Source organism: Geofilum rubicundum JCM 15548, from assembly GCF_000974365.1.
GTDB classification, from domain to species: Bacteria; Bacteroidota; Bacteroidia; order Bacteroidales; family Marinilabiliaceae; genus Geofilum; species Geofilum rubicundum.
In genome coordinates, this window is the sequence record NZ_BAZW01000004.1 from 113,972 (window position 1) to 171,642 (window position 57,671).

The 57,671-nt window shown below is 43.2% G+C and carries 46 protein-coding genes and 4 pseudogenes (2 of these 50 running past the window's edge); 31 read left to right on the top strand and 19 right to left on the bottom strand.

The genetic code is table 11. The features are described from left to right. The 11 genes and pseudogenes from JCM15548_RS03635 to JCM15548_RS03680 form a co-directional block, all read left to right on the top strand. Nucleotides 1–38, top strand: partial view of a hypothetical protein gene (locus JCM15548_RS03635; RefSeq protein ID WP_062122483.1) — the 3' end only. 454 nt of this gene lie to the left of the window's left edge; 38 of the gene's 492 nt are visible here — the last part of the coding sequence; its start codon lies beyond the left edge, outside the window; the stop codon is at nucleotides 36–38. Nucleotides 39–162: 124 nt separating this feature from the next. Further along, nucleotides 163–3,479: pseudogene (gene secA / locus JCM15548_RS25010) on the top strand (preprotein translocase subunit SecA). Nucleotides 3,480–3,502: 23 nt separating this feature from the next. Next, on the top strand, nucleotides 3,503–4,342 hold the full coding sequence (lgt, locus tag JCM15548_RS03645; RefSeq protein WP_062122484.1) for a prolipoprotein diacylglyceryl transferase: 840 nt from the start codon (nucleotides 3,503–3,505) through the stop codon (nucleotides 4,340–4,342). Nucleotides 4,343–4,510: 168 nt separating this feature from the next. Further along, nucleotides 4,511–5,743: a M48 family metallopeptidase gene (locus JCM15548_RS03650; RefSeq protein ID WP_062122485.1), complete on the top strand. Its 1,233-nt coding sequence runs from the start codon at nucleotides 4,511–4,513 to the stop codon at nucleotides 5,741–5,743. A 16-nt stretch (nucleotides 5,744–5,759) separates the two neighbouring features. Then, nucleotides 5,760–7,006 (top strand): annotated as a pseudogene (locus JCM15548_RS03655) (CinA family nicotinamide mononucleotide deamidase-related protein). Nucleotides 7,007–7,262: 256 nt separating this feature from the next. Beyond that, nucleotides 7,263–7,508 (top strand): 50S ribosomal protein L28, encoded by a 246-nt coding sequence (gene rpmB / locus JCM15548_RS03660; protein ID WP_062122486.1) that lies wholly within the window; start codon nucleotides 7,263–7,265, stop codon nucleotides 7,506–7,508. Between the two features lie 18 nt (nucleotides 7,509–7,526). Next, nucleotides 7,527–7,715 (top strand): 50S ribosomal protein L33, encoded by a 189-nt coding sequence (gene rpmG, locus JCM15548_RS03665; RefSeq protein ID WP_062122487.1) that lies wholly within the window; start codon nucleotides 7,527–7,529, stop codon nucleotides 7,713–7,715. 10 nt (nucleotides 7,716–7,725) lie between these two features. Then, on the top strand, nucleotides 7,726–7,881 hold the full coding sequence (locus tag JCM15548_RS20945; protein ID WP_083984951.1) for a DUF4295 domain-containing protein: 156 nt from the start codon (nucleotides 7,726–7,728) through the stop codon (nucleotides 7,879–7,881). Nucleotides 7,882–8,079: 198 nt separating this feature from the next. After that, the gene (ftsY, locus tag JCM15548_RS03670; protein WP_062122488.1) at nucleotides 8,080–9,033 is read left to right on the top strand and encodes a signal recognition particle-docking protein FtsY; all 954 of its coding nucleotides are present in this window, start codon (nucleotides 8,080–8,082) and stop codon (nucleotides 9,031–9,033) included. 2 nt (nucleotides 9,034–9,035) lie between these two features. After that, nucleotides 9,036–10,331 carry a 30S ribosomal protein S12 methylthiotransferase RimO gene (rimO, locus tag JCM15548_RS03675; RefSeq protein WP_062122489.1) on the top strand — a complete coding sequence of 432 codons (1,296 nt, stop codon included), beginning with the start codon at nucleotides 9,036–9,038 and terminating at the stop codon, nucleotides 10,329–10,331. Between the two features lie 81 nt (nucleotides 10,332–10,412). Further along, complete coding sequence (locus tag JCM15548_RS03680; RefSeq protein ID WP_062122490.1) at nucleotides 10,413–11,894, top strand: T9SS type A sorting domain-containing protein; 1,482 nt, start codon at nucleotides 10,413–10,415, stop codon at nucleotides 11,892–11,894. Between the two features lie 30 nt (nucleotides 11,895–11,924). Here JCM15548_RS03680 and JCM15548_RS03685 read toward each other — a convergent pair whose 3' ends face one another. Further along, the gene (locus JCM15548_RS03685) at nucleotides 11,925–12,368 is read right to left on the bottom strand and encodes an META domain-containing protein (RefSeq protein WP_062122491.1); all 444 of its coding nucleotides are present in this window, start codon (nucleotides 12,366–12,368) and stop codon (nucleotides 11,925–11,927) included. 116 nt (nucleotides 12,369–12,484) lie between these two features. Here JCM15548_RS03685 and JCM15548_RS03690 point away from each other — a divergent pair, with 116 nt between their 5' ends. The 4 genes and pseudogenes from JCM15548_RS03690 (at nucleotide 12,485) to JCM15548_RS03705 (ending at nucleotide 17,202) form a co-directional block, all read left to right on the top strand. Continuing rightward, entirely contained in the window at nucleotides 12,485–14,086 is a 1,602-nt protein-coding gene (locus JCM15548_RS03690) for a Na/Pi cotransporter family protein (RefSeq protein WP_227625418.1), read from the top strand. A gap of 96 nt (nucleotides 14,087–14,182) precedes the next feature. Then, nucleotides 14,183–15,294: pseudogene (locus tag JCM15548_RS03695) on the top strand (DNA polymerase III subunit gamma/tau). Between the two features lie 50 nt (nucleotides 15,295–15,344). Next, a complete protein-coding gene (locus JCM15548_RS03700) occupies nucleotides 15,345–15,875 on the top strand; it encodes a DUF8439 domain-containing protein (protein ID WP_062122492.1) in 531 nt (176 codons plus the stop codon). A gap of 97 nt (nucleotides 15,876–15,972) precedes the next feature. After that, a complete protein-coding gene (locus tag JCM15548_RS03705; RefSeq protein WP_062122493.1) occupies nucleotides 15,973–17,202 on the top strand; it encodes an isocitrate dehydrogenase (NADP(+)) in 1,230 nt (409 codons plus the stop codon). A 96-nt stretch (nucleotides 17,203–17,298) separates the two neighbouring features. On the opposite strand, the gene JCM15548_RS03710 is transcribed toward JCM15548_RS03705, so the two are convergent. Next, the gene (locus tag JCM15548_RS03710) at nucleotides 17,299–18,036 is read right to left on the bottom strand and encodes a lysophospholipid acyltransferase family protein (RefSeq protein WP_062122494.1); all 738 of its coding nucleotides are present in this window, start codon (nucleotides 18,034–18,036) and stop codon (nucleotides 17,299–17,301) included. A gap of 283 nt (nucleotides 18,037–18,319) precedes the next feature. Here JCM15548_RS03710 and JCM15548_RS03715 point away from each other — a divergent pair, with 283 nt between their 5' ends. The 7 genes from JCM15548_RS03715 to JCM15548_RS03745 all read left to right on the top strand — a co-directional run bounded on the left by JCM15548_RS03715 (nucleotide 18,320) and on the right by JCM15548_RS03745 (nucleotide 27,256). Continuing rightward, on the top strand, nucleotides 18,320–19,783 hold the full coding sequence (locus JCM15548_RS03715; RefSeq protein WP_062122495.1) for a tryptophanase: 1,464 nt from the start codon (nucleotides 18,320–18,322) through the stop codon (nucleotides 19,781–19,783). A gap of 331 nt (nucleotides 19,784–20,114) precedes the next feature. After that, nucleotides 20,115–21,482, top strand: coding sequence for a dihydrolipoamide acetyltransferase family protein (locus JCM15548_RS03720; protein ID WP_062122496.1), 1,368 nt, complete (start codon nucleotides 20,115–20,117; stop codon nucleotides 21,480–21,482). Nucleotides 21,483–21,533: 51 nt separating this feature from the next. Then, a complete protein-coding gene (locus JCM15548_RS03725) occupies nucleotides 21,534–23,507 on the top strand; it encodes an alpha-ketoacid dehydrogenase subunit alpha/beta (RefSeq protein ID WP_227625419.1) in 1,974 nt (657 codons plus the stop codon). A 324-nt stretch (nucleotides 23,508–23,831) separates the two neighbouring features. Next, nucleotides 23,832–24,137, top strand: a complete 306-nt coding sequence (locus tag JCM15548_RS22890; protein ID WP_227625420.1) for a flavodoxin domain-containing protein — start codon at nucleotides 23,832–23,834, stop codon at nucleotides 24,135–24,137. A gap of 852 nt (nucleotides 24,138–24,989) precedes the next feature. Next, nucleotides 24,990–25,436, top strand: coding sequence for a helix-turn-helix domain-containing protein (locus JCM15548_RS20950; RefSeq protein ID WP_083984952.1), 447 nt, complete (start codon nucleotides 24,990–24,992; stop codon nucleotides 25,434–25,436). A gap of 141 nt (nucleotides 25,437–25,577) precedes the next feature. After that, nucleotides 25,578–26,348: a dihydroorotate dehydrogenase electron transfer subunit gene (locus JCM15548_RS03740; RefSeq protein ID WP_062122497.1), complete on the top strand. Its 771-nt coding sequence runs from the start codon at nucleotides 25,578–25,580 to the stop codon at nucleotides 26,346–26,348. Continuing rightward, on the top strand, nucleotides 26,342–27,256 hold the full coding sequence (locus JCM15548_RS03745) for a dihydroorotate dehydrogenase (protein WP_062122498.1): 915 nt from the start codon (nucleotides 26,342–26,344) through the stop codon (nucleotides 27,254–27,256). The genes JCM15548_RS03740 and JCM15548_RS03745 overlap by 7 nt, the downstream gene beginning before the upstream one ends. Nucleotides 27,257–27,292: 36 nt before the next feature. On the opposite strand, the gene JCM15548_RS03750 is transcribed toward JCM15548_RS03745, so the two are convergent. The 3 genes from JCM15548_RS03750 to JCM15548_RS03760 form a co-directional block, all read right to left on the bottom strand. Next, nucleotides 27,293–27,685 (bottom strand): hypothetical protein, encoded by a 393-nt coding sequence (locus tag JCM15548_RS03750; protein ID WP_162198167.1) that lies wholly within the window; start codon nucleotides 27,683–27,685, stop codon nucleotides 27,293–27,295. Then, nucleotides 27,685–28,077 (bottom strand): hypothetical protein, encoded by a 393-nt coding sequence (locus JCM15548_RS03755; protein WP_062122500.1) that lies wholly within the window; start codon nucleotides 28,075–28,077, stop codon nucleotides 27,685–27,687. The genes JCM15548_RS03750 and JCM15548_RS03755 overlap by 1 nt, the downstream gene beginning before the upstream one ends. Nucleotides 28,078–28,187: 110 nt before the next feature. Next, nucleotides 28,188–28,424, bottom strand: coding sequence for a hypothetical protein (locus JCM15548_RS03760; protein ID WP_062122501.1), 237 nt, complete (start codon nucleotides 28,422–28,424; stop codon nucleotides 28,188–28,190). 755 nt (nucleotides 28,425–29,179) lie between these two features. On the opposite strand from JCM15548_RS03760, the gene JCM15548_RS03770 reads away from it, so the two are divergent. The 4 genes from JCM15548_RS03770 (at nucleotide 29,180) to JCM15548_RS03785 (ending at nucleotide 33,049) form a co-directional block, all read left to right on the top strand. Beyond that, the gene (locus JCM15548_RS03770; protein WP_083984953.1) at nucleotides 29,180–30,409 is read left to right on the top strand and encodes an Lnb N-terminal periplasmic domain-containing protein; all 1,230 of its coding nucleotides are present in this window, start codon (nucleotides 29,180–29,182) and stop codon (nucleotides 30,407–30,409) included. A 73-nt stretch (nucleotides 30,410–30,482) separates the two neighbouring features. Beyond that, nucleotides 30,483–30,962, top strand: a complete 480-nt coding sequence (locus JCM15548_RS03775) for a TlpA family protein disulfide reductase (protein WP_062122504.1) — start codon at nucleotides 30,483–30,485, stop codon at nucleotides 30,960–30,962. A 22-nt stretch (nucleotides 30,963–30,984) separates the two neighbouring features. Further along, a complete protein-coding gene (locus tag JCM15548_RS03780; protein WP_062122505.1) occupies nucleotides 30,985–31,584 on the top strand; it encodes a thioredoxin family protein in 600 nt (199 codons plus the stop codon). Between the two features lie 166 nt (nucleotides 31,585–31,750). Beyond that, nucleotides 31,751–33,049: a serine hydrolase domain-containing protein gene (locus JCM15548_RS03785; protein ID WP_062122506.1), complete on the top strand. Its 1,299-nt coding sequence runs from the start codon at nucleotides 31,751–31,753 to the stop codon at nucleotides 33,047–33,049. A 377-nt stretch (nucleotides 33,050–33,426) separates the two neighbouring features. On the opposite strand, the gene JCM15548_RS03790 is transcribed toward JCM15548_RS03785, so the two are convergent. Together JCM15548_RS03790 and gyrA are read right to left on the bottom strand one after the other, a co-directional pair. Further along, the gene (locus JCM15548_RS03790) at nucleotides 33,427–34,593 is read right to left on the bottom strand and encodes a tetratricopeptide repeat protein (protein ID WP_062122507.1); all 1,167 of its coding nucleotides are present in this window, start codon (nucleotides 34,591–34,593) and stop codon (nucleotides 33,427–33,429) included. A 55-nt stretch (nucleotides 34,594–34,648) separates the two neighbouring features. Further along, the gene (gene gyrA / locus JCM15548_RS03795) at nucleotides 34,649–37,180 is read right to left on the bottom strand and encodes a DNA gyrase subunit A (protein WP_062122508.1); all 2,532 of its coding nucleotides are present in this window, start codon (nucleotides 37,178–37,180) and stop codon (nucleotides 34,649–34,651) included. A gap of 350 nt (nucleotides 37,181–37,530) precedes the next feature. Between gyrA and JCM15548_RS03800 the strand changes: the two genes are divergently transcribed. Together JCM15548_RS03800 and JCM15548_RS22895 are read left to right on the top strand one after the other, a co-directional pair. Continuing rightward, the gene (locus JCM15548_RS03800) at nucleotides 37,531–39,831 is read left to right on the top strand and encodes an ATP-dependent Clp protease ATP-binding subunit (protein WP_227625421.1); all 2,301 of its coding nucleotides are present in this window, start codon (nucleotides 37,531–37,533) and stop codon (nucleotides 39,829–39,831) included. Continuing rightward, on the top strand, nucleotides 39,788–40,078 hold the full coding sequence (locus tag JCM15548_RS22895; protein ID WP_227625422.1) for a ClpB D2-like domain containing protein: 291 nt from the start codon (nucleotides 39,788–39,790) through the stop codon (nucleotides 40,076–40,078). Before JCM15548_RS03800 ends, JCM15548_RS22895 begins: the two co-directional genes overlap by 44 nt. Nucleotides 40,079–40,204: 126 nt before the next feature. Here JCM15548_RS22895 and JCM15548_RS03805 read toward each other — a convergent pair whose 3' ends face one another. The 3 genes and pseudogenes from JCM15548_RS03805 to JCM15548_RS03815 form a co-directional block, all read right to left on the bottom strand. Continuing rightward, nucleotides 40,205–40,849, bottom strand: a complete 645-nt coding sequence (locus JCM15548_RS03805; RefSeq protein ID WP_062122509.1) for a tetratricopeptide repeat protein — start codon at nucleotides 40,847–40,849, stop codon at nucleotides 40,205–40,207. Between the two features lie 124 nt (nucleotides 40,850–40,973). Then, nucleotides 40,974–42,278, bottom strand: coding sequence for a threonine synthase (thrC, locus tag JCM15548_RS03810; protein ID WP_062122510.1), 1,305 nt, complete (start codon nucleotides 42,276–42,278; stop codon nucleotides 40,974–40,976). A 6-nt stretch (nucleotides 42,279–42,284) separates the two neighbouring features. Continuing rightward, nucleotides 42,285–43,492, bottom strand: a pseudogene (locus JCM15548_RS03815) (cofactor-independent phosphoglycerate mutase). Between the two features lie 219 nt (nucleotides 43,493–43,711). Here JCM15548_RS03815 and JCM15548_RS03820 point away from each other — a divergent pair. Then, nucleotides 43,712–46,969, top strand: coding sequence for a UvrD-helicase domain-containing protein (locus JCM15548_RS03820; RefSeq protein WP_062122511.1), 3,258 nt, complete (start codon nucleotides 43,712–43,714; stop codon nucleotides 46,967–46,969). A gap of 32 nt (nucleotides 46,970–47,001) precedes the next feature. On the opposite strand, the gene JCM15548_RS03825 is transcribed toward JCM15548_RS03820, so the two are convergent. The 3 genes from JCM15548_RS03825 to pyrB are packed head-to-tail and all read right to left on the bottom strand — an operon-like array spanning nucleotide 47,002 to nucleotide 49,026. Beyond that, nucleotides 47,002–47,592, bottom strand: coding sequence for a flavin reductase family protein (locus JCM15548_RS03825; protein ID WP_062122512.1), 591 nt, complete (start codon nucleotides 47,590–47,592; stop codon nucleotides 47,002–47,004). A gap of 22 nt (nucleotides 47,593–47,614) precedes the next feature. After that, nucleotides 47,615–48,073: an aspartate carbamoyltransferase regulatory subunit gene (gene pyrI, locus JCM15548_RS03830; protein ID WP_062122513.1), complete on the bottom strand. Its 459-nt coding sequence runs from the start codon at nucleotides 48,071–48,073 to the stop codon at nucleotides 47,615–47,617. Between the two features lie 47 nt (nucleotides 48,074–48,120). Beyond that, the gene (gene pyrB / locus JCM15548_RS03835) at nucleotides 48,121–49,026 is read right to left on the bottom strand and encodes an aspartate carbamoyltransferase (protein ID WP_062122514.1); all 906 of its coding nucleotides are present in this window, start codon (nucleotides 49,024–49,026) and stop codon (nucleotides 48,121–48,123) included. 298 nt (nucleotides 49,027–49,324) lie between these two features. Here pyrB and JCM15548_RS03840 point away from each other — a divergent pair, with 298 nt between their 5' ends. Continuing rightward, entirely contained in the window at nucleotides 49,325–50,626 is a 1,302-nt protein-coding gene (locus JCM15548_RS03840; RefSeq protein WP_062122515.1) for a M18 family aminopeptidase, read from the top strand. 46 nt (nucleotides 50,627–50,672) lie between these two features. On the opposite strand, the gene JCM15548_RS03845 is transcribed toward JCM15548_RS03840, so the two are convergent. Continuing rightward, on the bottom strand, nucleotides 50,673–51,485 hold the full coding sequence (locus JCM15548_RS03845; RefSeq protein ID WP_062122516.1) for a serine hydrolase: 813 nt from the start codon (nucleotides 51,483–51,485) through the stop codon (nucleotides 50,673–50,675). Beyond that, nucleotides 51,482–53,398 carry a serine hydrolase domain-containing protein gene (locus tag JCM15548_RS03850; RefSeq protein ID WP_162198168.1) on the bottom strand — a complete coding sequence of 639 codons (1,917 nt, stop codon included), beginning with the start codon at nucleotides 53,396–53,398 and terminating at the stop codon, nucleotides 51,482–51,484. The genes JCM15548_RS03845 and JCM15548_RS03850 overlap by 4 nt, the downstream gene beginning before the upstream one ends. A 328-nt stretch (nucleotides 53,399–53,726) precedes the next feature. Between JCM15548_RS03850 and JCM15548_RS03855 the strand changes: the two genes are divergently transcribed. After that, entirely contained in the window at nucleotides 53,727–54,128 is a 402-nt protein-coding gene (locus tag JCM15548_RS03855; RefSeq protein WP_062122518.1) for a response regulator, read from the top strand. Nucleotides 54,129–54,213: 85 nt separating this feature from the next. Here the strand turns inward: JCM15548_RS03855 and JCM15548_RS03860 are convergent, their stop codons facing one another. From JCM15548_RS03860 to JCM15548_RS03870, 4 genes are all read right to left on the bottom strand, one after another. Continuing rightward, nucleotides 54,214–55,008, bottom strand: coding sequence for a glycoside hydrolase family 16 protein (locus tag JCM15548_RS03860; protein ID WP_062122548.1), 795 nt, complete (start codon nucleotides 55,006–55,008; stop codon nucleotides 54,214–54,216). 118 nt (nucleotides 55,009–55,126) lie between these two features. Next, nucleotides 55,127–56,422 (bottom strand): PKD domain-containing protein, encoded by a 1,296-nt coding sequence (locus JCM15548_RS03865; RefSeq protein ID WP_227625423.1) that lies wholly within the window; start codon nucleotides 56,420–56,422, stop codon nucleotides 55,127–55,129. Continuing rightward, a complete protein-coding gene (locus tag JCM15548_RS22900) occupies nucleotides 56,416–56,574 on the bottom strand; it encodes a hypothetical protein (protein ID WP_227625424.1) in 159 nt (52 codons plus the stop codon). Before JCM15548_RS22900 ends, JCM15548_RS03865 begins: the two co-directional genes overlap by 7 nt. A gap of 39 nt (nucleotides 56,575–56,613) precedes the next feature. Continuing rightward, on the bottom strand, nucleotides 56,614–57,671 hold the 3' portion of the coding sequence (locus JCM15548_RS03870; protein ID WP_227625425.1) for a RagB/SusD family nutrient uptake outer membrane protein. Its footprint extends 346 nt past the window's final position; the window shows 1,058 of its 1,404 coding nt (coding positions 347–1,404); the start codon falls outside the window, past its right edge; the stop codon is at nucleotides 56,614–56,616.

The window sequence follows — 57,671 nt, forward strand, 5'->3', positions numbered from 1 at the left end:
GTGCCCCTGTTAGGGCGGGTCCCTGTTCTTTTATTTGATTTAGAAGCGCATTATAAGCCCTTCAGGCATTTCATCCCAGGTATCAAGTGCCATCTATTCACCCAATTTTTCTAAATCTGGCGCAATTTGCTCAGGCCAGAAAATAAAATCAATAAGTTAATTATGAATGTAGTTAATAATATTCTTTCGATGTTTTTGGGCGATAAGTCCAAACGGGATATGAAAGAAATGACACCCTTTGTTGATAGAATAAAGGCTGCCTATCCGGAAATAGCCCAACTTTCTAATGATGGCTTACGAGAACGTTCTTTAAAGCTCAAGCAAACCATTCAAGGTGCTGTTGCTACAGAACAGGCCCGAATAGATGAATTAAAGTTATCCATTGACAGAGATAACCCGGAGGTTGAGCAAAGGGAGAAGATGTATGAGGAGATCGACCGACTGGAAAAGGAAATCACAGCCAAGTTGGAAATCGCTCTGGACAATGCACTTCCTGAGGCCTTTGCCATTGTAAAAGATACGGCCCGCAGATTTACAGAAAATTCTTTGGTGGAAGTAAGCGCCAGCGAATTTGACCGGGATTTAGCGGCTATTCATGATTTTGTTGAAATAAAGGATGATAAAGCCCTGTTTCACAATTCATGGACGGCTGGCGGCTCTACCATAACCTGGGACATGATTCACTACGATGTACAGTTGTTTGGGGGTGTGGTGCTGCATAAGGGGAAAATTGCCGAGATGGGCACAGGTGAAGGTAAAACCCTGGTGGCTACCTTGCCGGTTTTTCTCAATGCCTTGACCGGACGCGGCGTCCATTTGGTAACGGTGAATGATTACCTGGCCAAACGTGACTCGGAGTGGATGGGGCCTATTTTTATGTTCCATGGCTTAAGTGTAGACTGTATCGATAAGTATCAGCCAATTCACCCGACAGGCGAAAGGCTTACAAGGCTGATATTACTTATGGTACCAACAATGAGTTCGGCTTTGATTACTTGAGAGATAATATGGCCGTTTCACCGGATGACCTGGTGCAGCGGACGCATAACTACAGCATCGTTGATGAAGTGGATTCTGTTTTGATTGACGATGCAAGGACCCCTTTGATTATTTCGGGTCCCATTCCTAAGGGGGACGATCAGTTGTTTCTGGAATTACGACCCAAGGTCGAAAGTCTGGTTGAATCACAGCGTCAATTGGTTTCCCGCTATTTGGCCGATGCCAAACAAAAACTTAAATCAGAAAACACCAAAGAGCATGAAGAGGGTGCTTTGATGTTGCTGCGTGCTTTTAAGGGTATGCCCAAAAACAAGCCACTTATCAAGTTTTTAAGTGAGCCGGGAATTAAGGCGAGCATGCTTAAAACTGAGAACTTCTACATGCAGGAGAACAATAAGAACATGCATGTGGTTACTGATCCCCTCTTTTTTGTGATTGATGAAAAAACCAATTCTGTGGAATTGACGGATAAGGGGATTGACCTGATTACAGGTTCTTCTGAAGATCCGCAATTCTTTATTCTACCGGATATCGGTTCAGAGATTGCCAATCTGGAAAAGGCGGGCTTGTCAGATGAAGATAAGCTTCTGAAGAAAGATGAGCTGATGCAAAGCTATTCGGTTAAATCGGAACGCGTTCACACCATTAACCAATTGTTAAAGGCCTACGCCATGTTTGAGAAGGACGTGGAATATGTGGTGATGGACAATAAGGTGAAGATTGTGGATGAGCAGACCGGGCGGATCATGGATGGGCGCAGATACTCTGACGGACTTCACCAGGCCATCGAGGCCAAGGAGCGGGTGAAGGTTGAAGCAGCCACGCAGACCTATGCCACCATTACCCTTCAGAACTATTTCCGTATGTACAATAAACTTTCGGGTATGACCGGTACAGCGGAAACGGAAGCAGGAGAACTCTGGAATATCTATAAACTGGATGTGGTGGTTATTCCAACCAACCGCCCCATTCAGCGGAAGGATATGAACGATAAGGTTTATAAAACCAAGCGTGAGAAATACAATGCTGTTATTGATGAAATCGTTGATTTGGTAAAAGCCGGCCGCCCCGTACTGGTGGGTACGACCTCTGTCGAGGTGTCGGAATTGCTGAGCCGGATGTTAAAAATAAGAGGTATTACGCACAATGTGCTGAATGCCAAATTGCACCAGCGGGAGGCCGACATTGTGGCCGAGGCCGGTAAAAAAGGGATTGTAACCATTGCGACCAACATGGCCGGTCGTGGTACGGATATTAAGTTGTCGGCTGAAGTGAAAGCTGCCGGTGGTCTGGCCATTGTAGGTACCGAGCGTCATGAATCCCGACGCGTGGACCGTCAGTTGCGTGGTCGTGCCGGTCGTCAGGGAGATCCGGGATCTTCTCAGTTCTTTGTCTCACTCGAGGATGACCTGATGCGTCTGTTTGGGTCTGACCGCCTGGTGAAATACATGGATCGCATGGGCGTTGAAGATGGTGAGATGATACAGCACAGTATGATTACCAAATCCATTGAAAGGGCGCAGAAAAAAGTGGAGGAAAACAACTTTGGTATCAGAAAGCGCTTGCTGGAGTACGATGATGTCATGAATTCCCAGCGCGAAGTAATCTATACCAAGCGCCGCCGCGCTTTGTATGGTGAGCGGATGCAGGTTGAAATTTCCAATATGATGTTTGACACCATCGAAGGTCTGGTCATTGATAACCACCAGGCAGGAGATTTTGAGACCTTCAAAATGGAATTGATTCGCATATTTTCCATCGATTGTCCCTATTCACAAGAAGAATTTATGAAAGGGAAGCCGGAGGAGATGACCGAACAAATGCACCAACAGGCCTGGAAGAGCTATCAGCGGAAAATTGAAATGATGTCGCGCCAGGCCCTGCCGGTCATCAAAAATGTTTTTGAAACCAAGGCGGAGCTATATGAAAATATTGTGGTGCCCATCTCCGATGGACACAGGGTTTTCCAAATCACTACCAATCTGAAAAAAGCCTACGATACAGAAGGTAAAGAGCTGGCCAAATCCTTTGAGAAGGCCATGATGCTCATCACCATAGATGAAGCATGGAAAGAACATTTACGGGAACTGGATGATTTGAAACAGGCGGTTCAAAATGCTTCTTACGAGCAGAAGGATCCGCTGTTGATATACAAATTTGAATCGTTCAACCTGTTCAAGGGCATGATCGACAAGAACAATAAATCGGTAGTGGCTTCTCTGGCCAAAGCACACATTCCCATCAGGGATGCCAGCCAGGTGCGTAAGGCAGAAGAAAGGCGCAGGACAGACCTTAACAGTCTGCGCACCCAAAAGGATGAGCCGGGTGCCGGCGCACCCGGAATGGGGCGTCAGCCGGCCGATGGTCAGCCACCAAAACCGCAAGTGGTGCAGCCTATCAGAACCGAGAAGAAAGTTGGACGTAACGATCCTTGTCCCTGCGGAAGTGGCAAGAAATACAAACAGTGTCACGGAAAATGATAGAACCCAAAAATTAAAAAAATATGGTACTATTTAATTACATCACCTGGGCCCCCGACCCTGAAATATTTGCCTTAGGCCCACTTTCGGTACGCTACTACGGGCTGTTTTTTGCCACCGCCTTCTTGCTGGGCTATTATATAGTGGACAAGATGTTTCGACGTGAAAACGCCTCGGAAGAATGGCTGGATAAGCTGTTTGTATATGTTATGGTGGCAACCATTGTCGGTGCACGTTTGGGACATGTTATTTTTTACGGATGGGATTATTACTCTCAAAATCCGGCAGATATTTTGAAAGTCTGGCAGGGTGGTCTGGCCAGTCACGGAGGAGCCTTTGGAATATTATTTGCGATTTGGCTCTATTCTAAAAAGGTGACCAGGCGATCCATGCTCTGGACCATGGATAAATTGGTGATTCCTGTCGCTCTGGCTGCCGTGTTCATTCGATTGGGCAATCTGATGAATTCAGAAATCGTTGGCAGTCCCACAGAGTTGCCCTGGGGATTTATCTTTTTGAAAGCCCATGGCATTGAAAATCCGGAGCTGCCGCGACATCCATCGCAATTGTATGAGGCCATGAGTTATCTGATTACTTTTGTGGTGCTGATGTATATGTATTGGAAAAAGAACGCTGCCCGTCGTCCGGGACTCATTTTTGGCGTGTTTTTGATCGGTATCTTTGCCACCCGGTTCTTTATTGAATTTCTTAAAGAAGATCAGGAAGCCTTTGAAGCATCGATGTCCCTAAACATGGGACAAATCCTTAGCATCCCCTTTGTTGTTTTAGCCATATATCTTATATACAGAGCTTTGACACGACCAGAGGTGGATGTTTCCATTCCCGGTAATAAAAGGAAATAAGGATATTTGACCTTTGATCATCGCAGAGCTGCAGAAAGGGATTCCCCCTCTGTGGCTCTGTATGGTTATAGATGGTCGCAAACAAAAACGCCAAATACCCAAATATTTCCGTTTTAAACGCATTAACTAAACCAATATATACTTAGCTGCAATAATTTAGAATAGACTATGTACAGCACTGTTTTTTATATCATTATAGCCATCATCTTTCTGGAAACGGTCTGGGATTTTTTTCTGGGAGAACTCAACCGAAAAAGCTGGAGTTCACATGTTCCGGACAGGCTACAGGATGTCTATCCGGACGATAAGTTTCAGAAACAAAAGAAGTATCGGCTGGCCAACTATCGCTTTGGTTTAATATCTTCTACTATTTCAACTTTGATTATTTTAGGGGTATTGTGGTGGCAGGGCTTTGCCTGGCTCGATGGGTTGGTCCACTCTGTTACGGACCATAGCATCGGGCAGTCGCTGTTGTTTTTTGGCATCATCGGTTTGGCCTCTACACTGATATCCCTGCCACTTTCCATATACGACACCTTTGTTATTGAAGAAAAATTTGGATTCAATAAAACAACGGCGGCCGTATTTGTTTTGGATTTAATCAAATCTCTTTTGCTGGGGGCATTTATCGGTGGATTGATGCTCTCCCTGATTATCTGGTTTTACCATTGGGCCGGTGCGTATTTTTGGTTATATGCCTGGGGGATTGTGAGTCTTTTTATGATCTTTTTCAGTAAGTTTTATACCTCTTTGATTTTACCACTCTTCAATAAGCTTAAACCATTAGAAGAGGGGGGGTTAAAAAGGGATATTGAAACAATGAGTAAACGAGCCGGCTTTACACTGAGTAATGTTTTCATAATGGATGGTTCCAAGCGCAGCACCAAAGCCAATGCCTTTTTCAGTGGGTTTGGTAAGAATAAGCGCATTGTTTTATTTGATACTTTAATCAACGACCTGACGAATGATGAAATTGTGGCTGTATTGGCACATGAAATTGGGCACTACCGACTTAAACACACCATCAGAGGAACCATTTTGGGTGTTGTGCAATCGGGTCTGATGCTCTTTTTGTTGGGGTGGTTTATTAATCATCCGGCCATTGCAGGAGCACTGGGGGTAAGTACTCCCTCTTTTCATATTGGGCTACTGGGATTTGGCTTGCTTTACGCGCCCATAAGTGCCGTGTTGGGATGGGGAATGACCATCCTGTCGCGCCGTCAGGAATACCAGGCAGATGCTTTTGCTGCGAAATATGCAGAGGCTTCGGCCCTGCAGTCGGCGCTGAAAAAGATTTCCGCTTCTGCGCTGAGTAACCCAACCCCACATCCCTGGTTCGTCTTTTTCAATTATTCACACCCACCTCTTCTCAAGCGCCTTCAGGCCCTTGATCGTTTTTAATTTAAGGTGTTTAGCCATGCAAGTAGATATAATAACCATTGGAGATGAGTTGCTTATTGGCCAGGTAGTTGATACCAATTCAGCCTGGATGGGCCGGGAATTAAACAAAATAGGCCTGTCCGTTCATCGCATCACCTCTATTAGTGACCAGGAAGAGGAAATATTACATTCCCTTGAGGAAGCCATCAACCGTTCTTCGGTAGTGCTTATAACGGGTGGACTGGGACCTACACGGGATGATATTACCAAAGCAGCCCTTTGCCGGTTTTTTAATACAAAACTGGTCTTTAATGAAGCAGTGTATGCCGATGTTGAACGAATGCTGAAAGGAAGGGTTAAGCATATCAATCAACTGAACCGCGATCAGGCCATGGTGCCGGAAAAGTGTACGATTATCCGCAATCCGGTAGGGACGGCTCCCATTATGTGGTTTCAGCATGCCAAAGGAATTGTGGTGTCGATGCCGGGAGTGCCCATTGAGATGAAGCAGGCCATGTCGGATCAAATATTGCCCCGCTTATTGGAAAAATACCAAAGCGGAATTGTACGCCATAAAACAATACATGTTTTTAATATCCCGGAGGCTGTTTTGGCTGAGATGTTGAGCGATTGGGAGGATGCCGTGCCCGACTATATTAAAGTCGCTTATTTGCCTTCTCCCGGCAAATTAAGACTGCGCCTGAGCGGGCGGGGAGAAGATGCCGACAAAATTGATGGAGCCATTGAAAAGGCCATTCAGGCCCTTTATCCCATCATTGGTGAGCATATTTTCGGATTGGATGATCAGACTGCTCAACAGGAGTTACTGAGACTACTGACAGAAAAACATCAAACACTGGCCTTTGCAGAAAGCTGTTCGGGTGGTTTTATGGCCCATTTGGTAACAGCGATTCCGGGTGCCTCTGCTGCCTTTAAAGGCAGTATTGTTGCCTATGCCAATGAGGTTAAGACCGGACAACTGGGCGTAGATCCGATGGCCATTGAACAATACGGCGCTGTTAGTCGCCAGGTGGTTGAACAAATGGCACTGGGAGCGTGCAAGGCTCTGGCTCTGATTATGCCATCGCCTCATCAGGGATTGCAGGTCCCGCAGGTGGGAGTGAAGAAAAGCCGGTGGGCACTGTTTGGCTGGCATGGGCGGGGCATGGAAAAGTGGTGAGTCGCCGGTTTAATTTTGGTCCAAATCGTGAGCGCACCATTGTTCGGACAGCAGAGGCAGGCATCATTCTGTTAAAGCAGATGATTGAAAGAGGCGAGATCTAGCATTCGACGAAATGCATAATGGAACCATGATTGTTATTCTGTATTAATGTTTAAATGGTTAATTAAATAAGATTTACAACGATTATTTACATTTAATATTTAATCTATGTCGAATGGTCCGAATAGCATAGCGATATCCAAATACCCTAAAAAAAATCAAAAACAAAGAAATTATAGATGTAACTATTTGTTTTTTTGAAAGAAAATCCCGTATTTTGCGCTCTGTTTGAAAAACGTAGATAAAAACGGTTGAGAAATGTCAAAAGTTTGTGAAATAACTGGAAAGAGCTTTATGGTTGGGAACAATGTTTCTCACTCAAAAAGACGCACCAAAAGAAGGTTCAATCCTAACCTTTTCGATAAAAAGTTTTTTTTACCCGAAGATAATCGCTGGGTTAAGTTGAGAGTTTCAGCTTCAGGCCTGCGGTTAATCAACAAAGTCGGTGTAAAGGCTGCCATTAAATCGGCACAGGAAAAAGGTTACTTAAGTACAAAATTCTAATAAGGGAGGGTAGAACAAATGGCTAAAAAAGGTAAAGGCAACCGCATCCAGATAATTCTGGAGTGCACAGAACACAAAGAAAGCGGACTACCCGGAACTTCGAGGTATATTTCCGTTAAGAACAGGAAAAATACGCCGGATAGAATGGAATTGAAAAAATTCAATCCCATCTTAAAGCGTATGACCGTACATCGTGAAATCAAGTAAATTTTAAATCATGGCAAAGAAAGTAGTAGCAAGTATTCAGAAAGGTGCGGGAAAAGGACACACCCGTGTGATTAAAATGGTGAAGTCACCAAAGACCGGCGCTTACTCTTTCCGTACGGAAATGGTTACCAATGATCAAGTGAAAGAATATTTCGACAAAAAATAACCGGTGATCCGGAATGAGTTATAAAAGCCTTCTTAGTTTTAAGAAGGCTTTTTTTATTTTATGCCATTCTTTGGCCGATTGAATGGCTGGTAAAACATCCTCATTCTCTAATAATCACTATCTTTGTATTTGAGAAAGGCAATTTTGGATTTCTTCCGGGGAGTTGCCACAGTCTGTTGACTTTATATCTTTTATATTATGGGATTATTTGGTGTTTTTAATAAATCTAAAAAGGAAAAGCTCGATCAGGGGTTGTCTAAAACCAAAGAGAGTGTATTAACAAAACTCACCCGGGTGGTAGCCGGTAAATCCAAAGTAGACGAGGATGTTTTGGATGAACTGGAGGAGTTGCTCATCAGCTCAGATGTAGGGGTGGATACCACCATCAAAATAATTGAACGGATTGAAAAGCGGGTGGCACGTGATAAGTTTATCAATGCCAATGAACTCGATAAGCTACTGAAAGATGAAATTACCGGCCTGTTGGCTGAAAACAGCGTTAACGGTCATGGTGATTTTGATTTTCCTGCTGATAAACAACCCTATGTTATTATGGTTGTTGGGGTTAATGGCGTGGGCAAGACCACTACCATTGGAAAATTAGCCAACAAATTTAAAAGTGCAGGCAAAAGTGTGATTTTAGGGGCTGGAGATACTTTTCGTGCGGCCGCCATTGAACAACTCGAAATATGGGCACAACGGGTAAATGTTCCCATCATTAAGCAAAAAATGGGGTCAGATCCGGCTTCAGTGGCTTTCGACACACTTTCATCGGCCAGGTCGATGGGTACAGATGTGGTCATCATTGATACAGCAGGCAGGTTACACAACAAAGTGAATCTGATGAATGAGCTGTCGAAAATCAAAAATGTCATGAAAAAGGTTGTGCCGGATGCTCCCCATGAAATTTTATTGGTTTTGGACGGTAGTACCGGTCAAAATGCTTTTGAACAAGCCAAACAATTTACGATGGCCACGGAGGTTAATGCGCTGGCCATTACAAAACTTGACGGGACAGCTAAGGGCGGCGTGGTTATCGGCGTTTCCGATCAGTTTAAAGTACCCGTAAAATATATCGGAATAGGCGAGGGGATCGAAGATTTACAGGTCTTTAACCGTGAAGCTTTTGTTCATTCACTGTTTGGCAACTAAATATGGTTAGAAAGAAAGTAGACGTTATAACACTGGGTTGTTCAAAAAACCTGGTTGATTCCGAGTTGTTAATCAAGCAGTTTCAGTCCAACGGTTATCTGGTCGAGCACGATTCGCCCCAACCGGACGGTGAGGTCGTGGTCATAAATACCTGCGGTTTTATTGGTGATGCCAAGGAAGAGTCCATCGACACCATTTTGAGTTTTGTTGAAGCCCGAAAGCGTGGTGATATCAATAAGCTATATGTGATGGGCTGCCTTTCAGAGCGCTATTTTGATCAACTGGGACAGGAAATACCGGAAGTGGATAAATTTTACGGCAAGTTCAACTGGAAAGAGTTGTTGGCCGAAATGGGCGTCGATTACCGGGCGGACTTGAAAAATGAGCGTTCTCTTACCACACCCAAACATTACGCTTACCTAAAAGTGTCTGAAGGATGTAATCGCTCCTGTTCCTATTGTGCCATTCCCATTATCACCGGTAAGCACCAATCACGAACCATTGAGAGTCTGGTAGATGAGGCTCAGCGTCTGGCTGCCCGGGGGGTTAAAGAATTACAGGTGATTGCACAGGATTTGTCCTATTACGGACTTGACTTGTATAAAAAGCAAATGCTGGCCCCCCTGATTACTGAACTATCTAAGGTAGAAGGCATTGAGTGGATCAGACTGCATTATGCCTATCCTGCTAAATTTCCGATGGATGTTTTGGATGTAATGGCCAGTAATCCCAAAGTTTGTAAGTACCTGGACATTGCTTTGCAGCACATCTCAGACCCCATGCTCAAAGCCATGCGCAGAAAGGTTAGCAAAGAAGAAACCATTGAGCTGGTGCATAAAATGCGGGAGCTAGTGCCCGGAATTCATCTTCGGACCACCATGATTGCAGGTCATCCCGGTGAAACAGAGGCTGATTTTAAAGAATTAATGGCTTTTGTGGAGGAAATGAAATTTGAACGCCTCGGCGTTTTTCCTTATTCGCATGAGGAGGATACTTTTGCTTACAAAAATTACAAGGACGATGTGCCTGATGTCATCAAGCAGGAGAGGGCCAATGCCATTATGGAACTGCAAAATGGCATCAGTCGCGATCATCATCATGAAAAAATTGGCCGTGTTATACGGGTCATCATCGACCGGGAGGAAAGTGGTTATTTTGTAGGCCGAAGCGAATTTGACAGTCCGGAGGTAGACCCTGAAGTGCTTGTCAGTAGTTCAGTTCCTCTGGAAATAGGAGGTTTCTATCAGGTAAAGGTGACCAGTGCGGAGGATTACGATTTGCTGGGAGAAATAGAATAATATCAACAAGAAGGAACTTTTGCTTCCTTCTTGTCGTTAAAAAGGAATGAACATCAGTCATAAATACTATAACCATTGGGAATGAAGCAAGTATACCAAATCGTTTTTGTTGGGTTTTTACTATTCTTATCAAAGGCTGCCATCGCTCTGACGGTAGGCCATTCTTCTTTTTCTTCTTCCTCATCTTTGTCGTTTGAAGACAATCATGAAGAAACGCTGGCACTGTTTATGGCCTCTGTTTTGGAAAAAAGTGGTTCTTCTCTTTTGTTAACTGATAGTTTGGTGGTTTATAATAATTATGCCAATGGAGATTCATCCAAATGGCATAAGGCCCGATACGAGTACGACCACGAAAACTTGATGGCTTCCGTGTTTTATTATAAACGCAATAATGATCAAACCGACTGGGAAAGCTATCAAAAAGAAGTCTTTCAATTCAATGCCGCCATTCATCAAACCAATTTTACCCTATTTATTATAAGTGAAATTGATCCGGAATGGACAAAGCAACTACAAAGAGAATATCATTATAACGAAAATCATCAGCTTTTAGGTGTGGCTGAATTTCATTGGAATAACACAGCGTCCGACTGGGAGGGCCAATGGAAGTACGAGATAGCGTATAACAGTTCACAATTGCAACAGCAACAAATCAATTATATTTGGAATGGGACCGCCAAAGTCTGGTCGCCCGTTTTAAAGCATGAATTTGAATATACCAACAATGAGTTGATTCGGAAAGTAAGTTATACCTACAATACCCAAAATTTTATTTGGGAAGGTCACCAAAAATCGGAGTACGTTCATGAGAATAATGTTTTGATGGTGCAGACCGATTATACCTGGGACCAACAGGAATCACCGGCCACATGGCTGGCCAGCAATAAAAAAGAATTTTTCTACAACGATCAGGGAGCGTTGTTTTCCTGGAAATGGTATAAATGGAACCGCAATTACTTAAAGTGGGATGAGTGGTGGAAAATAGAACAAACCGAAGACGAGTCAACCAATACCTTTACCTGGGTGGATGCCCAATGGAGTGACCAGAATAAAGAATGGATCAACAGTTGGCGGGTGGAAAAAGTCTCAGATGCCTCGGATAAAGTCTCCGAAGAGGTAGCTTACGCCTGGAACAACACTTCAGGCAGCTGGTCGGGTATATACCGTCTGGATTTTATTTACGGTGAGGAAGAACAACTACAATCAAGACAGGATTATTATTGGGATGCGTCCTCAAATCATTGGAATCTGAATCAAAAGCAGTTTTATTACCTGTCTGCAACGGCCTCCGGACCAGCCACCCATATAAAGCAAGAAAATGGCGGGGGGGACGATGGGTTCAGGGCATATCCCAATCCTGCACAGAGCCTTGTTTTTATTGAATCTTCTTCTGTGATTCATTCGCTTCAATTATATGCTCCGGACGGTCGCCTGCTTGAATACCATATACCCAACGACCGAAAAACAGAAATTTCCGTGCGTCATCTTCCTGCAGGGCTCTACATCATAAAAACCGGGACAGCGAACGAGACCCGGTTTTCAAAAATTATTGTAAAAAAATAGGAGCGAGGCGTCCATCCATTGGAATATGGCCTAAGGAACTTCCCGGCGGTTTAATACCATGACCTCCTTCGTTCCATTTAAAAGAAACAGTTTTTCTTGCGTTATGCGATAGCTGGTGACCGATCCAAGCGCCTGATGAAATTCATTTTCAGGCACCGTTTGGCAAAACATTTTCGTACTGGAAATCTCAAAGAATTGGATGGTGGCTGCCTGGCGGTCAGAACGTATTTTACCCCTAATGGAATTGCAACCATTACTTCCATTCACAGTCCGTTCTTCCGTGTCGATGACCAGGACAGGCAATCCCTGTGGAAAGGCGGCTGAAACCGTCTCGTAGCCCGTCCATTTCGCCATTTCCCAACTTCCTGAAAGTGGAGCATCCTGCGCTTCTGCGTTAATGCTTCGGGCGGTTGAACAGCCAGCTAGTACCACCACCATAAGAAAAAGCGACCAAAAATAAAATTCATTTTTCATTTACTTATTATTTAGTGATTTGACTTTCTATATTTGTTCTCAAATATATCAATTAATTTTTACAGCTTCACCAGAGAAATGGATACGGTATATATGGTTATAACCCTTTTGGTGGATTGGGTATTTTCCTGCTGGGTATGGAAATTCTGAGTTCGGGGACCAAGAAAATGGCTGGCAGTCAGTTACGGGTTATCCTGGATAAGTTTCTGAAATCAAAAACAGGCGGCCTGGGATTTGGTATTTTGCTGACCTTACTGTTTCAAAGCAGTAGTGCAGCTTCGGTTGTATTGGTAGGCTTTGTGGATGCTTCTCTGATAACATTTGCCCAAACGCTGCCTGTTCTTTTAGGAACAGGCATTGGTACCACCATTACCACACAATTAATATCCTTCAACATAGGTAACTATGCCTTGGTGTTTATAGGTATTGGCTATTTTTTGAAAGCTTTTACTAAAAACAGGTGGAGTGATGCAGGTCAAATTATTCTGGGTTTTGCCATTCTGTTTTACGGCATGAAACTAATGTCGGACGGCATGGCACCGCTGCGCGACATGCCTGGTTTTATCGACTGGATGCTGCATCTCGAAAAACCCCTGGCCGGCTTATTGGTAGGAATGGTATTTACCGCCATGATTCAAAGCAGTGCTGCGTTTATCGGCATCCTGATTACACTGTGCAACAGTGGATTATTGACATTTGAGGCCTCTTTGCCACTTATTCTGGGAACCAATATTGGCACAACAGTCACCGCTTTACTCGCTTCCATCAATGCTTCCTATCCGGGCCGCCGCCTGGCGGTGGCCAACGCGCTATTTCGCTTTTTTGGAGCCATTCTGTTTATTGGGTTTGTCGGGTATTGGGGACAAGTCACCTATTTCCTTACGGGCGAATCTGCCGCCAACGCCCGGTTACTGGCCAATGCACATACCATTTTTAATCTCATGATGGCATTTATATTCCTGCCTTTCACCGGATTGATTGGAAGTTTGGCCACTGTGTTGGTACGAAAGCCAGCTGCCAGACAACCCGCCCATACCCTTCAGTATCTTAACAGGGAAGTGCTCAGTAGTCCCGACTTATCGCTTCCCTTTTTGCAAAGGGAGGTCCAGGATATGGGCGAGGTGGTTTACAGCATGGTAAAAGCCTCCATGCTTCCGTTTTTCAACCGGGATCCCAAAGCTTTGGATCAAATTCGAAAGTGGGAGGAGAAGGCGGATTTCTATCGGGAGGCCATCCATGCCTTCATGGTCAAAATGAACCAGACCAAACCCATAGAAGAATGGTCTGAAGATTACTATCGCATGATGCATGTGGTGAATGAACTGGAACAAATGGCCGATATCATATCGGTCAACGTTTCCCGACAGGCAGAAAAATGGCTGCAATCAAACGCAACCTTTTCACCGGAGGGCAAAACTGAATTGGAAAAATACCACCAAAGATGTTTGAAACAGCTTGAAAGAGCGCTTATTCTGATGCACAACTGGGATCCCTCCAGGGCCCTCCAAATGAAGAAAAAATACCGAAAATATGCCCTGATGGCCTTCGAAATGGAGCGAAAACACTACAAACGCCTTTTAACGCCCAATACCACCTCTTTAGAATCCAGCAAGGTACATATGGAATTGTTGAATCTTTTGCGCATTATAAACAGCCGGGCTACCAATTTTGGCCGCTTGGTTTTTATGGCTGAAGAATATCACCCCATGCCCGAGTAGAGATTCCCTGGATGAGTTAGGCCCCATTTTTGTTTGTAGCAGACGGGTATTTTTTTATCTTTGTAAGGCTGCAAATCAAAGCGGCTTAAAAGCATTATGGAATACATTGTTTCTGCACGAAAATACAGGCCGGGCACCTTTAGCTCGGTAGAAGGCCAGGATAACATTACCGTTACCCTTAAAAATGCCATCAAAAACCAACAACTGGCCCATGCATACCTGTTTTGCGGTCCGCGTGGTGTTGGTAAAACGACTTGTGCACGTATATTTGCCAAAACCATCAATTGCCAAAATATTACAACCGATTATGAGGCATGCAATGAGTGCCCGTCCTGTAAATCATTTAACGAAAGTAAATCGTTTAATATCCACGAACTGGATGCGGCCAGTAATAACTCCGTAGATGATATCCGCTTGTTGATTGATAAAGTGCGCATACCACCCAGATGGGCAAGTACAGTGTTTATATCATTGACGAGGTTCATATGTTGTCACCAGCAGCTTTTAATGCCTTTCTAAAGACCCTGGAAGAGCCACCCCACCATGCCATTTTTATCCTGGCGACTACAGAAAAACATAAAATTCTTCCTACCATCTTATCCAGATGTCAAACCTTTGATTTCAACAGAATTACCGTAGAGGTGGCTGTGGATTATCTTAAATTTGTGGCCGGTAAGGAGGGGATTGCTTTTGAAGAAGAGGCACTGAATGTTATTGCTACAAAAGCAGACGGGGCCATGCGGGACGCTTTGTCTATCTTCGATCAGATTGTGGCTTTCTCAGGAAAAAATGTCACCTATCAGCAGGTTATTGATAACCTGAATGTTTTGGATTATGACTATTATTTCAGATTGACCGAAGCCTTTCTAAAGGAAGACACAACCAACGCACTTGTAATTTTTAACGATATATTGAGTCACGGATTTGATGGTAGTCACTTTCTTAACGGTTTAAGCAGTCATTTAAGAGATCTTATGATGTGTCGTGATGCACAAACGGTTAACCTTTTGGAGGTTGGTGCTTCTATTCGACAAAGATACATGGAGCAAGCCAAACTGTGCGATACGGAATTTCTTTATGAAGCCCTCAAAATTGCTACCAATTGTGACTTGAATTACCGGGTGGCGCGCAATAAGCGATTGCACGTAGAATTTGGCATTATTAGCCTTTCGCGTATTTTTACGGAAAAAAAAAAGTACTTGAGCTAAAGAAGCGACAAAGAGAAAAAGCTGCCAATAAAGCAGAAAATGCCCCTTCCGTGCAAGAAGTGAAACCATCTGCTAATGGTGGTAAATTGGAGCCAAAGGCTGCCATAACTTCTTTATCCCTGAAAGATCTGATGAAGGGCAATGGTGCCTCTGTTAGCCCAACACCAGGTCAAGCTTCTCCTTCAGGTAGTGAGCCGTACATTGAAATGAATGAGCCGGTTACGCAGCAAAAGCTGATTGCTGCCTGGAGCATTTACGCCAATAAAATCAAGTCGGATAACATGCGTCTTTTCAGCATATTGACCAGTCATGCCCCTGAACTACAACAAGACCATGTTATTTTTATAGAGCTGGCCAGTTCCATGCAGGAAGACGAATTGTTAAAGGAGAAACCGGTTATGATGACCCTCCTGAAAAAGGAATTGCAAAATAGTCATCTTCAACTGAGAACCGCCCTAAGAAAAGATGACAGCAAAGTACCCGGAAAAGTTTTTACCGCTGCGGATAAACTGGAGGCCATGATTCAAAAAAATGCCGCCTTAGCGCTGCTAAAGCAACAATTCAACCTCGATTTGGATTGATATTTTTTAACAACAGCCAACAAATTTCGCTTTTATTTGTTACAAATCTGGATATGCAAGGAACTTTCTAAACCGAGTAATATATAATTTATAAACCATGAGTAAAATAAAAGTAAAAAATCCGGTAGTAGAACTGGACGGGGATGAAATGACCCGAATCATCTGGAAAATGATTAAAGAGGAATTGATTCTTCCTTATGTTGATCTCGATATCAAATACTATGATTTAGGAATGGAGAGCCGGGATGCAACGGATGATCAGATTACCATCGATGCTGCTCACGCCATTCAAAAGTACAATGTGGGTATAAAATGTGCCACCATCACACCTGATGAAAACAGGGTGGAAGAATTTGGTCTAAAAAAAATGTGGAAGTCCCCCAACGGTACCATCCGGAATATTTTAGGGGGTACCGTTTTTCGTGAACCCATTATTATGCAGAATGTTCCGCGACTGGTACCCGGATGGGAACATCCCATATGCATTGGTCGTCATGCTTTTGGCGATCAGTACCGTGCCACTGATTTTCTGGTAAAAGGAAAAGGCAAACTAACCATTACCTTCACCCCCGAAGATGGTGGCGAAGTGCAGTCTTATGATGTATATGATTTTGAAGGTGACGGTGTTGCGTTGGCTATGTATAATACCGATGAAAGTATTACAGGCTTTGCGCACAGCTGTTTTAATCAAGCCATTATGAAAAAGTGGCCCTTGTATCTTTCTACTAAGAACACCATTCTCAAGAAGTATGATGGCCGGTTCAAAGATATTTTTGAGGACGTTTACCAAAAGCACTACAAAGGTAAATTTGAAGCGCTGGGTATCACCTATGAACATCGTTTGATTGATGACATGGTGGCTGCTGCCCTTAAGTGGAATGGTGAATTTGTTTGGGCTTGTAAGAATTACGATGGTGATGTGCAGTCAGACACATTGGCTCAGGGTTTTGGTTCCTTGGGCTTGATGACTTCAACGCTGGTTACACCTGATGGTAAAACCATGGAAGCTGAAGCCGCTCATGGTACCGTAACGCGCCACTATCGGATGCACCAGCAAGGTAAACCAACCTCAACCAATCCCATCGCCTCCATTTATGCATGGACCAGAGGTTTGGAATTCCGTGGCAAACTGGATGGCAATCAGGAACTGATCGACTTTGCGCACAATCTGGAGACGGTTTGTGTGGAAACCGTGGAGAGTGGACAAATGACCAAGGATTTGGCGCTGACCATTCATGGAAAGGATTTGAAAGAAGAGCACTATCTGACAACCGAAGGTTTCATGGCTGCCATCAAATCCCATCTGGATTTAAAAATGAATAAATAATTCCCGGTGACCATTCATTAATTACCTGTTTATATTACAGGTAGATAGGAACTTTAATACTGAAAAGAAGCCGTCCTCCAGGGCGGCTTTTTGTATTTAAGCCTGTCCCAGTTCCCGCTTAATCATCTGTTCACATTCTTTCACCAACTCCTCGGCAGGCCGACCGGCAGGATCGATAGGGTCTAATACCTTATAAGTCAACTTGACACCAACCTGGAGCGGAAAATACCCCCTTTTCATCAATTCAGCGTGACCATTGATGACAAAGGGAACAATCAGAGAGGAGGGAGCAGCTTTCAGCAAAGACTTGATGCCTGCCGATTGAAATGGTTTCACTTGCCCGTCCCTGCTGCGGGTTCCTTCGGGATAGATGCATACAGCATAATTATTCGCTTCGATGTATTTTCCCAGCCGAATGATCTCCCGAATGGCCTGTCCGCCGTTTTTGCGGTCAATTAAAGCCGATCCACTATGACGAAGGTTATATGAAATACTGGGGATACCTTTTCCCAGTTCAATTTTCGAGACAAATTTTGGGTGCCAGTCGTCAAACCCATGCACAAAGGCTTGTATGTCGAAAAAACTTTGGTGATTCGAGGCAACAATTAACGGTCGGTTGTGTGGCAATTTTTCAAAACCTTCAAAGTTTACTCTGGCTCCAACAAGGAACAAACTTCTGGCCAAAAAGAAATTCATAGCGCCGACACTTTTCTTGTGGGCGTCATAGCCACCCAGACGTCGGGCAATGACTTGAATGGGATGAAAAATCGCTAAAAAAAAGCCAAAAGCTAAATAATAGATAGGTGTCAAAAGGTATCCTGCCAATAAACGCATAAACATACATTTTTAAAAACGTGTAAAAAAACAACAAAAGCCTCATTTCTGCAAGCGCCTGACCAATAAAATTAACTGTTTGGCCGACATAAATCATATCCAGAGGTTTCTACTCAGTCAACCATGTTCAAACTGGGCTAATTTAAAATCAAAACAAAAAAGGACACATTCCTTATAATTTTAAAGGTAATTGACATATCAATAGATACTTTTAATTATTTTTAAAAGTTTTGATAAAGTTTACTGCATAAGCATTCATTTACTAATTTAAGAAAACCTCATTATGGATCAAGGAAGCCCAAAAGGAATTAAATTTTCAAGTGGAGAAGAAATCCCTGTAGAATTACACAAAGTTCGCATTGTGCAAAAATTACATCTCAAACCCATTGACGATCGATTAAATGCCATAAAGAAAGGCGGTTTCAACACTTTTTTGCTCAATACGGCCGATATCTTTTTGGATATGCTGACAGATAGTGGAACCAATGCCATGAGTGATAATCAATTGGCCTCCATGCATCAGGCCGATGATGCCTATGCAGGTTCACAAAGTTTTTATCGGATGGAAGCGGCCATTCAGGAAGTGTTCGGAAAAGAGCTGGTTTTACCGGTTCACCAGGGACGTGCGGCAGAGAATGTTATCTCAAAGACCTTTATCAAGGCTGGAGACGTCATTCCCATGAATTACCATTTTACAACAACCAAGGCGCACATGGAAATCAACGGTGGTGAAATAGCCGAAATATTTACCGATGAGGCGCTCAAAATAAAAAGCCATCATCCCTTCAAAGGAAATATTGATATTCAAAAGCTAAAAGACCTGATTGCCAAATACGGCAGGCAAAATGTGCCTTTTATCCGGATGGAAGCCTCTACCAACCTGATTGGTGGTCAACCATTCTCCATCGAAAATATGCGTGAGGTTCGGAAAGTAGCGGATGAACATGGAATAATGATGGTATTGGATGCGAGTCTGATTGGTGAAAATGCCTGGTTTATCAAGCAGCGAGAGGCAGAATTCGCCACTTCCAGTATTAAGGAGATCCTACGCACCATGTGCGGAATATGTGAAATTGTTTATTTTTCCAGCCGTAAGGTGAGTTCCACACGGGGTGGTGGTATCTGTACCAATGACCACGACTTGTACATGAAAATGCGCGATCTGGTTCCTTTGTATGAAGGATTTTTGACCTATGGAGGTATGTCGGTACGTGAAATAGAAGCCATGGCAGTTGGCTTGATTGAAACAACCGATGAGACAGTTATCAGTCAGTCACCCGGATTTATTGACTACACCGTCAAGGAATTAGACAAACTTGGCATCCCTGTTATTACGCCGGCCGGGGCTCTGGGGGCACATGTCGATGCCATGCAATTCTTACCGCATGTTCCTCAAAAGGAGTATCCTGCAGGTGCATTGGCCGCCGCACTTTTCATTGTCTCGGGATGCCGGGGAATGGAACGGGGAACCGTTTCAAGCGTTCGCCTCGAAAATGGCGAGGACTTACTGGCCGATATGGAATTGCTTCGTTTAGCCTTCCCACGGCGGGTTTTCACTTTGTCGCAGACCAAATTTCTAATTGATCGTTTGCACTGGCTGTATAAAAACAGAGAATTGGTTGGCGGATTGAAATTTGTAGATGAACCTAAGGTGTTGCGCTTCTTTATGGGACGTCTCGATGCTGTTTCTGACTGGCCAGAGAAGTTGGTAGCAAAATTTAAAGCAGATTTTGGGGATAGTCTGTAAGTTCATTGAAAAACATTCCTCCTGTTAAAAAAACTCAAGGCTGTGAAACAAATTTCACAGCCTTGAGTTTTTATTCCAAATACAAATCCTAATAAATAATCATTTAGAACAAAACATGCAAAATTTTCATTCCCTAAAAACAAAATGGAAACATGGCTGTTATTAGGATACCAAAGGGTTTAACGGTCCGTTTATTTAGATTTGTTTAAAATAATAAAATTGACTATTATTGCGCACCAAGTTTTTGAAAACAAGGTACATACCCTTTAAGCACACCGTATTGTAGTAAAATAGATTATTAACAGAATCATCAAAAATAAATTCATTCAATATGTCAACATTTGATATCCTGATGCCCAAAATGGGTGAGAGCGTTGAAGAAGCCACTATCACCAAATGGTTTGTTAAAGCAGGTGATACCGTGGAAGAAGACCAGGTTTTACTGGAGATTGCAACTGACAAGGTTGATTCAGAAATTCCTTCACCCGTTGCAGGGGTAGTTAAGGAAATTAAATTTGAAACGGATGCGCTGGTCCCCGTTGGGGAAATCGTTGCCATCATTTCCCTTGAGGGTAGTGAAGGTGGAGAAGAAACAGAAAGCGCGGAAAAGACGGATGCCTCGGCTCAGCAAGAGGTGCCAAAAGCGGCAGAAGAAGATAAGGTGAAAATGGAAAAAGCTTCTACAGCTGAGGCGACGTCTCAAGAAGCTCCGGCTACCGGCGGAGATTTCAAAGACAGTGACCGTTTTTACTCTCCCCTGGTCAAAAGTATTGCCAAGGAGGAGAATATTTCCGTTTCAGAGCTTGAAAGCATTAAAGGTTCCGGGAAAGAAGGTCGTGTGACCAAAGACGATGTGCTGGCCTTCCTTAAAACCAGAGGTGATCAGCCGGCAGCGTCTTCTCAAAAGAGCGCCCCGGATGAAAAGTCGGTTCAAGCAGCCAAGCCTGCCGAAAGACCCGCCTTTAAAGCACCGGAAGTGAAAGCAGGACCCGGCGACGAAGTCGTTGAAATGGACCGTCTGCGCAAGCTCATCGCTGATAACATGGTTATGTCCAAGCAAGTTTCGCCACATGTCACCTCCATTGTTGAGGCCGATGTTACCAATCTGGTTTTATGGCGTAACAAGCAGAAGGATGCCTTCCTGAAAAAATACGGTGAAAAGCTGACCTTTATGCCCATATTTACTTATGCGGCAGCCAAGGCGTTGCGGGATTATCCGGGTGTCAATGCTTCTGTCAGCGGAACCAACCTTATTCTTCGCAAAAATGTGAACATTGGTATTGCCGTTGCTTTGCCTTCAGGGAATTTGATTGTGCCGGTGGTTAAGCAAGCCGACCAGAAAAACGTGGTTGGATTGGCCAGCGATATCAATCGCTTGGCTACCCAGGCGCGTGACAATAAATTATCGCCCGATGATATTCAAGGGGGAACTTTTACCATTACCAATTTTGGTTCTTTCAAGAATGCCATAGGAACGCCTATTATTAATCAACCGCAAGTGGCCATTTTGGCGACAGGTACCATTGAGAAAAAACCGGCTGTTTTAGAAACACCTACCGGAGATGTCATCGCCATTCGTCATAAAATGTACCTTTCATTGTCTTACGATCACCGTGTTGTGGATGGTGCTTTGGGAGGATACTTCCTTCGAAAAGTGGCTGACTATTTGGAAGAGTGGGATATAGACAGTGATATTTAAGCCCATTTAGTATTTATCACCGAAAAGAAGCTAATAAAATATTAATCGTATATGAAAAGTAACGTTCCAGTCAATCATTCAATAAAGAAGACCGACAAAGAGACCCTTTTAAAGTGGTACCATTTATTGTTCCTGGGCCGTACGCTCGACGAGCGTGCACCGAATTACCTGAAGCAAGCCATTGGCTGGTCATACCACGCCCCGGCTGCAGGTCATGACGGTATTCAGCTGGCCATCGGACAAGTGTTTCGAAAAAACAAAGATCACTTGTTTCCCTATTACCGCGATTTGCAAACCTGTGTGGCTGCAGGAATGACCGCTGAAGAGATCATCTATAACGGTATCTCCAGAGATGCCGATGTAGCTGGTGGGGGGCGTCATATGTCTAACCATTTTGCCAAACCATCATGGAATATCCACAACGTAAGTAGTTGTACGGGCAACCATACGCTGCATGCAAGCGGACTGGGCCGCGCCCTGAAGACCTATAAGGAGACAGATGCCGTTGTCATTAGCAGTCAGGGGGAAAGCTCCGTTTCTGAGGGCTATGTGTATGAGGCCATCAATGGGGCTTCCAACGAGGAGTTGCCGGTTGTTTTTGTTTTTCAGGACAATGGTTACGGTATTTCTGTGCCCAAAGAGGACCAGACCGCCAACCGTAAGGTGGCAAAGAACTTTGAAGGTTTCAAAAACCTGAGAATCCTTTATTGCAACGGTAAGGATGTATTTGATTCCATGAATACCATGGAAGAGGCCGTAGAATGGTCAATGAAAGAACAAAAACCTGTTTTGGTACATGCCAATTGTGTGCGTATTGGTTCCCACAGTAACAGTGATCGTCATGAACTCTACCGGGATAAAAATGAGTTGAGTTATGTAAAGGAATACGATCCGCTGGATAAGTACCGTCGCTTGTTGCTGCGTTACAACAGAGCCACCGAGGAAGAATTGAAAGAGATTGAAGAAAAAGTGGCAGCTGAAGTTAAAGCAGCCCATAAAAAAGGATTGGCTGCTCCACAACCCACCCCTGAATCCATTCATGATTTTGTAACACCTGAGCCATACCCTGCATCCAAATATCCGGAAGGACTTCACAACTTCGATGGGCCAAAGGTGAAACTCATCGAGGCACTCAACGAAACAATGAAGGCTGAATTCCGAAAGAACCCGGATACCTATATCTGGGGGCAGGATATTGCCAATAAGGATAAAGGAGGTATTTTCAATGTCTCCAAAGGTATGCAGCAAGAGTTTGGCAAAACACGTGTGTTTAATGCGCCCATTGCTGAAGATTTCATAATGGGAACGGCCAATGGTATGTCGCGTTATAAAAAGGACATGCGCATTGTGGTGGAAGGAGCTGAGTTTGCCGACTATTTTTGGCCGGCGATGGAGCAGTTTGTTGAAACAACACATGAGTATTGGCGGACCAAGGGACAATTCTCTCCGAACATTACGGTTCGTTTGGCTTCTGGTGGATACATTGGGGGTGGCTTGTATCACTCACAAAATATTGAGGCGGCATTGACCACCTTTCCCGGGGTTCGTGTGGTTTATCCTTCCTTTGCCGATGATGCCGCTGGTTTAATGCGTACTTCTATTCGCTCAGAGGGCTTAACCGTCTTCATGGAACCCAAAGCACTCTATAATTCACCCAAAGCAGCGACTTCTGTTCCGGATGATTTTGAAGTACCCTTTGGAAAAGCCCGGATCCGTCGTGAAGGGAAAGATTTGACCATAATCACCTATGGTAATACCACCCATCACTGTCTGGAGGCTGCCGAAAAATTATCCAAGGAAGGCATTGCTGAGGTTGAAGTCGTGGATTTGAGGAGCTTATTACCCTTGGATGAGGAAACCATTCTGGCTTCCATCAAAAAAACATCCAGGGCGATGATTGTGCACGAAGATAAAGTGTTCGCCGGATTTGGAGGTGAGGTCGCTGCCATGATTTCTAATTTGGGATTTGAGTATTTGGATGCCCCCATTAAAAGTAGGTTCAACCTTTACACCAGTTGGGTTTAACCGCATTCTGGAGGCAGCTATTCTCCCTAATACTGATAAGGTAATACAAGCAGCCAGGGAGCTCTTGGAATACTAATCAAAGCCATTTAAACTAAGTTGAACAAACCATCAAGATAATATGAAGAAGGTAGGTATTTTTTATAGTTTCCGATCGGTCAAGACCCATCAGCAGGTCAAGCACATGATTAAGCATTTGGGCGCCGATAATTGCGAGGAAGTAGATGCTGATGTGGCTACCCTGAAGGATTTTAAAAAGTTTGATAATTACATTTTTGCAGTACCAACCTGGTTCGATGGTGAGTTACCCAACTACTGGATGAGTACTTGCCAACCATTGAGGATGAATCATTCAAAGGTAAGAAGTTTGCGATCTTTGGCGGAGGTGACCAGAAAAACTATCCGGAGAACTTTGTGGATGGTGTGGGCATTATGGCTGAGTTCGTTGAAGAACGAGGAGGAAAAGTAGTTGGATTAACGTCCACAAAAGGGTATTCGTATGAAGGATCCCGGGCCGAGCGAGGCGATCAGTTTGTTGGTCTGGCACTGGATATTGAAAATCAGGCAGCACTAACCAATGAACGTATCAAGAACTGGATGGAGGTCGTTGTTAAAGAATTTGGAAAGAAATAGAATCATACGCTTTTTATAAGCCATAAATACAAAAAAGGGGGGTATCGTTTTCGATATCCCCCTTTTTTGTACCCTTCACTCATTTTTGACACCCTCTAAAATCCATCCATTTCAAGCCGCTCAGAGGCCCTTAGTTATGATAAATAAGAAGAGAGCGTTGGCCGGAACGAATAATCCGCCAAAAATAAAATCCGTCATGTCTTTAGAACAAACATCTTCAGCCATAAAAATCCTTCTGAAAGAAGGTTAAAAATAAGATGTTCATAAAAGGGTAGGAGTAGGTAGGGAAACACCCGCTTAGGATACAGATGTAAACGCTCTGATTTCTTATTTTTTAATATGCATAATAGAATAATTCTTTTCATATAATTCACAAAATCAATTACTTAAAATGTTTATCTTGCTTAAAAATTAAATCTTTGCGAATCCGTCCATGTATAATTATACATACAAGGCCCTAAAGTGCGACAATATCGACGTTTTTATGTTTATAACCAGTGTTTTACGAAGTTTTAATGAAGTATTACTTTATAAATATTTCCTGATTGATTAAATGCTCAGTGTATTAAATAGTTAAAGACCTTATTCCGCCAGTAATGCTTATGCTTCCAGACAAATCTGAGATGAAGTAGTCTGTTTTTTTTTACTAAGAATATCTATTAATCCCCATATGATCAATGATATAACTAGAATCACATAAAGTAAAATATGAGTATATTGATCGGTCGCTATGTAGGAATGCCAAAATTGTCGGATGCCGGTTACATTTGTATCAATCAAAGCATAGACAGAAGGTTTGTAAAATGTAAACAATAGATTTATATTTGTAAACAAATCATCAACACATCCATTATGAAAGAGCGCTTACAACAATTACTCAATAAAGAACAGTTGACACCCGTCAGATTTGCAGAACTTGTCGGTGTTCAGCGTTCAAGTGTGAGCCATATTTTATCGGGACGTAACAATCCCAGCCTGGATTTTATTCAAAAAATCCTGTTGAAATTCCCGCAGGTCAGCAGTGATTGGCTTATTAATGGTATTGGGGACATTTATAGAGACCATTCCGCAATCAGGCAAGGAAAAATGGCCGGGCTTTTTGAACCATCCAATGAAGAAGTTCTACCGCCAATTCCAGCTATTCCTGAAACCGATTCCCATGAAACGACTACCGACCCATTGAAAGAAACAACCAATGGGCAGTCAGCGCCTGAGGTAAGTCGACCTTCCGAAGTTGAGCGAATCGTTGTTTTTTATAGAAACAGGACTTTTCAGGAGTATAAACCGGGTGAATATTAGCCCGATTTTGAGATAATTACATGTTCGATTGATTCACAACCTTGTTTCTAAGCCATGGATGAATATACTCAGCTAAAAAAATATTAACTTTGCCGTATAAATAGCTGGTTTACATTTGTAACACATCATATTTTCTATCGAATGAAGTATATTCATGATTTCACCATTGTAAGCAATGAAAGACAGACCACGGACTTCGTGGTACTGACACTTCAGGCCGGTGAAGCGCCTTTACCAGAAATACATCCCGGACAGTTTGCCGAAGTCCGGATAGATGGTGCACCAGGCGTTTATTTGCGACGTCCCTTATCCATTCATGATGTTGATTATGACAAACAACAGATAAAACTACTGGTTCAGGAGGTTGGAAAGGGCACCAAAATCCTCACGCAGCAGGCTGTTGGATCCATGGTTAACATGGTCTATCCACTTGGAAAGGGCTATGATTTGCCCGATAGTAAGCGAGTTTTATTGGTTGGCGGTGGATGTGGCGTAGCTCCGCTATTATTTCTGGGACGTCATCTGAAAAAAAACGGGATAAGCCCTCGATTCCTTATTGGTACAAGAACATCTGCCAACCTTGTTCGCTTAGAGGCTTACAATGAATTGGGAGAAGTTATGGTGACCACGGAGGATGGCAGTGCCGGCACCAAGGGCTATGTTATCAACCATCCGGTTATGCGGACAGAGGAACCTGATTTTGATTGGATTTACACCTGTGGTCCGGAGCCCATGATGAAGATTTTGGCCAAATATGCCGACCATCATGACCTGACATGCCAGGTTTCTCTTGAAAACCATATGGCATGTGGCATAGGTGCTTGCCTGTGTTGTATCGCACCAACCAAGGATGGTAACAAATGTACCTGTACCGACGGGCCAGTGTTTGACTCAAAATATTTGCAATGGTAGATTTATCCGTAAAACTTGGCTCATTGGAGCTTAAGAATCCAGTAATGACCGCATCCGGCACCTTCGGATATGGAGAAGAATATGAGGACTTTATAGACATTCATTCACTCGGAGGCATTGTGGTTAAAGGGACAACTTTGCACCCCAGGCAGGGCAATGATTACCCACGAATGGCTGAAACCCCCATGGGAATGCTGAATGCAGTCGGGCTGCAAAATGTGGGAGTCGATCAGTTTATACAGAGTATCTATCCCCGAATCAAACATTATAAAACCAATATTCTGGTAAACGTGTCCGGTTCGACGGTAGAAGAATATGTTGAAACTGCGGAAAAAATCAACGAACTGGAATCCATACCTGGTATTGAACTCAACATTTCCTGTCCCAATGTTAAAGAAGGAGGTATGGCCTTTGGCACCAGTTGCCCCTCTGCCATAGCCGTAACTTCAGCGGTGCGTGATGTTTACAAAAAGCACTTAATGGTCAAGCTATCGCCAAATGTAACCAGCATAGCAGAGATTGCCAAAGGGGTTGAAGGCGCAGGCGCCGATTCTGTTTCATTGATCAATACCCTATTGGGCATGGCCATTGATGCCCACAGCCGTCGTCCTGTTTTATCAACCATTACCGGCGGACTATCGGGAGCAGCGGTTAAACCGATTGCCCTGCGGATGGTTTGGCAGGTGGCCAATGCTGTAAAAATTCCAATTGTTGGGATGGGTGGCATAAGCTCAGCCGAGGATGCCATCGAATTTATGCTGGCAGGTGCCACCGCTGTTGAAATAGGTACAGCCAATTTCATCGATCCACGAATAACCATACAAATAATTGATGGCATCAGAAGCTATTTAGAATCTCATCAAATGAATTCAGTCCAGAATCTTATTGGTGGATTGATAACGGAATAAAAAACAGAGCATTAACGCATGGAATAAGCCTGTTATTTAGCTTATTTGCCGAACGGCCTGCGCTTTATCCACAATATTGATGAGCGGTTTAAAAAATTGTCGAATCAATGGCCATTGCCTTGGATTTTCTTCCAACAGGAGCAATACCTGGCGTTTATTTTTCTTCAGGTAATCAGTAATAGCAGGTGCGGATATGGGACGTTCCATGGTTTGTCCCACAGCGCTGCTGGTTAAATCTTCAGCATTTTCCGATAAAATCAAAGCAGATTCTTCCAGCCGGTTAAGAAATTGTCGCGTTTTTTCCTTTCTACGGCCTGGAACATAGACTTGCGTACTGATGGTGCCTGTTTTGTCATCAGATACTGGTTTTAACAGTATATAGGCAGCCTCAATGACCACTTCGCTCTCTGCATCGCCAGCGGACATCATCAGGCAAATTGGGCCGCTTGCTCCAGGCCGTTTTTGGCACAATGATAGTCCGGTGCCGTTGATAAGTGCTCCAGAGCCGCCTCTGTTAAACGGACATTAATTCCTGTTTGCTCATATAGTTCATTCAGATAGTCTTCTGTCCATTGTTTCAGCCAAAGGTGGGGAATACTATTGACAGGCCCCTTGGATTGCCCGGTTATTAAACGTTTCGTTACATTTGTAAACTGCTGTAAGTATTTTTTATGTTCTTCTAAAGATTGATAATACAAGCGGGTAAAGCGATAAACCAATGACCCCAGCAATGCTTTCCGCGCGGTATCCAAGGAACCTTGCAGTCGACTTACACCAAAATTGCTTTGATCTTCTCTAAAGAACAGGTAATAGAAGTCCATCCCGTCCCTATGTTTAATGCGAAGTAGCATTATTACGTGTTGCTCTTCCGAGAATATATCCAACTGCCTTTGTCCGGGAGTACCAGACTCAAAAGGTAATTGCTCACGCGTCAGCCATACATATCCCGCTGATCATCCGCCATCCCAATCAAGCGGCGGTCAAACGCCTCTGTAACAAGGTCTCTGTATACATGTTTCTGCCCATTCCGCAACAATTCTTCACCACCGGTTTCTCCATTTTTAAGCGCATAAAGGGCTACAATACGGTCTATACCAGGAAATATATCCGGGCATGAGCGCAACAATTGCTCGCGCGTACTGCATGGTATTTTGGGGATCTGAATCATCAATTTAAGCTACACGTGTACCGTTAATCACCTGGATACGAAATGACGATAAAGATAGATTTAAGTTTATACTTAAGCAAATTGTTAAGCTGATTTTAAGCAAAGAAATCGCTTAAGCACAGCGCAAATTTTGCTTAAGTATGTAAATGAAATTATTTCTATAACTTAATTTTGATCCATATGATATAGAAATAGCCCGACAATTTTCCTATGGATTAAATTTTGAATACAACACGAATTAAGCAAAAACCATCACTAAAAAATTAAGCAAATATGACAGCCACTTCCATTAGCTTAGAAGCACACTACCATTATTGGTACGATAAAGCCATCGAGTATGTCTTTGAATTCTTTGATGATCCTTCTTTTGATGGCTCAGATCAAAAAGGCTTTCTCTCCAGGTTATTACTTGACCCAAAAACAATGCTTATTCTCCTGGCTTATATAACTTTTCAGGGAAGGAGATTCCTGCAATTAGCGCGCTATTTTTGCCTTTCGTTGCTTGAGACAAATGTAAACCAGTCGTCTTTGGGGTTGTCCACATTTGTATTAGGCATATACAAATCCAGAGATACAGATGTAGATTATCAGGAGACTGTCCCAAAAAATGAGACCATGCCCATACCAGGCTGCCAACCGCCAACCAAACTTAAAGTATTTTTAACGGCCTTAAGGCAATCCGTTATGAGTGGTTGGGCATTTTTCCGTATATTTCGACAATTATTATCGAACAAACTTAGTAATTACGTCAAACAATGGAAAAAGACTATTTCTCCCTGTTTTTTAAATGGCTTTCTATATTACCCAGGGCTACTAAAACCTACATCAAATACGGTCTCCTCGGGGTCTTCGTTTTGTTAAATAGCAATGCTGAAATCAAGGGGCAATTATCGAAGGAAAGTTCCATTTCCATTTTGACTTGTGCGCCCGGCGATGAACTGTACAGTATTTTTGGACACACGGCCATTCGTGTAAATGATCCAAAGCTGAAAATCGACTATATATTTAATTACGGGACTTTTGATTTTAACACCCCCAATTTTTATTTGAAGTTTTTGAGGGGGCAACTGGATTACGTCTTGTCCGTTTCCACTTTTGACCGATTTATGTTGGAATATAAACAGGAACAAAGATCGGTGTGGGAACAAAAACTGAACATTTCCCAGGAAGAGAAAGAAAAGCTATTTAAAGCCCTGATGGTCAATTATGAACCCGAAAACCGGGCTTACCATTATCATTTTTTCTTTGACAATTGTGCTACCCGTGTCCGGGACATTATTGCCGAGCAAGTGAATGATACCATTGTTTTTCCTGATCAGACCTACATAGGAGAAATGACCTTCAGGGATGCAATTGGCACTTATTTACAAGAAAAGCCCTGGACGCGACTCGGTTTGGATATAATTTTAGGAGCGCCTACGGATGATTTAATCGATGCGTCATCTGTTCAGTTTCTTCCAGATTACTTAATGGAACAATTTGCGGCAGCAGAAATGTCTCCTTCAGGTGATCCTGTAATCCAGGAAGAAACCACCTTACAACAATTCCAAATTCCCTCTGAACAATCCTTCTTATGGACGCCTGTTCTGTGGCTTTGGATCCTGGCGTTGTTCGTCTTAGCCTATACATGGAGATGTTTTAAAATGAAAAAAAGCAGTCATTGGCTCAATGTCCTTCTTTTTTCAGTGACCACCGTTTTGGGTGCATTGATTACTTTCTTGTGGTTTTTTACTTCGCACTCCGTAACTGGTCCCAACTGGCACATCTTATGGGCCAATCCTCTACACTTATTGTTGATTTTTCCCTTCTTGCAGAACGGGTCTTTTTCTGGCATCGTTAGAATTGTTTTGGCGTTACCTGTCATCCTGCTTCTTATAGTGTTTCCTTTTTTACCACAATACATGCCTCCGGTTTTATGGCCCGTTTGGTTCATGATGGCCACACGCATTGTTTTTTATAACACCCACAAATCAATATGGGGCTAGATTTTTTTTTCATTTCTGAACAATAGTTAGTAAACAACTGTTACAAGCATAAATACACTAAAACAGTTGTTGAATGTTCAAACTAATAATGACCCTTTTTTTGGTGACTTTTTTCCTTGCTGCGCATGGACAAACAAAAGCCCCCGGGGATGTACCGGTGGCTCATCTTCAAAAACGGGTAGAATCTGCATCAGACACGATTTTTGTTGTCAACTTTTGGGCCACATGGTGTCAACCATGCGTAAAGGAGATTCCTGAATTCAACAAAATACCTCTTACTTACAAAAATCATCCGGTTAAAGTAATTATGGCCAATCTTGATTTCCCCAATCAAAAGGAGAGTCGGGTAGTCCCCTTTTTAAAAAACAACATCGTCACCCACGAAGTGGTCATGACCATTACACCTCGTGGCGGCGAATGGATTGATGAAATAGATAGCTCCTGGAGCGGTGCTATACCGGCCACTGTCATTTGGCATAAGGGTAAGAAGTATTTCCATGAAGGGGAAACCAATTATGAACAAATGAAAGAATGGATAGATCGTTTATTATAATTCACACGCAAAAATCAAAACCATGAAAAGATTATTGTTATTAGCCGGCATGTTACTTTTTGTTGTATCCTTTACAGCAACCGCTCAACTTAGTGTGGGTGACGAAGCCCCTGATTTTAAATTAAAAAACATTGACGGCCAATGGGTGTCATTGAGTGATTACGACGACGAGAAAGGCGTTATTGTTGTCTTTACCTGTAACCATTGTCCCTACGCCAAATTGTATGAATCACGAATAGTAGATCTTCAAAAGGATTTTGGTCCCAAGGGTTTTCCTGTAGTTGCTATTAATCCCAATGATTCGACCATTGTTGCCGAAGATAGTTATTCAAAGATGATTTCGAATGCGGCGGAAAAGGGTTTTAATTTCCCGTATTTACTCGATGACGTCCAATTATTCAAACAATATGGTGCTACACGGACTCCCCATGTCTATTTGCTAAAAAACCAAGGGGATAATTTCACCGTCGCCTACATTGGTGCCATTGACGACAATTCTCAGGATGCCAATGATGTTGAGGAACGTTATTTGGCCAATGCCATCCAGTCACTTTTAAAAGGCAAAGCGCCAGAAATTGCAGAAACAAAGGCTGTTGGCTGCACCATAAAATTTCATAAATAGATGTTTTAGAACCGTTTCCAGGAGAAGCATGAAGTCTGAACTTCATGCTTCTTTTTTTGACGAAGGCTAATTTAATGGTGATTAAAAACAAAACTTAAACCGTTTCTTATAACCTTTTAAGCAATAATACGTATTTTTGTGTGAGTTTATATTTGAACAGAAGCATATGCATTTTAAATATCAAGTAATCGTATTATTCATTGGCCTGACTGTTGGAATGGCCGGTAAATATATAACCGGTCCGTCTATCCAAACCTTCGGAACGGATTTTACTCCACCTGCGCCCATCACTTCCTCCTTAAGAATATCCGGGAAATTTACCAACAGTAGTGATTTCAGTCTCATAGACCAAGAAATGAATCGTTTTATGCGCCAGTGGGAGCTGACCGGCGCTTCTGTTGCCATTGCCAAAGACGGAGAAATGGTTTTTGCCAAAGGTTATGGTCTGGCAGATGCCGAAAATGAAGTCGCAGTTGAACCCTATCATTTATTCCGGGTGGCCAGTATTTCCAAGCTCATTACTACTACCGGCATAATGAAATTGGTTGAAGAGGGGAAGCTTTCACTGAATGATAAAGTATTTGGTGACAATGGCATTCTCAACTTTGCGCCTTATGACAATTACCGCGATCGAAAAGTAGAAAACATTGAAGTTCTTCACCTTTTGAATCATTCTGGCGGATGGACCAACAGATGGGGTGATCCCATGTTTATGCCGACCATAATTGCCAGGAAGCTGGGTAAAGAACTGCCCGTTTCTGATGAAGATATTATCACTTTCATGCTTGATAAACGCTTGCATTACGCGCCCGGCACCATGTCATCCTATAGCAATCTGGGATATGCTATTTTGAGTAAGGTCATAGAGCGTGCCAGCGGTCAGGATTATGAGGACTATATTCAAAGTAAGGTCTTATATCCCTTGGGTATATTTGATATGCAACTGGGGGGGAGTTACTTAAAAGATCGTAAAGAATTGGAAGTCAAATATTATGAGCCAATAAATAGTATATTAATCAGTGATCATACTGGAAAAGAAGAATTGGTACCTCGTTCTTATGGTGGAAACGATATTCATACCCTTGGCGCCGCAGGCGGCTGGATTGCGTCTGCTACCGATTTAATGCGCTTAATGCTCGCCATTGATGGGCAGCCTTACCCGGCTGACATCATCTCTTCAGAAAGTGTGGAATTGATGACAACTCCTGTTGGGAGAGGGTTTCACCCACTGGGCTGGAGAGGTGTTCGTCGTGGAGAGCGCTACAGAACTGGCACTTTAGCCGGTTCATCCGTATTAATGGTGAACAGGGAAGATGGTATCTCATACGTGATTTTATTCAACAGCAGCACCTGGAAGGGACCAATGCTCGCCAATGATATACGGTCTATGATGCACCGAAGTATTTCCAGAACCAGCGAGTGGCCGGATTATGATTTGTTTGAACTGGCGGTGCTGGAAGACTAGGTCATTATTGGATCTTTTAAGCCAATATCTTTCAAATAAAAGCGGAATCATTTCTATGGAATGATTCCGCTTTTATTGGATGTAGGTTCAAATTGGAATTAACAATGAATTGAATCGGCCGGAATCTATATTAACAGGAAAATTAAAATTACCTGGTGACAGTTTTCATAGAATTAGAGTTAATAACGAATTGAATCGGCCGGAATTTTTACTAGCTGTAAATGAATATACCAGTGATAGTTTTCATTCCAGATCACGAGTCTTATAATTGATATTATGATAAACAAGATAGATATGAATAAATCCGAAGCTTTTTAACTCCGGATTTATACAAGTTCAATAATTTTCCCTGCCCCATATAGCTGCAGAAAAAATGACTATTTCAACTCTTTCAACTTGGTATCAATTTCATCGTATTTATCGTTCATATCAAAACGATAGTACAAATTCTTAAGGGTTTCGAGAACCATGACATCATCAGGACGAAGTTCATGCGCTTTCTCCATATAAGGTAAAGCTTGCTGGAAGGTTTCCTCAGCTTCTTTACGTGCGGCTTCATAGGCCTTATTATCTGTTAAATCATTGGCCTCATTCATCTCTTCCGCTCCCCTGTTATAATAGATGACTCCCAAATTAAGCGTAGGTTCAAAATACTCAGGGTTCATTTCCAAAGCTTTCTTATATTCTTCTTCGGCCTTTTCATAATCCTGGCTTAAGTCGTAAAGAACCCCCCGGGCGTTATAAAAACTAAAGTTCGTTGGATCCTTTTCAATGGCAGAATTCAAATAATTGAGCGCCTCATCATTTTGCTCAGTCTGCAGATAGAAGTTAATTAATGTTGTTAAAATCCGGTCATCTTCAGGAAAAAGCTCAAAGCCGCGTTTAAGGTTGTCAGCCATTTTTGACGAATCGCCAGATTCTGCATAAACTTCATGTAATAATAGAATAGCGTCCCCTTCAGCGTATTTCAGGTCAATGGTCTGGTTGAAAAAATCTTCAGCCTTTGACCAGTTTTCTGAACGACTGGCAGCCAAGCCTGTGTAGTAAATAAACACGGAGTCTTCCGGCAAGTTGTCTTCTTCGTACAAGGGTAATTTATTTAAGCCAATGACTCTTTCAAAGATGGCCATAGCTGTTTCATACTCCTCATTGTTAAAAGCCTCAATACCGGCATTTTGAAGTTCAGGCATGAAAAAGGTTAAGGCCACTTTAATTTCTTTTTCAGCCCTACCAATTCCTCTTCCTTTGGCATCACCTTTTTGATCATATTCAGCAGCCTTAAAGTAATAATCGGCGGCCTTAATAATCTTTTCCTCGTCCTCCTTGTCCTTTTTAAATTGCTCGGTAGCTAAATTGGCAGCTACCACATAGGTCCGGGGCCATTCTTTCGTTTTATCGTGTTCCAGAGCATCATTGATACGCTCCTCAGCAGCGTCCAGATCCCCATTATCGATAAAAGCAGATGCAGCAGTTACTTTTCCCTTCTGGGCACAACTAGTAGCTACTACAAGCACAGAAATAAATAAAAATAAAATCCTTTTCATTGTTGTTACTTTTCGTTTTTTGTTTTGTTGGTAAATCAAATTTACAAGTTTTTGATTAATTCTCACTATTTTCTTCTGTTGACGAATTATCCGGTTCAATAATATCGCTTGATCCGGTTTCCAGCAATTGATCTTCAATTCGCTCCGTTAAAACCTTGGTAACTGAAGCTATTTCATCATGCTTTTTATCCAGATTAATAAAGCGGACGCCCTGCGTTGCCCGACCAGTTGTCCGAACATTAGAGACGGATAATCGTATGGTAATTCCGGAGCGGTTAATAATCATCAAATCATTGTCATCTGTTACGCTCTTTATAGCAATAAGGTCACCCGTTTTCTCCGTAATTCTCATGGTTTTAACACCCTTACCACCTCGATTGGTCACCCGGTAATCTTCTATTTTCGAACGCTTACCAAAGCCCTTTTCGGAAACCACCAGAATGTCTTCATCCATGTTTTTTACACAAACCATGCCAACAACTTCATCCTGTTTGGAGGCCAGCGTAATCCCCCTCACACCCTGGCCGGTTCTTCCAATGCTCCGAACGATTGATTCATTAAAGCGAATGGCTCTTCCGGAGCGTGTTGCCATAAGAATTTCGTTACTTCCATTGGTCAGACGTGCAGAAATAAGTTCGTCATCCTCCTTAATCTTAATGGCAATGACGCCATTTTGGCGCGGACGGGCATAATCGGCCAACAAGGATTTCTTGATCACTCCTTTTTTGGTGCCCATGATAATGTAATGCGAATTGGCATGCTCCGGGTCTTCACCAAGGCGCTTAACCCGAATAAATGCTTTTACATTGTCATCCGGATCAATATTCAACAGATTTTGAATGGCACGACCTTTAGAGTTCTTATTTCCCTCCGGAATTTCATACACCTTCAGCCAGAAACAACGTCCCTTTTGCGTAAAGAACAACAGGGTGTTGTGCATGGATGCCGGGTAAATATGCTCTATAAAATCTTCATCTCGGGTGGATGAGCCTTTTGACCCTACCCCACCCCTGTTCTGAGTTTTAAATTCCGTCAGAGGTGTTCTTTTCACATACCCCAAATGAGAAATGGTAATAATCATTTCATCATCAGCATAGAAATCTTCCGGATTAAACTCTTCTGAAGAATAGACTATTTCGGTCCGACGCCCCTCATTGTATCTGGCTTTAACATCCTGCAACTCGTTCTTTATAATCTCCATGCGTAAATGAACATGCTCAAGAATATCCTTTAAACGAGCGATTTCCTTCATCAGTGCTTCATACTCGCTGCGCAATTTGCCTTGTTCCAGACCGGTTAACTGACGCAAACGCATCTCAACAATGGCCCTTGCCTGAATATCGGTCAACTCAAAACGGTTGATCAGATTCTCGCGAGCCTCATCGGGCGTTTGAGCGGCGCGAATAATTTTAATAACTTCATCAATGTTATCACTGGCAATAATTAACCCTTCCAGAATGTGGGCCCGCTTTTCAGCCTGATCCAATTCATATTTGGTTCTGCGCGTAACCACATCATGCCTGTGCTCAACGAAATTGGAAATGAGTCCCTTTAAATTCAACAACTGTGGACGGCCCTTGACAAGGGCAATATTATTAACGCCAAAGGAGGTTTGTAAAGCGGTATACTTATACAAATGATTGAGCACTACATTGGCTATGGCATCTCTTTTCAGGTCAATAACAATGCGCATACCATCCCGGTCGGACTCATCATTGACATTGGAAATGCCTTCAATTTTTTTATCGTTTACAAGGTCGGCGATTTTCATGATCAACTCGGCTTTGTTGACCAAATAAGGAATCTCTGTGATGACAATTTTCTCACGACCGTTGCTTTCGGTCTCCACATCGGACTTCGCCCGCATGACCACCCTGCCCCTGCCGGTTTGATAACTTTCCCTAACTCCCTGATAGCCATATATAGACCCTCCTGTTGGAAAATCAGGCGCTTTGACAATGTCTATAAGGGCATCCATGTCAATTTCCGGGTCATCCACATAAGCAGAAATGGCATCCACCACATCAGAAAGGTTATGGGGAGGCATATTGGTAGCCATACCTACCGCAATTCCTGATGTACCATTGACCAATAATAATGGTATTCTGGTTGGAAGGACGGTCGGTTCTTTTAAAGTATCATCAAAGTTAAGCTGAAAATCAACCGTGTCCTTGTCAATATCTAAAAGCGCTTCTTCGGCCAAACGATCTAAGCGGGCTTCTGTGTAACGCATAGCAGCAGGGCTATCACCGTCAACAGAACCAAAGTTACCCTGACCATCTACCAAAGGATAGCGCATGGACCAGGGCTGGGCCATCCTTACCATGGCAAAATATACCGATGAGTCACCGTGCGGGTGATACTTACCAAGTACTTCACCAACAATACGCGCTGATTTCTTGTAAGGTTTGTTGGACGCGATCCCCAGCTCATTCATGCCAAATAAAACACGGCGATGAACGGGTTTTAATCCGTCACGAACATCGGGCAGTGCCCGGGAAACTATAACCGACATCGAGTAATCGATGTAGGCAGATTTCATTTCCTCTTCGATGTTAATCTTTATTATTCTATCTCCTTCAATCATTTAATTAAAACTTTTGATGAGTCTGGAACGCAAAAAAAGGTCTGCAAAAAGACCTTTTTTTGACCGCTCTAAATTAATCAAATTAAGCGTAATTATAAAATAAGTTCTTAAGGATTTATGAACAATTTTCACTTATCTGTGTAGCTATAACAGACGCTTACAAATAATTGCTGACTATTCCATTTGATTGAAGGTGTAATACTGAAACATGTTATCCAAAGCAGTGTGATAATTGCGTAAAATATACTATTTTTGAGAAATGATTAATTATATTACCAGAGTAGTTGTTACTTTGTATTTAAAAGAGCAAGCAACTCTTATTCGTAAACTGAATTGAAGTAAAATAATATATGGATTTAAATTATTCATCAAAAGTTCGTGATGTTATATCCTTAAGTAAGGAAGAGGCCATTCGTTTGGGCAATTTATTTATTGCCCCTGAACATCTTATGCTGGGATTACTTTCACAGGCAGATGGCAAGGCTGTCAGGTTGTTAGAACGTTTAAAAGTTGATTTTGATCAACTTAGAGAAGCCATCGAAGATAAGATAAAGGGAAGCAAACCTGTGATTGATAAAAATCAATTACCACTTTTAAAATCAACAGAACAAATTTTAAAACTCGTGCATCTTGAAGCACGGGCCTTGAAAAGTGAAAAAGTAACGACGATTCACCTCTTGTTGGCTCTGCTGAGAGATTCGCACAGCACAATATCTCAAATTATGGAAGGTTTTAATGTAAAATATGACCCTTTAAAAGTGGCTTTGACCAAGCAAAAACCCATAGCCAGGTCACAAATGCCGGATGATGATGATCAGGATAGTCCATTTGGCGGTGGCGGACCGGAAGGTCCCAAATCCTCCGGCTCCAAAAGTGCCAGTGAAACGCCTGTGTTGGACAATTTTGGCATAGACATCACCAAAGCTGCTGAGGAAGGACGACTGGATCCCATTGTTGGCAGAGAGAAAGAAATCGAGCGTCTCGCTCAAATTCTGAGTCGCCGGAAAAAGAACAATCCTGTTCTGATTGGAGAGCCGGGCGTTGGTAAATCTGCCATTGCTGAAGGACTGGCCTTGCGTATTATCGACCGAAAAGTGTCCAGAGTGCTGTTTGATAAAAGGGTGGTAACTCTGGATTTGGCATCCATTGTTGCCGGAACCAAATACCGCGGACAATTCGAAGAGCGTATCAAAGCGATTCTCAATGAACTGTCCAAAAACCCGGGCATTATCCTGTTCATTGACGAAATTCATACCATTGTAGGTGCGGGAGGCGCAACCGGATCACTGGATGCGGCCAATATGTTAAAGCCGGCACTGGCCAGAGGAGAAATTCAATGTATTGGTGCCACCACCCTGGATGAGTACCGTCAGCACATTGAGAAAGATGGCGCTCTGGAAAGGCGTTTCCAGAAAGTGATGGTTGAACCGACTTCTGCAGAAGAGACCTATGAAATTCTTAATAACATTAAGAGTAAATATGAAGACCACCACAATGTTATTTATACACCTGAAGCCATTGATGCTTGCGTAAAATTGACGGAGCGCTATATTTCCGACCGTCACCTGCCCGATAAAGCCATTGACGCTTTGGATGAATCCGGTTCGCGGGTTCATATTTCTAACATTGTTGTGCCCGAAACCATTCTTCAACTTGAAAAGCAAATTGAAGAAATAAAAGAGAATAAAATAAAGGCTGTTAAAGCTCAGAATTTTGAATTGGCAGCCAGTTTCAGGGATAAGGAAAAGACGCTTCAGGAAGAGCTTGAAAAATCAAAAAACAAGTGGGAAGAAGAGCTGCAAAAGCACCGCGAAATTGTAGATGCTGAAAAGGTGGCTGAAGTTGTGGCCATGATGACGGGCATTCCTGTTCAACGCGTCGCACAAGCTGAAGGTTCCCGCTTATTACAAATGGGTACGCAGTTAAAAGGTCAGGTGGTTGGACAAGAAGAGGCCATTCAGAAAATAGTTAAGGCCATTCAGCGCAACCGCGCCGGGTTAAAGGACCCCAACCGCCCCATTGGTTCCTTTGTATTTCTGGGCCCCACAGGGGTTGGTAAAACACATCTGGCCAAGGTTCTGGCCAAATACCTTTTTGATACCACAGATGCCCTCATCCGTATAGACATGAGTGAATACATGGAGAAATTCAGTGTGTCCAGATTGGTGGGTGCACCTCCGGGATATATTGGGTATGAAGAAGGTGGTCAGTTGACCGAAAAGGTTCGTCGCCGTCCCTATTCAGTGGTGCTTCTTGACGAAATTGAAAAGGCGCATCCCGATGTATTCAACCTCATGCTTCAAGTGCTGGATGAAGGACGTTTGACCGATAGCCTGGGGCGTAAAGTCGACTTTAAAAACACCATCATCATTATGACCTCCAATATAGGTACGCGTGAATTGAAGGATTTTGGAAGAGGCATTGGCTTTGCACCTACCGGAACTGCGACCAAAAGCGACAATGAATTTGCCAGAGGCGTCATTGAAAAAGCCCTTAAAAAAGCGTTCGCACCTGAATTTCTCAATCGGATTGATGATGTCATCATATTTAACAATCTGGCCGAATCAGATATTCACAAGATTATTGATATTGAGCTGGCTGGACTATATGCGTGTGGAATCTCTGGGCTATCAATTAAAACTCACCGATGAAGCCAAAAAGTTCATAGCCTCTAAAGGCTATGACGTTCAGTATGGTGCCCGTCCTTTAAAGCGTGCCATTCAAAAATATCTGGAGGATGAAATGGCAGAGGTCATTATACAGGCCTCCGTATCTGAAGGGGATGATATTGAAGTGAGTTTTGATAAAAAGGAAGAGAAAATCACCACCCGGATTGTTTCGCACAGCAAGGAGGAGAAACAATCCACTCCTCAACCGGGTAAAGAATCGAGTAACTGATGTAGAATAAAGATTTAGTCAATATGACAAAAGAGCGCAGATGATGATTTATCTGCGCTCTTTTTATATAACAAAGCCCCCGGGAATATCGCTCCCGGGGGCTTTTAAATATCTTTTCAATACTTCTTAGTTAGCAGCCAATCTGCTGTTAACTTCACGAAGAGAGGCCTGGGCGTTTTCATTGCCCGGATCAATTTCCAAAACCTTTTCGAACCAAGGCTTGGCTTCAGCAAATGACTCATTGGCACGCGCTGTAATTTCTTCATACTGCGAAGGGTCCGCATTGGCGGCAGAGGCCAAAACCTGAGCAGCCCGATTAAAGGGCTCAGCACCTTGCTTCAGATAGTAAGTGGTTAACATTTTTTTCATGTGACCCACCACAGAACTGGTTTTATGTTCTTCAATCGCTTTTAACAAAACCTCTTCCATTTCATCTTCGCGTCCAAGAGCGTTCAAAGAAGAAGCCACATAATAAGTAGAGAAATCAGCACGGTAACCTAAATCAACGGACCGCTGATAGTACTCAAGGGCCTTTTCACTATTTTTGATGCGACGGGCGCTGGTAGCCATGTTAAAAACCATAGCAGCATCCATTTCTTCCTCTTCTGGCCAGGCGGCGACGGCAGACTCGTAAGCCTCCAAAGCCTCAGCAAAATTATTGCCTCTCAAAGCATCATTACCCGCGTTCTTAAATTCAATATAGGCTGTTTCATCCTGGGCAAAGCTTCCAAGGGAAAACAATAACATTCCAACTACTGCTAAATACTTCATAATTACTGTCTTTTATGTTCTTAATTATTCAAGATTCAATTTGATAAACGCAAAAATAACATTTTTCTATTAAAAGAGAAAAAACATTGTCATTCATTAAAATGTATTAAATAACATGCAATCTTCATGCCATCTTCTCGATCCGATGGCGCAAAGCTCCGTAATCATTGGGCATCACATCAATAGTCGCCCTGTCAAGTCTTGGGAAATCAATACTATAACCAGAAGCTTTCAACCCACCGGGAATTAAAACATCTATTATTTCCCCAAATTTAAAGGGATGTGCAGTGGAGACAAATAGGCCTGTTTCATTTTCTTTCAATTCGCGTTTCACAGCGTAATAGGCTGAAGCCGTATGCGGATCCATTAAATAGTTATGTTCTTGATATACCGCTTTGATGGTTTCTTTGATGATGTCATCATTAACCGCAAAGGAGCTCAAATTACCTTTCAGTTTTTCCAGTTGGTTATTATAAAGCTCATACATTCTGGGAAAGTTACTTGGATCGCCTACATCCATGGCATTGGCCAGCGTTACGATGGTTTCATGGGGATCGTAGGCGCCGGTTGAAAGAAAACGGGGTACCACATCATTGACATTGGTAGCTGCCACAAAGCGCTTGACAGGCAAGCCCATTCGATGGGCCAACATGGCTGCGGTGATGTTTCCAAAATTACCACTTGGAACCGTAATAACGGGTGGTTCAGAAATTCCCGACCGCTTAAGCTGCGCAACAGCATGGAAATAATAAACCATTTGAGGTAATAAACGCCCCATATTAATGGAATTGGCAGAGGTCATATAAACCAGCTCCCGTAAACCGTTGTCTTTAAAAGCCTCCTTGACCAGTCGCTGACAATCATCAAAACTACCTTCTACAGCCATGGCATGAACGTTGGCTCCGGGACTGGTTATTTGATATTCCTGGTAGGGACTGACTTTGCCATTGGGGTATAAGACCACGACCTCAATCCCTTTGACTTTATGAAAACCGTGGGCTACTGCTCCGCCTGTATCACCGGAAGTGGCGGTTAAGACCATTAACTTACGTGACTCATTTTTATTAAAATGCGCCAGTAAACGAGATAGAAAGCGGGCGCCCACATCTTTAAATGCTTGTGTGGGACCATGATACAATTCCAATGCGGCTATTCCTTTTTCAATCGACTTTAAAGGTATTTCAAAAGAAAAGGTATCCTCCACTATTTGTCTGAGTACTTCATCACTGACATCTGCCTCCACATAAGGTTTAAGCACATGAAAAGCGATTTCTGGCAAACTATAGGCAGGTAAGTTCTCAATAAATTCTTCACTTAGCACAGGAATCGCCTCAGGCATAAATAAACTACCATCCGGTGCCAAGCCTTTAAAAAGAACTTCTTTAAGCGTATATCGCTCTTCTTTAGAGCCTAAGCTAATAAACTTCATGATCAACTATTTGCTAAACAATAATTCTAAAATATCTTTGCCTTCAATTTCACCAAAGCTACCCTTTTTAACCGACTCTTCATCCAAAACCTGAACTTCATCGGGTGCTATTGTGGATTTCATCAACATAAAGGGCACGGGTGCCAGTACATGCGTCCGCAAATTACAGGGGGTTGGATGATCTGGCAATAAAAGTAAGGCTACTTCCTCGTCCATTTTTTTCAGACCTTCAAATAAAGGCTTCAACAATCGCCGGTCAAAATCTTCTATCACTCTCTTTTTCAGGTCACAATCTCCCTCATGGCCGGCTTCATCCATGGCCTCCACATGCAGAAAGACAAAAGGATGACGCTTCAAAGCTTCCAAAGCAGCTTCTGCCTTACCCTCATAATTGGTATCGTGCAGACCTGTGGCGCCTTCCACATGAACCATTTCCAAACCTGCCAGTTTACCAATCCCAAAAATCAAATCCACCGCAGAGATAACCGCTCCAGATTCAATGCCAAACCGTTCTTTAAAGGAGGGGAAATTGGGTTTGTAACCGGGCGACCAGGGCCAAATGGCATCGGCTGTCTTTTTACCGGCGGCTTTTCTTTTTTGATTGACGGGATGCCTGGCCAAAACAGCCATGGAACGATTCATTAAATCATGTAACAGCCATTCCGTTTCTTTGGCCTCGCTCGAAGTAGCCGTTGGAAATAAGGGCGCAGCAGGCTTTCCGGGATGGTCGTGCGGTGGGATGCATTTCAAATCGGCATTTCCACCCTTAATCACCATCACATGGCGATAGCTGGTTCCCGCATGAAAACGCACCCGGTCGGTGCCAAGTTCCACATTCAGGGCCTCAATCAATTCAGCAGCTTCCCCGGAGGTAATATGACCGGCCGAATGATTGATTAAAATGTCATCTTCTACGGATACCAGGTTGCAACGAAAAACCAATTCGTCCGGTTCAAAATCAAGTCCCAAAGACGCCGCCTCGATGACCCCTCTTCCCTGAAAATATTTAGCGGATGGTACCCCAGAATATTCATATTGGCAATTTCACTGCCCGGATGGAAACCATCGGGCACCGTATGTACCAAGCCAGTGGCCGACTGTCGGCAAATCTCATCCATCACCGGTGTAAAAGCCGCCATAACAGGCGTCTTGCCACCAAATTTTTCTATTGGTTCGTCGGCCATACCATCGGCCAGCACTACTATATATTTCATTCGAATTAAATTAAAACTTAAGTAGTCACAAAACTAACAAATTATAAGCAAATTTAAAATAATTGGCTGTGCATCCGCGAAAAAAGGCCACCCCCTGATCCCTAAGAGTTGCGTAATATTCCGTATTTTAGTGGCATCTTTCCACAAGGGCCCGTTAGCTCCTGCGCAGAAAGCTTCAAAACGGACTTATATCCTGACAATCATAAAACCCCATATAAAATGTCACAATTAAAGGTTTACAGAGCGTCGGCCGGATCAGGTAAGACCTATACCCTCACCCAGGAGTATATTTTTCTGTTGTTTAAAAAACCGGAAAATTACCGACAGATACTGGCAGTAACCTTTACCAATAAGGCCACAGCTGAGATGCGTTCACGCATTTTGTCAACCCTTAACAACCTGGCCCATCAAACGATGGGCACACCTGAGCACATGGTCGATTTGCAAAATAAATTCAAGCTCACCACAGCGGAAGTCCGCCAAAAAGCTTCCCTTTTACTGGGCTTGCTGCTGCACGATTTCTCCCGCTTTTCCATCAGCACCATCGATAGCTTTTTTCAAAAGGTAACCCGCTCATTTGCGCGCGAAATGGGACTTCCCATTGGTTTCAGACTGGAATTGGAAACCAAGCACATCATGTTGCAAGCCATTGATCAGCTCATACTGGAAATGGATGCGCCACAGCACAAGGCTATGAAAGAATGGCTGATTGATTTTGCCCGGGAACGCATGGAGCAGGACAACAAATGGAATATTTCTCAGGAAATTCAACACATCAGTCGCGAAATATTCAAAGAAAAATACCAGGCCAATGCCGCCTTGCTCAGCCGGCAAATTAAGGATAAGAATTACCTCAATGCCTACAAATCAGCATTGCAGGAGATCATTTCCAATGTAGACCAACAAATAAAGGGATTGGGCGAACAAGGCTTAGAACTGATAACAAAATTCAACCTTGATCTGACCGAAGATTTCCAAGGCAAAAGCAGAACCAAAGTCAAAGTGTTTGAAAGGATGGCTCAGCTCAACGACCATCTTAACCTTTCAAAATTTGAAGTTCTGCTGGAGAGTCCCGAAAAATGGACACGGAAAGACAGTCCCCCGGAAAAAAAGATGGCCATAGAAGCCGCCTATCAGGAAGGTTTGCATGCCATTTTGCTGCAGGCGGCAGAGACCATTGCTCAAAAGAGCAAAGACTACTATACCGCCAAACTCATATTGAAGGAGCTCAATGCATTGGGCTTGATTCACGATGTCTATGAAAAAATGATGCAGCTATGCCGGGAACAAAACATTTTCATGATTTCAGGGACCAACTACCTGCTGACCCGTATCATTGACAACAACGAAACCCCCTTTATCTATGAAAAAACCGGCACGCGCTATGCCCACTACATGATGGATGAATTTCAGGATACCTCCACCCTGCAGTACCTGAACTTTGTCCCCCTGGTCAATGATTCCCTGGCCAGCGACAACTACGCCCTGATGGTCGGTGATGTAAAGCAAGCGATCTATCGTTGGCGCAATTCGGACTGGAACTTGTTGGCAGAGGCTGTGGAGAAAGATTATAACCGGTTTGGCGTTCAATTGAATACCCTGGATACCAATTGGCGTAGCAGCGCGGATGTCATTCGCTTTAACAATGACTTTTTTAAATTGGCGGCTTCCACCATGCAACAACAATTCAACAGTTTGGTCCCGGAGGATATTTCCGGTCATGAAGCACTCCTGGCCATGCAGTCTAAAATAAGCTCAGCTTATTTTGATGTGGAACAAAAAGCCTCTCCAAAGGCCGGCCAATTGGGTGGACAAATTTACATTCAGTTAATTGAAGCAGCCAATAAGGAGAGCTACTTCGACTCAGCCATTCCTTGTGCGGTGGAACGCATCGTTGCCTTGATGGAGGGTGGTTACAGACTGTCAGATATTTGCGTATTGGTGCGCAACAACAAGGAAGGGGTTGAAATAACCAACGCCTTGTTATCGGGTTTGCACCACCCCACGCTCACCAGTCTCCCGGTTATCAGCAATGAATCACTGATTCTGTCAAAATCAGAAGCCATTAAACTGATTGTTGAACAGTTACGCTATATTCAGAATCCCGAAAACCATTTATCCGGCGCCTTTATTCGCTTGCACCTGTTCAAGCAACCATCGGGTGATGGTCCCGTAAGTCAGATCGATCTGACCAGGCCCTTTCACGGTTCTAAGGAAAAAGAGGCTTGGGATGCCTACCATCAAACCCTCATGAATTACAGGGAAAAACCTGTCTATGAACTTATTGAGGGCTTAATAGCCTTATTGCCGGCATCGCTAAAAAAACTACATTCGGTTTATATTCAGTCGTTTATGAGCCTGTGCCTGAATTACATCAATCAGGAAACAGCTGATTTAAATCAGTTTCTGGACTTCTGGGACAGAAAAGGATCTGCCTCTTCCCTATCCATCCCGGACAATCAGGAAGCCATTCGTGTAATGACCATTCACAAATCCAAAGGATTGGAATTCAAAGCAGTGGTAGTACCCTTTGCCAATTGGGAAATGAATAATTTAAGCCATCGCGACCTGCTTTGGTTAACGCCAAAAACAGAACCCTTTAACGCGGTGGCGCTGGTACCTGTATCAGGTAGTAACCATCTGGCCCAGTCTCACTTTGCAGAAGAATACCTGGACGAGACCCTTCATCAATATGTCGACAATTTAAATGTCACTTACGTGGCCTTTACCCGCGCCAGAGAAAGTCTCAATATTATTGGACAAATTAAAAAGAAAGAAAAGGTCGACAACTATAAGCAAATCGGTGATTTGCTCTATTTGTTTGCTGCCAATGGTTCTGACGACATTTGGGAGGAAGAAAGCCTTGTTTATGAAGTGGACCACCGGGTTGAATCGTCTGCAACCGGTCCTGAAAAAGCAGATACTTACCGGCCGGAATCGGAAATAGAAGGAAAACCCTTTGAACATATTCCCCTGGGAGATAACCGGGCCCGCATACATATGGAAAGTGAGAACTACTTTAACACCGAAGAGCGTCTGGCCGTTAATCATGGGAAAATCATGCACCAGCTTTTCGAGCATATCGTAACTGTTGAAGATATTGATAAGGCTTTGACCTTGTTACGCTTTGAAGGAAAAATAGAGGGGAATGAAATGGCGACCTATAAAAACACCATCCAAAAATGGTTGAGCCATCCGGCCGTTACTAAATGGTTTAATGGCTCATACAACATTAAAACCGAAGCAGGCATTTTATCCGCCAAAGTGAAACGGCCCGATAGAGTCATGATTAAGGACCAGGAGATAGTCGTAGTGGATTATAAATTTGGCCAGCAAAAGCACCTCTCCCATCATGGCCAGGTCAGAAATTATATGCAGCTGCTGAAAAATATGAAATATCAGAAGGTAACTGGTTTTTTGTGGTACGCCGAAAAAGATGAAGTCATTAAAGTGGAAGAACAAGGAACGCTGTTTTAAATGGAAGTCTTCCGACTACCTAAATCGCCTCTTTATTTCCCTTTTTTCTTCTTCCTTTTCTTTTTTTCAACCGAATAGCCAAATTTGCCAATCTTTTTTCCCAATTCATAGTATTTACCATGCGCATAAGCCATTAGGTTGGCATCCTCAAGTGAGAAGGCACCTGTTTTTGAATTCAAATACCTGTCTTCGGCCTTAACATTGACGACTTCTGCCAAAAATAAATGGTGGGTTCCCAAAGGAATGATTTCTGTGACCTTACATTCAATATTAACCGGTGCTTCCTCAATAATGGGCGCGCTTACCATCGAAGCTTGGCCCGGGGTCAGCTTCATGGCTTCAAATTTATTGTGATCCCGGCCCGATCTGACACCACACCAATCGGTCGCAAAAGCCAGATCAGCAGTGGTCAGATTAATCACAAATTCCCGATTTTTCTTAAGTATGTCGTAAGAATGGCGATTGGGCCGGACAGAAATATAGCACATGGGAGGATCCGAACAAATGGTGCCCGTCCATGCAATGGTAATAATATTGTGCTCTTCCGGCCTTGCACCCAATGACACCATCACCGCAGGTAATGGATACAGCATGTTCCCGGGTTTCCAATCAACTTTAGCCATAATCTTTTTCTTCCAATGGTTATCACATCATTTGCAGCTCGTCCCTGGTGGTAATTTTCTCACAATAGTGGCACTTCAATGCCAAATCCACTTTATCTTCTACCCTGAAGCGTGTGGTTATGGCCTCATTGTTGGTCACGCATTTGGGATTGAAGCACTTAACAATACCCACCACATCATCCGGAATGGTCACATCCCGCTTTTCAACCACTTCATAGTCCCTTATAATATTCAATTTGGCATGCGGTGCCACCAGGGAAATTTTATTGATTTCATCCCGCTCAAAAAACTTATCGGCCACTTTAATGATTGCCTTTTTATCAAACTTATGACTGTCGAGATTCGTTCCAAAGGTAATCAGGTTCGAAATATGATCGAGACCGAGAATGCTAATAACGTCAAACAAGGATGCTGCCGGAATATGGTCGATAACCGTGCCATTTTCAATGGCACTCACCTGAAGTTGCTTCTGTTTAGACATAGGATGGAAATTAGAAAATATTTGTTGCAAGAATATTGTTTGAGTGTTTACTTAACACCCATGATCGCCGACATGATGGCCATACGGGTGTATACACCATTTTCCGCCTGTTGAAAATAGTAGGCTTTGGGATTGGCATCGACATCGGGATGAATTTCATTGACCCGTGGCAGCGGATGCAAAACCTTCAGGTTGTCCTTGGTATTGGCCAACATGGCATTTTTGAGGACATAGGCATTCTTAACCCGCTCATATTCTATGGGATCTGAAAAGCGCTCTTTTTGAACCCTGGTCATATATAAAATATCCGCCTTTTCAAGGTTCCCCATTTCAAACTGCTCAAAATATCGAATGCCTTTCTCTTTCAAGAATATCTTGTACTCCCGGGGCATCGACATCTCTTTGGGTGCCACAAAATAGAAGGTGGGATTAAAAAGAGACAGGGCCATGAGCAAAGAATGGACCGTGCGACCATATTTCAGGTCGCCCACCATAAAAATAGTCAGGTTTTCCAATGTTCCCTGCGTTTTTTGGATGGAGTAAAGGTCCAGCATGGTTTGGGTGGGGTGCTGGTTGGCACCATCCCCTGCATTGATAATGGGCACCCTTGCTTGTTCCGAGGCATATCTTGCACTTCCCTCCAGGGGGTGACGCATAACAATCATGTCCGCATAATTACTCACCATCTTAATGGTATCCTTCAGGGTTTCCCCCTTGGTGGTAGAGGAAGAACTGGCGTCTGTAAATCCGACCACTCTTGCCCCCAGACGATTGATGGCTGTATCAAAGCTTAAGCGGGTGCGTGTGGATGGCTCAAAAAACAAGGAGGCCACAACTTTGTCACGCATCAAAGGCTGATTCGGATTGGCTTCAAAACCTGCGGCCAATTCAAGAATGTGTAAAATCTCTTCCTTTGAATAATCACTGATAGAGACAAGACTTTTATTCTTCATAAATGTGAGAGCTTTGAAAGATTAGTATGCATGAGTGCAAAAAAATACCCAATCGAAAGGACTGGGTGAAATAAAAATCAGATAATAAAAGGGAAATAGAAAAATGTTGAGAAATCGATGAATCTCTCAGCGAATTGTTTACCAGCGATTGAGGTTGGTAATTAGTTCCGATTTGCTTTGTTTCTTGCATTCCAGAAATCAAAATTAAGGAAAAGTTCCCACATAAATGACAAAAAAAAATCTTTTTTTATAGTACTTTTAATGTTTCACCCATCCAATCACTTAAAAAATTCAGATTATGGATCAAGCACATAAATTATCACAGGAACTCATTGACTTTATATATGAGAGTGCCAGTCCCTTTCATGCAGTAGACAATCTGTCGATGCAACTGGACAAGGCCGGTTTTGAGGCCCTGGACCTGACCGCAGCCTGGCAATTGACCAAAGGAGGGAAATATTACCTTACCCGAAATGGCTCTGCCCTATTCGCCTTTGTTTTAGGCACAGGCCAGCCCGAAAAAGAGGGCGTTAAAATAATTGCCGCCCACAGCGACTCCCCCTCCTTTCGCATCAAACCGAATCCGGAAATGGTCGTTGATGATCACTTCATCAAACTGAACACGGAAGTCTATGGTGGTCCCATTCTAATGAGCTGGCTCGACCGGCCACTATCCATCGCCGGCCGGGTCAGTCTAAAGGGTGAACACCCTTTATGGCCGGATAACCGCCTGGTAAATTTCAACCGTCCCATGGTCATCATTCCCAGTCTGGCCATTCACCTAAACCGCAGCGTGAATGAGGGCATGGAACTCAACAAGCAAAAAGACATGCTGCCTCTGATGGGCTTAATGCCCGGGAAGGAGGATGAAAAAGGGTTTATAAAACGATTACTGGCTGAAGAATTAGGTGTTCACGACAACGATATATTGGATTATGATCTGACACTTAACGAGTTTAACCCGGGCCTTATCATGGGTGCCCATCATGAGTTTATTTCCAGTCCCAAAATCGACAATCTGGCCATGACACATGCGGGACTAAAAGCGCTGCTCAACAGTAAACCCGGTGCCGCCACCCAGATGCTTTGTATCTTCGACAACGAAGAAGTGGGTAGCCTGACCAAACAGGGTGCCGACTCTCCCCTGTTCAAGAACATCCTTCAACGACTTTTAAGTCAACTTGATGTTACAGGTGAAGACTTCCACCGGACCATATATCGTTCATTTATGATTTCAGCAGATATGGCCCACAGTTTACATCCCAACTATCCCGAAAAGCATGACCCCAACCTGCACCCGCTTATCAACAAGGGACCCGTCATAAAAATTACCGCCAATCAAAAATACACCAGCGATGGAGACAGTATTGCTGTTTTTGAGGCCATTTGTGAAAAGGCCGGCGTACCCTGCCAAAAGTTTGTGAACCGGTCCGACATGGTTGGTGGCTCTACGCTGGGTAACCTGAGTACCGGACAAGTAGATATCAGAAGTGTAGATGTGGGTAACCCCATGCTGGCCATGCATTCCGTTCGTGAGTTATCAGGTGTGCTGGACCATGGGTATATGATCAAAGCATTTGAGACTTTTTATAATTTGTAGATTTTCGGGAAAGAGAAGTACTTTGACAAGATTCAGATGATGGATATCATTCAACTGAATCTTGTCTGTCTTCAATGGCTCTGTAAATAATCTCCTGAATATCGGTGCGTACATTGTTTTCAATCAGTTTTCGATTGTACTGATTCGGGTGAATGCGGTTAGATAAAAATATGTAAATCAGGTCATAAGTAGGATCTACCCATACAATGGTTCCGGTAAAGCCCGAATGTCCAAATGACAATTCTGAGGCCATTCGGGAGACCGGGGTGTCTTTTTCAGGATCCATTTCCGGCTTATCAAAGCCCAAACCTCGACGGTTTTCAGGGTGCTGCTGCGAACTAAAAAAGTAAATGGTTTCCGGGTTAAAAAAGCGATGGCCCCCATATTCGCCACCGTTTAAATACATCTGCATCAACTTAGCCAGGTCGTTGGCATTGCCAAACAAGCCGGCATGGCCCGCCACGCCACCCATCATGGCCGCCGTTTGATCATGCACGTAACCTTTTAACAATTGGCGTCGGAACACCGGGTCGCTTTCTGTTGGTACAACATGATCTAATTTTCCTGTACGCCATGGGTTAAACATCAGCGAACCAGCTCCCAGTGGCTTATAAAAATACCGGGTGACGGCCCTGTCCATGGGTTGCCCGGTCAAACGCTCCTGTATTCTTTGAAGCAACAAAAAGTTCAAGTCGCTATAAACATAGCCACGCGTATGTCTTTTTACGTTCAGTATTCGATGATACATCGAATCCAGATAGGTATGATTTAAATACAAATTGGGAGCAACCGGCACAGAAAATTGCAAATCAGATACAGGTTGATATACATCGTCTCTCCAAACCGTGGTACGGTTCATATATAATCGCTCATCGACGCGAAAAGGATGGGAGCTGATTTTCGCCGACTGTACATATTTCCCTGCAACTTGCTTTTATCAATGGTTTCCATATAAAACGGAATAAAGGAGGGCAAGCCGGATTCATGCAGAAGCAGATCCCGTATGGAAACATCTCTTTTATCGGTGGTGTCTGCTTCGGGTAAATACGCACCCAGTCGGTCGCCCAATCGCCACTTCGCCTCATCATAGGTCTTCAGGGCAAGTGGCAGGGTGGCAGCAATTTTCGTCACGGATGCCAAGTCATACACATCGCTGTTAACCACAAAGCGGTCCTTTTTATAAGTATGCCAACCATAGCTTTGATTAACCACCACTACCCCTTTCCGGGCAATGAGCAATTGTGCCCCCGGGGTGGCCTCTTGCTTAATGGCCTCGGCCATAACATCACCAATTAGATACAGCGTATCCACATTAAGTCCTACTTCCTCGGGTATCCCATATTTCAATCGTGATGCGGAAAAGGATTTCTGGTAAACGGACAGATAATTTCCAAATACCTGTTCCAAGGGTCGAATGGATGTCCCAATGCCATTAAAAACGACCTGTGCCATTGTTTCCCAGCAAAAGGGAATATTGGCAGGCACGGCAACCATGGCATCCATTTCACCCGGCCAGGTTTTAAAGGGCAACTGTGCTGGGTTACCCGCCCAAATGAATACAATACCGGCATTGGGATAGCGATCGCGAAGAATCTGTAATCCTTCCTGGAAGGGCATTCCCCAATGAAAAGACGGATCCGCCATTAAAAAAATAAGGTCATATTCCTCAGGCGGTAAATCACCAACAGGTGGCTCAATATAATTATCGGCCCATCTTTTAAAACTATTGACATGAATCGCACCCAGATTATAGTAGCCAACATTCAAATCCAGATGGCTTAGTGGCAATAATTTCTTATTAGCAGGTTGAAAAACGGATATCGAGTTTTCATAAGCTGCCCTAAACTGCAATTTTTCTTCTTTATCACTTTTGACCTCCCATTGCTTAAGCGACCGGGAGGCTGCTATGTACTTAAATGCCAAAACCGACTTACAGGCCTTTTCAAGCATTTCTTCCTCCAGCCAGCGGTCTTTAAAAGCATTGACCAATCGCTCATAATCCTTCGAGTAATTATCTGTCACCAACAAAGCGCCTTCAGAAAAAATCTGTTCTATCGACGCGCTGGTTACCGGCAACCTTTCCTCAGTGGTAACCGAAACCAATGCCCCTTTTTGACCAGCGTCTGTCTGCACATTAATTCTCGGTAAGCGCGAGGGTAAAAGCCGATTGATCTGGCCCGGAATGTTGTGGGCATGAATTAAAAGCGATTGATCACTTAATCGGGAAGGCCTCAAGGCGGGTAACCAGACACTGTATCCGGCAGAAACGCTCTTGCTTTTTCTGGATGCTTCAGGCATCCAAAAATGTCTGTAATCAGAGGAATTAAAAAAAAGCGTGTTCGACTCCTCCTTGTATTGGGACACCAACCATTCAACCATATTTTGTTGATGAACCGGCTCTAGAAGACTGAAAGTCTTTTCGTCCGGGAAAGGTAAAGGCATTCTCTCCCATTCAAATCCCGATCTGATATCCACCACATGAAAGGTAGTCAAAGGAAAATCGCTTAAAGCCACCTGCTTTTTCAGCAGTGAAGGCTCACCAATAAGAAAGCCAGGTGGCGGTATATCCTTACCCAATTGCTTGATGGTGTTTTCATTGGACAGCCGAACCATTAAAACCTGAGCCACCCTCAGCTCCAAATCAAGCGTAAGATACACAGAATCGGCCCATTGCGTGGCATCCTGAGACAATTGACCATTGAATACAATTCCGTTTGCTACTATAATAAAATGATAAAAATACAGCAGTATTGATATCAATAAAAACTTCATACACCAAAAAGATATTAATGATTTGTATAACCAAGTCAGCATCCAACCGCCAACTCCTTTTAGCTTTTTAACCTTTTAGAACAAGCGTGTCGCACATCCGTTAAAGCCCAACTAAACAGCAATTTAAATCACAAAAAAATAACTAACAATCACTTTTAGCACTTCATTGACACAAAAATAAGACTTATATATGAGCATTGCCGGAAAAAAATATTATTTTTGATGATCCTACTAAAAGGTAACGATATTTATCGAAAGAACCCTAAAAAATAGAGCCACCAAAGCCATAAACAGTTCGGATATTATTTCATCACTGAATTCAATCATTATGTCAGACAATCTAAGTAACGCATTAAATCAGAACTGGGAAAGTAAAAACATCCTGGTAGTAGAAGATGTTGATACCAATAAAATCTTTTTTGATGCCGCCTTACGTCGTACCAAAGCCAAAATATTATGGGCCAAAGACGGACAGGAAGCCATTGATATGTTTAAGGCCAACCGTATCGACCTTGTTTTGATGGATTTGCAGCTTCCCGTAATGGATGGTTATACAGCTACCCGTGAAATAAAAAAAATTAACCCGGATGTGCCTGTCATTGCCCAAACGGCTCATGTTATGTCAGGAGAGCGGGAAAAATGTATGGAAGCGGGATGTAATGACTATTTGGCCAAGCCCATCCGTTTACAGATTTTGATCGATACCCTTTCAAAATATTTAAACAACTAATATTGGGTCAATCAGAGGAACTTATAAATAAGAAGAGCGGCTCCTAAGGAGGCCGCTCTTTTTATTTGGCATGGAAATCTTAATATCATTTTCGCTCATAAACACGCACATAATCGACCACCATGGATGTTGGGAAAATCGTATCATCGACCCCGTGAAGTCCGCCCCAATTTCCACCCACAGCCACATTCAGAATCAGATGAAAGCGCTTATCAAAAGGCCATTCATCCGGGCCATTGCCACTGTTATTAAAGGTGAATACCAGGTTGTCATCAATAAAGAAATCAATCCGGTCCTCTTCCCATTCAATGGCATAGACATAAAAAGAATCCTCACAATCAGGGACATAAGTCCCTAGTCCCACCTGGGTATTGAGGTTATGATTAAAAGCCTCTGTATGTACCGTTGTAAAAATGGAATCCGGATCATAACCCACATGTTCCATGATGTCAATCTCCCCACTTTGAGGCCATCCACCATATTCCCAGTCGGTAGGCAACATCCAAATGGCCGGCCAAATACCTCTTCCACCGGCCACCTTCGCTTTAACCTCCACTCTTCCATACAGCCAATCGCCTTTTTCTTTGGTTGTTAATCGGGCAGAAGTATAATTGAAGCCTTTAAAATGTTCATTATGAGCTGTTATGTGCAGGTATTTTCCATCCACAAAAGCGTTACTGTCTCTTTCTGTGGTATAAAATTGCAACTCTCTGTTTCCCCACCCATAAGCATTTCCCACAGTATCGTAATTCCATTTCGCCTGATCGGGTAATCCCTCATAATCAAATTCCTCGCTCCATACCAGTTTCCAGTCAGTTGTATCGCCTTGGTGACAACTTCCCATTAGAATAACCAATGAGACGGGTATTATAGACACCATGGCCAACAATCTTATTCTTTTCAAATTATACCACATACATCAAATCATTACAAGTAAAAGTTATTGGGATAAGGCTGCTAATCTGAAAGAGATTAGCAGCCTCACCAAAATCTATCTTCTAATTATGAAAGGTAAAATCATCAAAGAAGAAGATACCTCCACCATCGTGACCTTCCGTTCCAAACTGAATTAAGATTTTATTATAGTCTTCACGGTCTGCTACACCACTAAAATCAAAAGTCAGTTCTAACCATTTGTCTTTTTCCAATTCGGTCATCAGAATTTCTGTCTGAGTTGACCAGGCATTTCCACCCAAATCGTCGTTTTGCAACTTCACGGCAATGGATGATTGCAGTACTTTATTGGCTATCCAACTGCCAGCTACATTGTTTTCCGTGCTATAATCGTTGTACGAAGGCATGTAGACTTTCAAGGTAATTTGATTTTGTTCTGACAAATCAAACTTATAACCATCTGCCACAAAAGAAATATTTGAATAAAACTCACCGGCCTTCTTTTGATAAAGATAGACTTTGGAAGAAGGATTGATGGGTACAGGTGCCGGATTTTGGTAACCCGCTGCGGTAAAATCACCCATCGCCTCAGTGGCAAATACAACACTGAGATCATCTCCTTCAAAATCCTCAACAAGCGGAACCTCCTTCAAAGGTATAACAGGTGCCACATTGAGTTCTTCGGGCACAAAGCGGTACCACCAACCATTTCCTGGCTCAGCCGAACTTCTGACTTTCAGATACATCTCAGTCTCGGTCAACGTTATAATTTCATAAGTTGAAGACCCGGTATAATGGCCCATGAAAGCACCATCTGTCAATGTCAACACAGAATCCGTTGTATTTAACGAAAAGTTATAGCTATCTGCAGGTGAAAACTCCACATCAAAATCACCGTCAGGAGGAACCACGCTGTTGGTGTAGCCCATAGCAGCCAAACCATCTAAGCCGGCGCCATTGGTGTATACGTAACCATTATTGTTCCAGTCCAATTCAACGCCTACTTGCTTAAACGTGAAGGTTTGTGTGTATAAGGAACTTTCCAACTTATCGTTGGGACCGGCCGCCCACCAAACAGGAGCCACATCATCCACCGGACCAACACCAAAGTGACCAGGGTTGTATTGGTCAAACACCCATGTTTTTCCATCCACGTTCTCGGCACCACCCGTCAATGCAGTATACATGGGGTGTTCGAGCAACGAAAGGTCATCCTCCTCTACCACCAGTGAATACTGTTTGGTGGCTGAGCCCCCTTCTGCATAAAGCGTCATGGATATATTATAAGTACCGGCAAAAGGGTATTCCGCTGAGGCACTTTCACCTTTACCCCTTGATCCGTTGCCAAAATTCCAAACAACGATACCTTCAACATCAGAGGTATTTTCGAAAGTCACCACATTGGCTGATCAGCCTTTGGGGATACCGAAAAAGCCACATCATCTTCAGTGAGCGCCTGTCCCAATTCATAATCATCCATTTCCTGTGGGTCACAGGCCATAAACAACAGGGTTAAAACCCATACGATGCTTATTAAACTATATTTTCTCATAAGATTATTATTTATTTTTATGAAATTAAGCAAAGCCACCTAGTAGGCATTCTGTTCCAATTTAAATTCGCCTTCCGTGCGGTCAATTTCAGACTGAGGAATGGGCAAATACTTCTTTTGAGGTGTCCACGTGCGAACAGATGAATGATCCGGCAGGTTTTCTGTTAATTGGTCACCATCACCCCAGCGAACCAGGTCCCAAAAACGCATACCTTCACCTACGAATTCTCTTCTACGTTCCAATTTAATATTCTCAACGGTAGGGGCAATCGAAGCCACCCCGGCTCTTAGGCGGATAGCATCTAAAGCTGCCTGAGCAGAAATCCCATCACCTTGAGCTACACCATGCACGGCAATCAGCTCTGCAATATTCAGATAGGTTTCCGCCAATCGGAAAATACGAAGGTTGTTCTCATAGTTCAAATCCACATCACCCGGAGGCTCATTGTATTCCACACGGGCCGCATACTTGGCCATAAAGAGACCGGTGTTCTGGAAACGGGCCGAATAGGTGCCTTCTTCAAACTGATTGATGGAAGCATCCCGGCGTTCATCACCAGCTTCAAACAATTCAAGAGTGGTTGTGCGCACCGGACCAAATCCCCAGCCCCCTTTGTAATAAGTGTCACCACTCAATAAATCAGGCGTATCTTCGGTCAGAGAGTTAGGAGATATAAAGGCAGGTAAATTGGTACCATAACCGGCCCATCCTGAAGCCCAGGTTTTACCGCCATATTCACCAGGCAGGTGATTCACTTCAAATATCGACTCATCGGAAAACTCTCCTTCTCTGGGCCAGATGGACGCAAAATCAACCAATTGGTAAGCTTCACTCTGAATAATTTCATTCATTTCCGCCAAAACTTCAGAATAGCGGGCTTCGTCTTTTTGATACATCACAACCCTGGCTTTTAGCATATAAGCAGCGGCCAAAGTAGCCCGACCATCGTTTTCAGCCACGGTTCTCATGGGTAAAGCTGCTGTCTCGATAATGGCATCGATATCGGCCATGATGAAATCATAGATTTCGTCGGCTGAGTATTGAGGAGCCATATAAGGTTCTGGCAGATCATCGGTGAAGTATGGAATGTTTCCCC

Coding starts and splice junctions, on each gene's coding strand:
- rpmB (WP_062122486.1), top strand. CDS start 7,263: ATGTCAAAAGTTTGTGAAATAACTGGAAAGAGCTTTATGGTTGGGAAC.
- ftsY (WP_062122488.1), top strand. CDS start 8,080: ATGGGATTATTTGGTGTTTTTAATAAATCTAAAAAGGAAAAGCTCGAT.
- JCM15548_RS03820 (WP_062122511.1), top strand. CDS start 43,712: ATGTCACAATTAAAGGTTTACAGAGCGTCGGCCGGATCAGGTAAGACC.
- JCM15548_RS22895 (WP_227625422.1), top strand. CDS start 39,788: ATGCGTGTGGAATCTCTGGGCTATCAATTAAAACTCACCGATGAAGCC.
- lgt (WP_062122484.1), top strand. CDS start 3,503: ATGGTACTATTTAATTACATCACCTGGGCCCCCGACCCTGAAATATTT.
- JCM15548_RS03840 (WP_062122515.1), top strand. CDS start 49,325: ATGGATCAAGCACATAAATTATCACAGGAACTCATTGACTTTATATAT.
- rpmG (WP_062122487.1), top strand. CDS start 7,527: ATGGCTAAAAAAGGTAAAGGCAACCGCATCCAGATAATTCTGGAGTGC.
- JCM15548_RS03740 (WP_062122497.1), top strand. CDS start 25,578: ATGAAGTATATTCATGATTTCACCATTGTAAGCAATGAAAGACAGACC.
- JCM15548_RS03780 (WP_062122505.1), top strand. CDS start 30,985: ATGAAAAGATTATTGTTATTAGCCGGCATGTTACTTTTTGTTGTATCC.
- JCM15548_RS03825 (WP_062122512.1), bottom strand. CDS start 47,592: ATGGCTAAAGTTGATTGGAAACCCGGGAACATGCTGTATCCATTACCT.
- JCM15548_RS03715 (WP_062122495.1), top strand. CDS start 18,320: ATGGATCAAGGAAGCCCAAAAGGAATTAAATTTTCAAGTGGAGAAGAA.
- JCM15548_RS20945 (WP_083984951.1), top strand. CDS start 7,726: ATGGCAAAGAAAGTAGTAGCAAGTATTCAGAAAGGTGCGGGAAAAGGA.
- JCM15548_RS03755 (WP_062122500.1), bottom strand. CDS start 28,077: ATGGACTTCTATTACCTGTTCTTTAGAGAAGATCAAAGCAATTTTGGT.
- JCM15548_RS03745 (WP_062122498.1), top strand. CDS start 26,342: ATGGTAGATTTATCCGTAAAACTTGGCTCATTGGAGCTTAAGAATCCA.
- JCM15548_RS03790 (WP_062122507.1), bottom strand. CDS start 34,593: ATGAAAAGGATTTTATTTTTATTTATTTCTGTGCTTGTAGTAGCTACT.
- JCM15548_RS03725 (WP_227625419.1), top strand. CDS start 21,534: ATGAAAAGTAACGTTCCAGTCAATCATTCAATAAAGAAGACCGACAAA.
- JCM15548_RS03770 (WP_083984953.1), top strand. CDS start 29,180: ATGGAAAAAGACTATTTCTCCCTGTTTTTTAAATGGCTTTCTATATTA.
- rimO (WP_062122489.1), top strand. CDS start 9,036: ATGGTTAGAAAGAAAGTAGACGTTATAACACTGGGTTGTTCAAAAAAC.
- JCM15548_RS03685 (WP_062122491.1), bottom strand. CDS start 12,368: ATGAAAAATGAATTTTATTTTTGGTCGCTTTTTCTTATGGTGGTGGTA.
- JCM15548_RS03705 (WP_062122493.1), top strand. CDS start 15,973: ATGAGTAAAATAAAAGTAAAAAATCCGGTAGTAGAACTGGACGGGGAT.
- JCM15548_RS03650 (WP_062122485.1), top strand. CDS start 4,511: ATGTACAGCACTGTTTTTTATATCATTATAGCCATCATCTTTCTGGAA.
- JCM15548_RS03845 (WP_062122516.1), bottom strand. CDS start 51,485: ATGAACCGTACCACGGTTTGGAGAGACGATGTATATCAACCTGTATCT.
- JCM15548_RS03710 (WP_062122494.1), bottom strand. CDS start 18,036: ATGCGTTTATTGGCAGGATACCTTTTGACACCTATCTATTATTTAGCT.
- gyrA (WP_062122508.1), bottom strand. CDS start 37,180: ATGATTGAAGGAGATAGAATAATAAAGATTAACATCGAAGAGGAAATG.
- JCM15548_RS03760 (WP_062122501.1), bottom strand. CDS start 28,424: ATGATTCAGATCCCCAAAATACCATGCAGTACGCGCGAGCAATTGTTG.
- JCM15548_RS22900 (WP_227625424.1), bottom strand. CDS start 56,574: ATGAGAAAATATAGTTTAATAAGCATCGTATGGGTTTTAACCCTGTTG.
- JCM15548_RS03800 (WP_227625421.1), top strand. CDS start 37,531: ATGGATTTAAATTATTCATCAAAAGTTCGTGATGTTATATCCTTAAGT.
- JCM15548_RS03850 (WP_162198168.1), bottom strand. CDS start 53,398: ATGAAGTTTTTATTGATATCAATACTGCTGTATTTTTATCATTTTATT.
- pyrB (WP_062122514.1), bottom strand. CDS start 49,026: ATGAAGAATAAAAGTCTTGTCTCTATCAGTGATTATTCAAAGGAAGAG.
- JCM15548_RS03785 (WP_062122506.1), top strand. CDS start 31,751: ATGCATTTTAAATATCAAGTAATCGTATTATTCATTGGCCTGACTGTT.
- thrC (WP_062122510.1), bottom strand. CDS start 42,278: ATGAAGTTTATTAGCTTAGGCTCTAAAGAAGAGCGATATACGCTTAAA.
- JCM15548_RS03775 (WP_062122504.1), top strand. CDS start 30,483: ATGTTCAAACTAATAATGACCCTTTTTTTGGTGACTTTTTTCCTTGCT.
- pyrI (WP_062122513.1), bottom strand. CDS start 48,073: ATGTCTAAACAGAAGCAACTTCAGGTGAGTGCCATTGAAAATGGCACG.
- JCM15548_RS03860 (WP_062122548.1), bottom strand. CDS start 55,008: ATGGTGTCTATAATACCCGTCTCATTGGTTATTCTAATGGGAAGTTGT.
- JCM15548_RS03680 (WP_062122490.1), top strand. CDS start 10,413: ATGAAGCAAGTATACCAAATCGTTTTTGTTGGGTTTTTACTATTCTTA.
- JCM15548_RS03855 (WP_062122518.1), top strand. CDS start 53,727: ATGTCAGACAATCTAAGTAACGCATTAAATCAGAACTGGGAAAGTAAA.
- JCM15548_RS03805 (WP_062122509.1), bottom strand. CDS start 40,849: ATGAAGTATTTAGCAGTAGTTGGAATGTTATTGTTTTCCCTTGGAAGC.
- JCM15548_RS03720 (WP_062122496.1), top strand. CDS start 20,115: ATGTCAACATTTGATATCCTGATGCCCAAAATGGGTGAGAGCGTTGAA.
- JCM15548_RS20950 (WP_083984952.1), top strand. CDS start 24,990: ATGAAAGAGCGCTTACAACAATTACTCAATAAAGAACAGTTGACACCC.
- JCM15548_RS03750 (WP_162198167.1), bottom strand. CDS start 27,685: ATGATGTCCGCTGGCGATGCAGAGAGCGAAGTGGTCATTGAGGCTGCC.